The sequence below is a fragment of the Microbacterium sp. GXF7504 genome (genome assembly GCF_054798235.1).
In genome coordinates this window covers 616,250-670,898 of record NZ_JBSJZI010000002.1, presented here as the reverse complement: position 1 = coordinate 670,898, position 54,649 = coordinate 616,250, and the positions used below count along the sequence as shown (strand labels likewise).

Genomic DNA, 54,649 nt, shown 5'->3' with positions numbered 1-54,649 from the left:
TTCGGTGTGGGCGGCTACCTGCGCGAGCGCATCGCGTTCGTGACCACGTGGGTGGGCCCCGGCGACCTCGCGATCGTCATCCCGGTGATCATCGTGATCGGCGTCGTGCTCGCGGCGGCGTCGGCGAGCTTCGCCATCCGGCGGTGGCTGCGGGCGTGACCCGCGCCGCTCGTTGATAGACTGACGGGCTGCCGCAGCAGGTGCGGCCGTCGAACAGGAGTGCAACCATGCCCAGGGAACGCGGAGAGAAGGTCATCGCGACCAACCGCCGCGCGCGTCACGAGTACTCGGTCGAGAAGACGTACGAGGCGGGCCTCGTGCTCACCGGCACCGAGGTGAAGTCGCTGCGCGAGGGCCGGGCGAACCTGTCCGACGGATACGCGTTCATCGACAACGGCCAGGCGTACCTGGATGCAGTGCACATCCCGGAGTACTCGCAGGGGCACTGGACGAACCACTCGGCCAAGCGCACCCGCAAGCTGCTCCTCCACAAGGAGGAGATCATCAAGCTCTCCCACGCGGTCGCCGCCGGTGGCTACACGCTCGTGCCGCTGAAGCTGTACTTCTCCGACGGTCGCGCGAAGGTCGAGATCGCGGTCGCGAAGGGCAAGCGCGAGTACGACAAGCGTCAGACCCTGCGGGAACGGCAGGACAAGCGCGAGGCCGAGCGGGCCATGCGCACCCGCAACCGCATGGGGGAGTGACCCGCCGCATCCGTTCCGCCTCGCGGATGACGGATGCGGGCGGCTGCCGCCTCAGCGGACGAGGGGCTCCGCGTCCTGCGGCACCGTGCGGTCGGTGAACGACGCCTTCGGCACGAACAGCAGCAGCACGGCTGCGACGAGCGCGGTGACGCCGCAGACGGTCCACACGGTGAGGTAGCCGGTGAACGAGCCCGCCGTGCCCTCGACGCCGCCCGCCTGCGCGGCCGTGCCCGCGAACAGTGCGATGCCGAAGACGCAGGATGCGATGGCGCCGCCGACCGTCTTCACCGAGTTCGTGAGCCCGGTGGCGACGCCGGTCTGCGCCGCGGGGGCGGCCGCCGCGGCCGCCGCGGGGAGCGCCGCGACGAGGGCGCCGGAGCCCAGGCCGACGACGACCATGTTCGTGATGACCTGCGCGTACGCGTCGTGGAACGGCAGGAAGAGCAGGAACCCGACGCCGACGAACACCGCCGCGGCGAACAGGGCACGGCGCGGGGTGACGAGCCGCGAGACGGCCGGGTACAGCAGTGCGCCGGTGATCATCGCGATGAGGTAGACCCCGATGATGAGCGACGTCGCGAAGCCGGCGGTGCCGAGCCCGTAGCCGTACACGTCGGGGTCGGTGCGGGCGAAGGTCGACAGCGGCGCCTGTGCACCGAGGACGCTCACGCCGAACAGGCCCGCGGTGAGGAACACCGGGCCGAGCGCGGGCGAGCGGAACATGCGCACGTCGACCAGCGGGTCGGGATGGCGCAGCTCCCACAGGGCGAACGGGATGACCAGGAGCAGGCCGAGGACGACCACGCCCCACGACAGTACGTCTCCGGGGCCGTTGATGCGCAGGAGGCTCAGGCCGCCGGTGAAGGCCAGCAGGGCGAGCGTGATGAGCACGAACCCGACCGTGTCGAGGCGGCCGCCGGCGGGGTTCGGCGATTCCTTCACGCCGAAGAGCACGACGACGAAGCAGACGACGACGAGCAGTGCCGGGACGAGCAGGACGACCGACAGCGGCAGCACGTCGACGAGTGCGCCGCCGATCAGGGCGCCGGCGATGGCGCCGCCCTCGAGGGCGGCGACGAGGAGCCCGGCCGCGCGCGCGGTGATGACGGTGCGGGCCGCCATGGTGCGCGAGCGCGACCAGATGAGTGCAATCTCGAGCGGCAGCCAGACCACGTAGAAGCCTTGCAGCGCCCACGCGATGAGGAACACGGCGAACGAGTCGGTGAACGGCAGCACGAGGGATGCGGCGGCGGTCGCGGCGGTCGAGACGAGCAGCATCCGTTTGTGGCCGACCATGTCGCCGAGCTTCGCCAGGACCGGCACGACGAGCGCGGACAGCATCAGCTGCGCGCCCTCGAGCCAGTTCACGTCGGCGTCGTGGATGCCGAGGTGCCGGGCGATGTCGGTGAGCATCGGGGTGTAGTAGCCCTGCAGCACGCCGCTGGTGAACTCGACGAAGGCGAGGAAGCCGACGACCCCGGCGAGGGCGCCGAGCGTGACGCGCTGCGTCATGGTGCTCCTTTGCACGAGGGCTCAGCCGAGCCCGGTGATGAGGGCGCGGTGGAAGTGTTCCCCGCGCTGGAGGGCGTCGATGCCGACGCGTTCGTCGACACCGTGGACGGATGCCCGCTGCGCGGCGCTCATGGTCAGCGGGGCGAAGCGGTAGACGGCGGGCGCGAACCGGTGGAAGTGGCGGGCGTCGCTGGCCTGCATCATCACGTACGGCACCGTGGCGGCCTCGGGGTACGAGGCGGCGACGGCGCGGGTGACGGCGGCGAACGGGGCGCCCTCGACCGAGGACTCCGGTGAGGGGTCGTCGCCTTCGAGGACGGTCACCTGCACGTCGGGGTCGTCGATCTGCCGGATGACGCGGGCCACGGTGCCCTCGACGGTCTCGCCGAGCGCGATGCGGAGGTTGACGGTCGCGGATGCGGACGAGGGGAGCACGTTCGGGGCGGTGCCGCCGGACTGCATCGTCGCGGCGACGGTCGTGCGCACGAGAGCGGCCGGTTCGCCGCCCATCGCGGCGAACACCCGACCGGTGACGGCGGGGAACGCGGCGAGCAGCCGGTACAGCAGGCGCGGGCCGAGGTCGGCCTGCGCGGCGAGGATCGACAGCATCCGCCGGATGGCGACCGGCACGTGCGGGCGGAACGTGCCGGGTTCGAGGCTGTCGATCGCGCGGGCGATGCGGCGGACGGCGGTGATGGGCGGTGGTGCGGACGCGTGTCCGCCGGCGCCCTGGGCGGTGAGGAGGAGGCTGACGAACCCCTTCTCGCCGACGCCGACCATGGCGGCCTGCCCGTGGAGGAACGGCAGCGGGGCGTCGACGACGGCGCCGCCCTCGTCGATGACCAGGAACGGCGTGACACCGCGTTCGTGGAGGACACGCGCCATCTCGCGGGCGGCGTCGCCGAAGGTCTCCTCGTTGCCGCCGAACGCGAGGTACACGTCGCGTGCCGGCGTGAAGCCGGCGGCGAGGAGGTTCTCGACGGCCTCGAGGATGACGACGAGGGGGCCCTTGTCGTCGAGGGCGCCGCGGCCGAACACGAAGCCGTCGGCGATGCGCCCCTCGAACGGCGGGTACGTCCACGCGTCGTTCTCGTCGACCGGGACGACGTCGAAGTGCGCCATGAGCACGACCGGGTCGGCATCCGTGCGTCCGGCCCACCGGTAGAGGAGCCCGAGCTCGGTGTGCCGTTCGAGCGTGAGGTGCTCGTGCACGAGCGGGTACAGCTCGACGAGGAGGTCGGCGAAGGCCTCGAACGGTGCCATCCCGCGCCGGTCGAGCTCGGCGGACACGGTCGGCAGCCGTATCATGCGCGACAGGCGCTCGGCGATGCCGGGGCGGACGTCGGCACGATCGGCGGTCATGGGCACGAGCCTAGTGAGCGGCGAGGTCGGGATGCGGCTGCGCCGCGCCCGCATCCGTGTGCGCCCGGCCCCGGTCACGCCCGTTGCCGTCGCCAGCGTCCCAGCGGGGACCGGGCCCGTTGCCATCGCCGGTGTGGATCGACCCACCCGGGCGCGCTGACCCAGGGTTCACCGGCACGCATCTCGATGCGCCACCCGCCGGTGTCGATCGTGCGGTGGTGGAACCAGCAGAGGAGCACGCCGTTGTCGGTGTGGGTCGGGCCGCCCCTCGCAGCCTCCTGCACGTGGTGGACCTCGCACCAGGTGGCGGGGACATGGCAGCCGGGGATGACGCATGCGCCGTCGCGGAGGGTGATCGCCCGACGCTGGTGGGCGGAGAACGTGCGCTGCGGGAGTCCGAGGGAGAGGATGCGGCCGTCGGGGGCCTGCACGACCCGCTGCACCGCGCCGGCGCACCCCGTGTGCCGTGCGACCGATGCCGGGACGGCGGTGCGGTCGTCGTCGGCGCCCTGGACGAACGCCGTCCCGTTCCCGCGCTCCAGCTCGTCGGCCGTGACGGCGACGACGAGGGTCGGCGCGGCGCCGCCCAGTGTGGGTGTGTCGTGGTGCGTGGCTGCGACGGTGAGGATGCCTGCCAGTGCATCGTGCCGCTGCTGGGTGCTCGAGCGATGCTCGTGGTCTTCGACGAGCTCGTCGTCGCGGAAGGTCGGGCCGGTGCCGGCGTCGTCGACCCGCGGGTTCAGATAGGCGTCGATCAGTCGCTGCAGCTGCGCGGCCACGTCGGGCAGGAGCTCCCCGCGGAGCGGCACGGTGCCCTCGCGCAGCCGCCCCAGCGTGAGTCCGCGTCGGCGGAGGCCCTTCGCTTCGTCGGGGAGTGCGCCGTCGGGGTCGAGGACGAGCGCCCAGGTCTGCGCCATGATCCGGACCTCATCCGCCGTGCACGGCGGTTCGGCGTCGTCTGCCGACGTCGGCGGTCGGCCGATCGCCGACGCGACGAGCTCGCCGACGGCCGCGTCGATCGCACCGGGATCCGCGCCGCGCTCGGCTGCGGGGGAGAGGGTGCGTGCGATCGCGGTCGCGGCGTCGAGCGACAGCATCCCACCGGTGAGCGCCGACCGTACGGCACGGAACCTGCCAGGCAGCACCTCGCCGGTGATCGAGACGAGGTCGCGCAGCGGTTCGGCGGTCGCGATGCGGTCGCGTGCCGTACGGCCGGACACGAGGAGGGCGCGTTCGAGGAGTTCGGCCGCGTTGCGGCAGCCGAGCCGGGCGGCGAGTCCTTCCATCCCGAGGCTCCGTCGCGAGCGATCGGCCAGTTCACCCGCGGCGAAGACGCGGGCGGCGTCGACGAGTCGTCCGGGCGACTCCGCCTCTCGGGTCGCATCGATGAGGTCTTCGTCGGACAGCCTGGCGAGGGATGCGGGATCGGTCAACGTCGCGAGGGCCTCGCGCAGCATCCCGGTGATGCCGGGAGCGGGAGGCGGGACGCTGATCGTCATGCCCACATTCTCCTCGGGGCCTCCGACATCCAGACGCGTCAAACACCAGGTCACAACGGAGATTGTGGACAACTTATCGAGACTGCATGTTCTCGCCACCTGGGGAGGAGAGGACGACGGAGCGGGCCCGGGAATGGGTGATGTCGCCGACCTGTTGTATCCTGTGATGCTCGGGTGCTCTGCATCCGGGATTGGCAACTCAAGAGTGTGACAGTGGCCCTTCGCGAGAAGGTTCCATGGGGCTGATCGGTTTCGACAGCGCCTGCGAATCCGCGAGAAGCGGGCCGAGGATGTGGGGTTATCTCGTAAACGCTCCCCGCAAACCAATAAGTGCCGATGCAAAGCGCACTGACTTCGCCCTCGCTGCGTAAGCGAGCCCGATAGTCCGTCAGACCGTATGTGATTCCGATACGGATCCTGGCGTCATCTAGGAATCTTGCTGTGTGGCGGCGCCTGGACGTCACGCGGGACTCTTCCCAGGCTGGGCTTGTCGACTTAGGTGTCTGTGACAAAGGTCGGAGCCGAGCAGAACGTCTGCACAGACTGCGCCCGGAGAAGACGCGGAGACCCAGCGTTGGACGGGGGTTCGATTCCCCCCAGCTCCACTCAACCACTGTCACACGAAAGGGCCCGAGACCCGCGGAATCACGCGGATCTCGGGCCCTTTCTCTTTTCTCGCTCCGCGAACCTCGAAATCTTCATCTACGCAGCAGGAGCCACGGTGCTAGCGATGCCGATGCTGCGTCCGACATCAGCGGATATCGACGCAGTCGGATGGCCACCTCTGGCGCCACTCGCTGGAGAGATCCTCTTCCGGGTCACCCCCAATCAGGTGGGCTGAATCGAATGCCGGCGTTTCGCCATGCGCGGCTTGCACTTCGTTTGAGGCGTTCGTTGCAGTGCACGCTGCACACGCGACGATCACGGTGGACCCAATGAGTTCGCTCAGGAATCGGAGCATCGCACCAGATGCACGGGTCGCCATCGGAAGCTCGGCCGTCGGGGTGTGCGAGTGCAGCGCGATACCAGCTCCAGAAGTCTCCGTTCGGCCCGTTGCCGGATTGAATGAGGACCCACTCGGGCAGCTTGGAACGGGCTTTGCGTGCCCCGATGCGCGCCCGGAGTTCCTGTTCACCCAGCGTCATCCTGGTGATGAACGCTTCCTCTGTGATGATTTCCAGTTTCTGGCCCGCCTCGATCTGAGCGAACGCCTTCGTCAGTTTGCTTGAGAAGGCGGCGCCGGGTCGAAAAGAGCGCTCGTCGAAGTCACCCGTGACGAGAATCGTTGTCTTCCGCGTGACTCCGTCCTGCCACGTGCCGCCTTGCTCGACGACGAGCTCGCGTGCGCGTTCGCGGATCATCATCTTGAGTGCGCCGGTGAAGCAGACAACCTCGCCGGCGAACCCAGTGCCGATGATGTCGTCGCTCTTCGCTGTCAGCGCGGCGAACACGGCGTCCTCGCTTTCCGACCACGTCGGCGCGACAGGTACTGCGAGTGCGCGACTCAGATCCCATACGTCCGTCGCGCCGATACGTTCGGCGAGAGCGACCAGAACGAGCGCCGACGCGCGCGCGTCAGCCAGCGGATCGTGGTGGTCGAAAGCCGGCAGACCCAGGTGTTCGGTCACCCAGGGTAAGGAATAAGAAGGTACGCGGAGCGCCGCACGCGCCAGTTCCAGCGTGCACAACGTGTTGAGCGTCGGCAGGCTGAGATCGTACGCACTACATGCGTTCTGAAGCACGGACACATCGAAACTTACGTTGTGCCCGACGACCACGTCGTCCTGAAGGAACGAACGGAGATCGCGATAGACCGCGGGCCATATGGGGGCGTCCGCAACCATCGTTGAATCGATCCCGTGCACGCGAGTATTCGCAGACTCGAAGTCGTCTGCCCCGCCGGGTGGGCAGACGAGTGCGCGGTACTCGTCGACGATCACGCCGTCTCGTGTTCTCACTGCCGCCACCGCGCACACTGAATCGTGCGACCTGTTCGCGGTCTCGAAATCAACCGCGACGAAGTTGAGCCCCATAACCGTCCCCCCGACTTTCGAACCTCACGTTACGCAGGCGGAGATCGCGACCATGTGCGGCGCGCCATCCGCCCAGCCGGTCATTTTGTCGGTCTTGGGTCGCGTAACGTTCTGCGTGCGTGGCGTAACCGCCACAATGGAGCCATGTCCTCCTCTGTGGAACGCCGCAACCCGACCGCCTGGGCCGCCTTCTGGGTCGGCCTCCTCGGCCTCGTGCTCATGCCCATCCCGCTGTTCATCGGGCTCGTCGTGGGCGGTGGCCTCTCGATCGTCGCCGCGATCCTCGTCGTCATCGCCCTTCTGAAGGGCCTCGCCCGCAGCGGCAAGGGCATCGCGCCCGTCGTGTTCGCCGCCATCTTCGTGCTGCTCACCTGGGGCGGCATCTCGATCGGCGGCGGCATCATCTGGTGACCCGGGGGCGGATGCGGCCGCGCACCGCCCGAAACGTGCTCAGCCGCTGAGCGCACCCGCGCAGAGCGCCGCGCCGAACACCGCGACCGCGCACCCGCCGACGATGCCGGTGGCGCGGCGGACGCCCGCTCCGGCATGCCGGTGCAGCAGCGCGCCGACGCCGACGAGCAGCACCTGCCACGCGAGGGATGCGGCGGCCACCCCCGCGACGAACGCCGACCCGGACATGGGGGAGCGGACGGTCGAGGCGAGCCCCGCCACGATCGCCGCGAAGACGAGCAGCGTCGCCGGGTTCAGCGCCGTGAGCCCGACGAAGGCGGCGAAGCGGCGCCATCCGCCGCCCGGACGAGGCTCGCGACCCACAGCCTCCGCAGGCTGCGTCCGCAACGCGCGCATCGCGCGGTGCAGCCCGAGGGCGACGAGCACCAGGCCGCCGACCACCCCGGGCCAGACGCCCCAGCCGGTGATCACCGGTGCGAGCGCGGCTCCCGCGAACACCGCCAGCGCGGCGTATCCGGCGTCGACCGTCGCGACACCCGCTGCGGCGGGAAGCCCCCGGCGGAGACCCCACGTCGCGCCCTCCGCGAGCAGCAGCACCCCGACGGCGCCGAGGGGCACCGCGAGCGCGAGCCCCGCGAGCACGCCGGCCGCGAACGCAGTGGGATCCATGCGTCACAGCATCCTTGACGCCGCGAAGCTTGCTGCCAGATCGGGCGTGGAACTGCGATGATCGCTGTCATGGACGCGATCGACGAACAGATCCTCGGCATCCTGCGGGACGACGCCCGTGCATCGTTCAGTGCGATCGGGCGGGAGGTCGGGCTCAGCACGAACGCGGTCGCCGCGCGGGTCCGTCGCCTTGAGGCCGACGGTGTCATCCTCGGCTATCGCGCGATCCTCGCAACCGATCTGCCGGACCCGGCCGCCGCGCTCGAGGCGTTCATCGACGTCAGGCTCCGCGACGACCGCGACTCGGACGCGTTCCTCGCCTGGGCGGGTGCCGTGCGCGAGATCGTCGACGCGGTGCACGTCACGGGGCCGTACGACTACCTGCTGCGCGTGCACGCCCGCGACACCGGGGCGCTGAACACGCTGCTCCGGCGGCTCAAACGCGAGGGCGGGGCGGCGCAGACCGAGACGCGCCTCGCGCTGCGCAGCACGTGAGTCAGACCGGGAAGCCGGTCGTCAGCGCGTGCATGAGGTCGTCGGTCAGCCACTCCGGCCGGTCGCGCAGCACGGGCGGCTCGATCCGCACCCGCTCCGGCGTCCACGCCGGCGTCACGACCGACCCCATGAGTGCGTACGAGTCCGGTTCGAGCAGACGCAGCGCCTTGTACGACCCGGCGGGGATGCTGATGACCGGGTGTGCCGCATCCAGCACGGTCGTGCGCACCGCTCCCGCCTCGTCCACCGTGATGTATTCCACCGGTCCGCCGTCGAGGAGCATGTGGGTGTCGTCCGATGCGAGGTGGTGCCAGGCGTTGATGGGCCGCTCGGCATCGAGCAGGTAGTGGATGACGTTGCAGGCGGTCGTGTCGCCGAGTTCGCTCGCGACCGGCACCGTCGAACGGAAGACCGGCGCCCACCAGCCGGATTCGCCCTCGAGCGGCTGCAGTCCGAGCCGCTCGATCCAGTCCGCCGAGCTCACGCGTCCGGTCGCTCGATGAGCAGGAGCCCCTGGCGGGTGTCGGAGACGATCACCCAACCGTCGCCGAACTCGTACGTCATGCCGTACCCGTCCTCGTCGAGATCCAGCGCGGTGTCGGGGTTCTCGGTGACGCGGTCGTGGTCCGGATCGTCGACCATGCGCCATCCGCTCGCCAGCAGGTCGGCGCGTGCCGTGCGCGCGACCTCCGGGTCGACGGGTGCCCAGCCGTAGATCTGCACGTGGTCGCTCGCGACGCTGTAGTCGCCCCACACGCACCACAGGCCTTCGGGCACCTCGGTCGCGCCGATGCGGAACGTGTCGGCCTCCGCGGTCCAGCCCTGCTCGGTGAAGCTCTCGACCACCTCGGGCAGGATCAGCGTCTCGCAGGTGGGGACGGCGTCGGCGTCCTCGGTGGGGGTGACCGTCGGTTCCGGCGTCGGGGTCGAGGTGACCGCATCCGCCGTCGGCGTCGCGGTGGGTGCCTCCTCGGCCGCGCCGCCGCAGCCGACGAGCAGGAGGACGGATGCGGCGGCCACCGTGAGCGCCGTGCCGGTGCGGCGCCGGATCATGCGCCCGCCCGCTCGCCGTGGAAGAAGTCGAGGAACGTCTCGTGCAGCACGCCGTTCGTCGCGAGGGACGAACCCCCGGTGAGCGTCTCCGACCCGTCGAAGGCGGTGAAGCGTCCGCCGGCCTCGGTGACGATCGGCCAGTGCGCGGCGATGTCGTACTCCTTCACGTCGAACTCGGCGACCATCTCGAGCCGGCCCTCGGCGAGGAGCATGTACGGCCAGGCGTCGCCGTAGCCGCGGTCGCGCCACACGGCGCGGCTCAGGCGCAGCACGTCGTCGGCGCGGCCCACGCCGTCCCACTGCTGCATGCTCTGGTAGCTCACGCTCGCCCGGGCGAGCTCGTCGACGTCCGACACACGGATACGGCGGGGTCCGTCGGCCGTGGCCGTCCAGGCACCGAGCCCCGTCGCGCCCCACCAGCGGCGGCCGATCGCAGGCTGGCTGACCACACCGACCTGCGGCACGCCGTCCACGGCGAGCGCGATGAGGGTCGCCCACATCGGGATGCCGCGGAGGTAGTTGTGCGTACCGTCGATCGGGTCGATGATCCACTGCCGTGCGCTGTCGCCCTCGGCGCCGTACTCCTCGCCGAACACCCCGTCGTCGGGGCGCTCGGTTGCGAGGATCTCGCGGATCGCGCGTTCGGTGGCGAGATCCGCCTCCGTCACGTACGACGCGTCGGGCTTGGCGTGCACATCGAGGTCCGCGGCGTCGAACCGTGCCATCGAGGCCGCGTCCGCCGCATCCGCGAGGCGGAGGGCGAGGTCGAGATCGTCGGACAGGGTCGAGGGCGCACCCGGGACCGGGGAGTGGGGGGACGTCACCCCGCCAGGATACCGGTCGCCGCGACGCGCCCGAGGTGCGTGGGGACGGGGCTCGATTCGCGCACCCGGCGGGGTCGATGCTAGTGTTAATCCTCGGTTCGGGAGAGCGAAAAACCGCCCGGATCACGCACCTCTAGCTCAATCGGCAGAGCAACTGACTCTTAATCAGTGGGTTCTGGGTTCGAGTCCCAGGGGGTGCACGGACAGCCCCGCAGAGTCTCGCCACTCTGCGGGGCTTTCTGCTTCGGTCGTCAGCCCGCCCGTGCGGGGATGCGGGAGAGCACCCGCTCCAGCCACGCGGTCCTCGTCCGCCGGGCGGCCTGCGACAGCGCCGCAGCCGGGTAGCTGGCGTCGAACCCGTGGATGCCGCCGGTCCAGACGTGCAGGTCGGCGGCGCCGCCCGCGGCCCAGATGCGTGACGCGTACGCCACGTCCTCGTCGCGGAACACCTCGGCGGTGCCCGCGTCGATGTACGCCGGGGGCAGGCCGGACAGATCATCGGCGAGCGCGGGCGACGCGTAGGGCGACGCCGGGACCGCCTCCGGCAGGAGCGCGCCCCACGCGAACGCGTTGGACTCCTTCGACCACACCCCGGGCCCGGTGAACTGCTGCGCCGAGACGGTGTCGTTGCGGTGGTCCAGCATGGGGCAGCCCAGCACCTGCGCGGCGATGCGGGGACCCCCGCGGTCCCGCGCCAGGAGGGCGAGGCCGGCGGTGACGCCCCCACCTGCGCTCACCCCGGCCACGACGAGCCGGTCCGGGTCGACGCCGAACTCCGGCGCCGCCGCCGCGAACCATTCGAGCGCGGCGTACGCGTCCTCGACGATCGCGGAACCCGTGGCCTCGGGCGCGAGCCGGTAGTCGACGGTGGCGATCACCGCGCCCAACGCGTCCAGCCAGTCGAGCGGCACGCTGAGCTGGGAGAACCGGTCGCCCATCACCATGCCCCCGCCGTGGAGCCAGAGGATCCCCGGCGCGGGTCGGCCGCCTGCATGTGGCGCGAGGACCGTCACCGGGAGCGGATGCCCGTCCCGCGCGGTCACGGTGACCTCGGTGCGGTCGACGTCACGGTCGGCGAGCAGCGGTTCGATCGGCGCCGTCGCGTACGGCCGGATGCGGGGGAGCGAGGTCGCGTCCAACGCCGGGAAGTCTGGGAGCGCCGATGCGAGCGCCTGCAGCTCCGGGTCCACCGCCGGCCGGCGCGGCGCCGTCATCGGAGCACGGCCTTCCCGCCGACGGGCACGAGCGCGCTGTACTGCGGCTCCTCGGCGAGCAGACCGTCGAACTGCGCGATCATGCGCTGCGCGGCGTCGCCGCCGAAGAACCGGTGGTGGTCGGCTTCACTCGTCCACCCCTCGATGACGCTCGCGACGTCGGGGTTCTCGCTGGATCGGCTGACGAGGTAGACGAGGCAGTACTCGCTCGCGGCGGGATTGCCCTCGTCGAGTCCGGTCAGGAGCAGCTCGACGAGCTCGGCTCCCCGACCCGGACGGGCGGTCATGGTGGCGGTGAATCCGTAGGTGACGGTTGTCGTATCGGTCATGCCTCCATCACACGCTCGACCGCGGCGGGCACCTAGACCGATCCGCGCCGATCCTTGCCCGATCCTGCCGTGCCCGCGGCGGGCGCGCGTCCGTCGGCGGTCAGGGTCTCGCGAAGGCGCGCCGCGTCCCGGCTCGGCGCCTCGCCGAACAGCCGCCGGTACTCCCGGCTGAACTGCGACGGGCTCTCGTAGCCCACGGCGTACGCCACCTCGCCGACGTCGCCGGCGTGCTGCACGAGCCGCAGGCGTGCCTCGTGCAACCGCACCTGCTTCTGGAACTGGATCGGACTCATCGCGGTCACCTGATGGAACGCGCGGTGGAACGCCGACGGACTCATGCGTGCGCGTCGTGCCAGCTCCTCGATCCGCACCGGCTCGGCGTACCGTTCCCGGATCCAGCCTGCGACGCCGCGCACGCGGTCGAGCGTGCTGCCTGCGACGCCGAGCTGCCGCACCGCGGCGCCCGCCGCATCCGTCATCACGAGCCAGAGGATCTCGCGTTCGATCAACGGTGCGAGCGCCGGGATGTCGTCCGGGTGGTCGAGCAGGCGCAGCATCCGCACCACCGCGTCGAGCAGGCGGGGGGACACGGTGCCGACCGCGACGCCCGGCGGGGAGGCCGCGGGCGCCGCGGGTTCGCGGAGGACCTCGGCGGCAGGACTCAGCATGAGTTCGCCGACGACCTCGGGGCGGATCCGCATCCCGAACCCGAGCGCGGGATGCTGCGGTGTGACGTCGGTGAAGCGGCCCGTGGTCGGAAGGTCGAGCGACGCGACGAGATACTGGCCCGGCCCGTACCCGTGGATCGTGTCACCGACCGCCAACCGCTTGGTGCCCTGCCCGACCACGGCGAGCATGGTGCCGGTGCCGCCGACGTCGAGCGGACCGGGCGCGTCCAGTCGCGCGACCGAAACGCCCGGGATCGCGGACCAGCGCAGCCCCGTGCGCGCGTGTCGCGTCACGAGCGTGCACAGCTCCTGCAGCGACATGTGCAGAGTCAACCAGCACGCCGCCGCGCACACCACGGTTCATCCGTCGCGGATGCCGGGTGTCGCCCCCGGACATGCGGCATCCGCGACGGATGAAGCCGGATCAGCCGAGCGGGGCGCCCCCGCGGATGTCGTCGAGCATCGCCTTCGGCATCGCGAACGCGCCGCCGCCGCCGAGGTTGACGAGGATGCCGAGCTCGGGGTCCATGCCGGCCACGAGCACGCGGCCGTCCATCGGCACGCCGTAACGGGCGACGTCGATCGTCTCCTCGAGCGCGTCGACGGTGGCGCCGATGACGAGGTAGTCGACCTCGTCGACGCGCGAGATGACCGGGTCGATCGCGCCGGCCTCCGGGTCGGAGATCGAGGGCACGTAAATCTCGGTCTCGAGGAAGGCGTCGATGAGTTCGATGTGGCTGATCTCGCCGGCCTCCGCGCGGGCGGCGAGGGCGGTCAGGTCGTGGGGGGTCGCAGTCATGATCCTCCGATCCTTGCAGCACGAAGGCCCGCGGTCGCTGTGACCCCGGGCCCTCGTGCGTGTCGTGACGGTCAGGCGGCGTCGCCGACGAGCACCGCGGCGGCCTCCTCGGCCGCATCCGCCTCGGTCGCGTCGACCCGTGCCAGCACGCGGCGGAAGCAGGCGATGACGGCGGTCGCGACGAGCATGGCGGCGGCTGCGAACGCGTACGGCACGGCGGCGCCGTACGCGTGCCACAGCCAGGCCGCGACCGGCGGGGCTGCGGCGCCGCCGAGGAAGCGCACCGCCGAGTACGCCGACGACGCCACGGACCGGGGGAGATCCGTCGATTCCATGACCGCCTCGGTGAGGACGGTGTTCATGACGCCGAGCAGCAGTCCGCCCACGACGATGCAGGCGACGAGTCCGGCCGCATCCTCCACGACGACCGCCGCGGCGACGAGGTCCGCCGCGAGGAGCGGCAGCGTCCACAGCATGACGGTCGTACGCCGGAGCCGGCGGAGCAGGAGCGGTGCGCCCCAGACGCTGGAGATCGCCAGCGCGACGCCCCAGCCGAAGAACGTGAACCCGATCCCCATCGCACCGAACCCGAGCGGGAACGGCGAGAAGGCCAGCAGTACGAAGAACCCGACGTTGTAGAACAGCGCCGCCACGGCCAGCACGGCGAGCGCCGGGCGCCCGAGCGCGCGGAACGGCGCGGAGAACGGCACCGGGGTGGGCTTCGCCGCGCCCTTCGTGCGAAGGAGCGTCGCGACCGCGACGAACGCGATCGCCATGAGCGCGACCACGCCGAAGAACGGACCGCGCCAGCTCGTCTCGCCGAGGAGGCCGCCCAGGAGCGGGCCGACCGCCATGCCCAGGCCGAGCGCCGCCTCGTACAGCACGATCGCCGCGCCGCTGCCGCCGCTGCTCGCACCCACGATCGTGGCGAGCGCGGTGGAGAGGAACAGGGCGTTGCCGAGCCCCCAGCCGGCGCGGAAGCCGATGACGGCGTCGACGCTGCCGGACAGTGCGCACAGCAGCGCGAACGCGACGATGAGCCCGAGACCGACCAGGAGCGTCGCCTTCGCGCCGATGCGGCTCGAGATCCAGCTCGTAATGAGCATCGCGAGCCCGGTCACGACCAGGTAGCTGGTGAACAGGAGCTCGGTCTCGACCGCGGTCGCATCGAGCGACTCCGCGATCGCGGGCAGGATCGGGTCGACGAGCCCGATCCCCATGAACGCCACCATGCTGGCGAACGCCACCGCCCAGACCGACGCCGGCTGCTGCCGGAACGACGCCGTGCCGTGCCCGCTCATCGGGTGGCCGCCGGGACGGCCTCGGCACGTTCGGTGAGGATGCGGGAGGCATGCTCCAGCGCGGCCCACTCGGCCTCGGTGAGGTCGGCGAACAGCGGTTCGAGCGCGGTGCCGAGCTCGGTCTTCCAGGCGGCGAGCGCCCGGGACCCGGCTTCGGTCGGCGCGACGACCGTCGCCCGCGAGTCGTCGGGGTCGTTCGTGCGGGTCACGAGCCCCTGGTCGACGAGCTGCCCGACGAGCCGGGTCATCCCGGGCTGGGTGGTGCGCGCCAGCCGCGCGAGGTCGCCCACGCGGAGCGGGCCCTGCTGCAGGAGGCTCAGTGCGCGCCACTGCGCCGAGGGCGCGTCGTTCTGCGTCGACAGGGCCGCGATGCGGGTGAGCGCGTGCGCGGCGATGACGATCCGTTCGATGTCGTCGGCTCTGGTCATCCCTCGATCATATAACCGAGGTATATAACTCCGGTATCGATCTCGGGATCAGTCGCGGATGCGGCGGCGCATGAGCTTCTGCTCGTCGCCGGAGACCCGCGAGTCGCTCGGGACGATGTGCCCGCGCTTGGCGCGGAAGAGGTCGACGACCGTCCCGATGGCGAGCGCCATCGTGGTGCCCCAGCTCAGCCACGCGAGGGCGGTCCGCCAGGTGAAGGGTTCGTCGGAGTTGCGCAGGCTCTTGAGCAGGGTGAACCCGCCGAGGATCGCGCTGAACAGTCCGGAGCCGAAGAGATACCCACGCATGTGCCCACGCTAGCGCGAGAGGGTACCGCCCCGCCCTGCTTGACGCGACCGGCCGACGCGTGGAAGTGCCGCGCGGTAGCCTGGGCGACACACCCCTACGGGCCTGGAAACTGGAGATCGCGTGTCAGCAGCCGAATTCGTCGTCGTCGCCAATCGCCTTCCCGTCGACCGGGACGACGACGGCGGGTGGCGCCGGTCTCCCGGCGGGCTCGTCGCCGCCCTCGAGCCGGTCATGCGCGCGTCGGAGGGCGCCTGGGTCGGCTGGCCCGGCAAACCCGACGTCGAACTCGAGCCGTTCGACTTCGACGGGATGCACCTCGTCCCCATCACGCTCACCGCATCCGACGTGGAGCTGTACTACGAGGGGTTCTCGAACGACACGATCTGGCCGCTCTACCACGACGTCATCGCCGCCCCGCTCTACAAGCGCGCCTGGTGGGAGGCCTACGTCGCGGTCAACGAGCGGTTCGCCCGAGCCGCGGCGGAGAACGCCGCCGAGGGCGCCACCGTGTGGGTGCAGGACTACCAGCTGCAGCTCGTCCCGCGGATGCTGCGGGAGCTCCGCCCCGACCTCACGATCGGCTACTTCCACCACATCCCGTTCCCGGCATACGGCCTGTACTCGCAGCTGCCGTGGCGCAAGCAGGTGCTGGAGGGCCTCCTCGGCGCCGACGTCATCGGCTTCCAGCGGAGCGCCGACGCCGGCAACTTCGCCCGTGCCGTGCGCCGTCAGCTCCGCTACGAGACCCGGGCCTCCGGCATCCGGGTGCCGAACCCGGACGGCACGTCCCGGGTGGCGCTCGCGAAGGCGTTCCCGATCTCCATCGACGCCGACCTCTACATCGAGCTGGCGCAGCGCGAGGACATCCAGGCGCGGGCGCGGGAGATCCGCGAGGAGCTCGGCAACCCGAAGAAGATCCTCCTCGGCGTCGACCGGCTCGATTACACGAAGGGCATCCGGCACCGGCTGAAGGCCTTCGGCGAACTGCTCGAGGACGGCCGGACGAGCGTCGGCGACGTGACCCTCGTGCAGGTCGCGAGCCCGAGCCGCGAGCGGGTGGCCGCGTACGTGCAGCTGCGAGACGAGATCGAGCTGACGGTCGGCCGGATCAACGGCGACTACGACACGATGAGCCACACCGCGATCCGGTACCTCCATCAGGCCTTCCCGCGCGAGGAGATGGTGGCCCTCTACCTCGCCGCCGACGTCATGCTCGTCACGGCGCTCCGCGACGGCATGAACCTCGTCGCGAAGGAGTACGTCGCCAGCCGCGTCGACAACCGCGGCGTGCTCGTGCTCAGCGAGTTCGCCGGCGCCGCGGACGAACTCGGCAGCGCCCTGCAGGTGAACCCGCACGACATCGGCGGGCTGAAGAACACGATCATGCGCGCGATCGAGATGCCCCCGGCCGAGCAGGGTCGCCGCATGCGCTCGCTCCGCCGCCGGGTCCGCGAGCACGACGTGCAGGACTGGTCGGCGGAGTTCCTCGAGGCCCTCGACCGGATGCGCCGGACGGAGAACGCATGACCGAGCCCACGACCGACACCGCAGCCGCGATCGAGCACCTCGCCGCAGCGGGCACGCTGCTGGCGGCCCTCGACTTCGACGGCACCCTCGCGCCCCGGCAGGACGACCCGATGGCGGCACGGATGCTGCCCGCCGCCCGCGACGCCGTCGAGGCGCTCGCGGCGCTCCCGCGCACGGTCGTCGCGTTCGTGTCCGGACGCAGCCTCGCCGACCTCGAGGTCATCTCCGAGTACAGCCCGGACTCGCCGATCCACCTCGCCGCATCGCACGGCGCGGAGTTCCGTCACCCGGGCGAGGCGGAGCCGGCACCTGCGCTGACGCCGAAGGAGCTCGCCGAGCGCGACCGCATCCGCGCCGACGCCGAGGCGGCCGTCGCCGACCTCCCCGAGGTGTGGATCGAGCCCAAGACCTTCGGCTTCGCCGTGCACACCCGCCTCGCGGACGACGCGGCCACGGCGACGGCGCACGAGCGGATCGAGCGGCTCATGCAGGGCCAGGAGCCCGCATGGCGCCGGCGGACCGGACACGACATCCTCGAATACGCCTCGCGGCAGGAGGGCAAGGACACGGCGGTGGCGGCGCTGCGCGACCTCGTCGGCGCCGACGCCGTGCTGTTCGCCGGCGACGACGTCACCGACGAGGACGCGCTGTCGAGCCTCGGCGCCGGCGACGTGGGCGTGCGGGTGGGGGAGGGGGACACGGCCGCGACGGTCCGGGTCCCCGACATCGAGCAGCTGGCGGCGTTCCTGTCGGCCCTCGCCGCACGTCGTGCCGACCTGGTCCGGTGAACCTGTCGAGCGGTCTTCCGACAGGCGGACGGCTATAGCAACGGCTGATACAGCGCATAAGACAACCCGTCTTCCTTGATGCCTCCGCGGCTGCGGATAGTGGAGTCACGTCCACCGGCAGGCATCGTTCACGGCACACGCCCTGGGGGCCTGGCCGGCCGGTGAACGCCAGCGCATCAAAGGAGATGAAATGGATCACCGTCGAACCCTGCGCCGGTGGCGTCGGACCGCAATGGTCACGGCCGCCGCGCTCAGCCTCACCACGATCTTCGCCGGCTGCGGAACGTCCGCACCCGCCGCCGACACCGCGTCGCAGCCCGCCGAGGACGATGTGCTCTCGATGACCGTCGCCCGCGGCGCGGTCACGATCGAGAACTCGATCCTCGCCTCGGAGAAGGGGTTCTGGGAGGAGCAAGGCCTGGACGTCGACCTCCAGATCACCGGCGGCACCGGTGGCGCGTCGACGAACTCCGCCCTCATCGCCGGTGAGATGGACGTCGCCGCGACCGACGCGGTCACCGCCGTCCGTGCCATCAACGAGGGCATGCCCATCATCGTCGTCGCCGGGACGAAGGACGCGAACCCGAACCAGGAGGGTGAGGCCTCCGACGGTCTCATCGTGCCGCCCGGCAGCCCGATCACGGACTGGAAGGACCTCAAGGGCAAGAAGATCGGCATCCCCGAGCTGGGCGGTCTTCCGCACCTGACGGTCGTCGCCGCACTCGAGGAGAACGGCATCGCGCTCGACGAGGTCGAGTTCGTGCCGGTCCCGATGGACGCGCTCACCGCGGCCGCGCAGAACGGCCAGGTCGACGCGATCTTCACCTTCAGCATCTTCCTGCTGCAGGCGGTCGACCAGGGCTTCACCCGCATCGGCACCGGCGTCCGCGAGTTCCTGCCCTACGCGCCGCAGGTCGTCTGGGTCGCCACCAAGGAGTACGCCGAGCAGAACCCGGAGGCGCTCAAGCGGTTCCTCGCCGGCCTCGCCCTCGGCACCGACTTCGGCAACGAGAACCCCGACGAGGTGCGACGCGTGTACCGCGAGAACACCGAGTACCCCGCGCCGTTCATCGACAACGTGATGCAGCTGGACGTCCTGTCCGTCGAGTTCAACAAGGGCGGCTGGGACAAGATGCTCAAGGTCATGAAGACGCTCGGCGAGGTCGACGAGGACCTGACCTTCGAGGACCTCGTCTGGGAAGGCGCTCGCTGACCGGCACCCGCCGGTGAAGCGGAGATCCAATCGTGACTTGGACGCAGACCATCCGCGCGGGCGCGGCGGCGGAATCCCGTCGCCGCGCCCTGCCGGCGCTCGCCCTCTGGCGTGCGGCGGTGCTCGTCGCGGGACTCGCACTGTGGACGGTCCTCGCCGTCGGCGGCGTGCTGCCCGGCGGGCTCGTGCCCACCCCGTGGGCCGTCGTCGTGTCGCTCGGCGAGGAGATCGTCACCCTCGGCTTCTGGGAGGCGATCGGCCTGACCCTGTGGGGAGCGGCCGTGGGCCTGGTGGCGGCCGGCGTGGTCGGGATCGCGCTCGGACTGCTCATGGGCGCTTCCGGGGCCGCGGAGCTCTCGTTCCGCGTCGTCGTCGACTTCGGCCGGGCGTTCCCCGCCGTCGCGCTCATCGCGGTGATGGTGCTCATCCTCGGCCGCGGGGTCGAGCTGAAGGCGGTGCTCGTGTTCGTCGCCGTCGTGTTCATCGTGATCGTGCAGACGCAGCAGGGCGTGCGGCGCATCCCGCCGTCCATCGTCGAGACCGCGCGTGCCTTCCAGACGCCGAAGGGCCTCCTGGTGCGCCGGGTGCTGCTGCCCTACGCCGCACCGTCGATCCTCACGGGCCTGCGCCTGGGGGCGTCGGTGGCGATCCTGGTGGCCATCTCCACCGAGGTGCTCAGCGGCGCCTCCGGCATCGGCGGACGGATCGCGGAGGCTCAGGTCGGCGCGAACGCACCGCTCGCCTATGCGTACATCGCGACCGCCGGGCTCCTCGGGTTCGGGGTCAACGTCGGCCTTGAGCGGCTGCAGAACGCGCTGGTGCGCTGGCGCCCGGCGGGGAACGGGGAGGACGCGTGAACATCCGCACCTACGGGCCGCTCGCCCGCATCCTGCTGCTGTCGTGGATGCCGATCACGCTGGTCGTGCTGTGGTGGGTCGTCTCCTCGCAGTCGACCTCGGTGTTCTGGCCGCCGCTGTCGACGATCGTCCAGTCGTTCCTCGACTGGGCGGCCTCAGGGACGCTCTGGAGCTCGCTGCTGTACAGCTTCGGGAACTACGCCGCGGCACTGGTCATCGCCGCCGTGGTCGGGATCGCGATCGGCGTCGCCATCGGCCTCATGCCGAAGGTCGGTGCGGTGCTCGCGCCCTACCTGGACTTCTTCCGCACGCTGCCCATCGTCGTGTTCGTGCCGATCGTCATCCTGACGCTCGGCGTCGGTCGCGGGCCGAAGGTGTTCCTCATCTTCCTGGCCTGCGTGTGGCCGATCCTGCTGAACGCCATCGAGGGCGTGCGCTCGATCCAGCCGAGCGTGTTCGAGACCGCTCGCGCCTACCGGATCCCGCTGTGGCTGCGGATCCGCCGCGTCGTGCTGCCCGGTGCCGCACCGCAGATCGCCATCGGCCTGCGCCTCGCGATCTCGATCGGCCTCGTCATGCTCGTGGTGAGCGAGATGTACGGCTCCACCGAGGGCGTCGGCCACTTCATCCTGCAGAGCGGGCAGCGGTTCCAGCTGCCGCAGACCTGGGCGGGCACGCTGCTCATCGGCGTGATCGGCTGGCTCATCACCGCGCTGTACCTGTTCGTCGAGCACCGGGTGCTCACCTGGACCCGTCAGGACGCCGAACCGCGTCCGGCCGGTCGAGTCTCGAAGGGAGACGCTTCATGACCAGACGCCTCGAAGGAGAGGTCGCGCTCACCGCCGCACGCGTGGGCAAGTCGTTCGGCACCGGCGCCGGACGCGTGGAGGTGATCGACGGGCTGCACCTGGAGATCCGAACGGGCGACGTCACCTGCCTCGTCGGTCCCTCCGGTGTCGGCAAGACCACCCTGCTGCGCCTCCTCGCGGGGCTCGCCGCCCCGACCACCGGCACCGTGTCGCTCGGCGACGACGTGCTCACCGGGCCGTCCTCGCAGATCGCGGTCGTGTTCCAGGACTATCGGGGCTCGCTCATGCCCTGGATGAAGGTCGCCGAGAACGTCGCCTTCCCGCTCGAGGGTCGCGGCGTGTCGAAGGCCGAACGGATGCGGCGCGCACAGGAGGCGCTCGGGATCGTGGGGCTGTCGGCCAGCGCCGACGCCTACCCCTGGCAGCTCTCCGGCGGCATGCAGCAGCGCGTCGCGATCGCCCGCGCGCTCGCGTACGACGCGCCGGTCATGCTCATGGACGAGCCGTTCGGCTCGCTCGACGCCCAGACCCGGTTCGAACTCGAGGACCTCGTGCTACGCCTGCGCAACGAGATGGGCATCACGATCGTCGTCGTCACCCACGACATCGACGAGGCCGTCTACCTCGGCGACCGCGTCGTCGTGCTCGGCGGACGGCCCTCCCGGGTGGTCGACGACGTCGACGTGCCGCTCGGCCGCGGGCGTACGCAGCTGACCACGAAGTCGACGCAGACCTTCGTGGAGCTGCGCACCCGCGTGCTCGCCGAGATCCAGCAGCACGGGCTGCCGCGGGCGGCCTCCGCATGAGCGCGACGGGGACCGCGCCCCGTCGCGGGCCGGACGCGCCGTATGCGCTCGCCCGGTTCCGCGACGGCGGCCTCGGCGTCGTCGCAGGGTCCCGCATCCTGCCCGTGACGCCGTCCGAACTCGGCGCCGCCGACCTGAACGACTTCCTCGGCCGGGGCGACTGGTCGCCGGTCGGGCGACTCGCCGCGTCGGACGGCGACTGGCGCGACCTCGTCGAGGTCGAGCTCGGCGCACCGGTCGAACCGCGCCAGGTGCTGCAGGCGGGCGCGAACTATCGCGAACACGTCATCCAGCTCATCATGGCGGGGCTCGGGGCCCACGGCCGCGAGGTGGACCCCGAGGAGGCCCGCAAGGGCGCCGAGAAGGCGATGGACGCGCGTGCCGCGAGCGGTCGACCGTTCCTCTTCCTGGGGCTGCCGACCTGCGTGGTCGGCGACGAGGAGCCGCTCGTGCTCCCCGGCTCCAGCGACGAGCACGACTGGGAGCTGGAGCTCGCCGCCGTGATCGGCGCCCCGGCGTTCCGGGTGTCCGTCGATGCGGCGCTCGAGCACGTCGCCGGGTACACGATCGTCAACGACATCTCGACGCGCGACCTCCTCTTCCCGTCGGACGCCGGGGGACTCGGCGCCGACTGGTACCGGGGGAAGAACGCCCCCGGCTTCCTGCCCACCGGGCCGTACCTCGTCCCCGCCGGGTTCGTCGACCCCGCGGACGTGCAGGTGCGGCTCGAGCTGAACGGGCAGCGCATGCAGGACGCGAACACCTCGGACCTCGTGTTCGACGTCGCGAGACTCGTGTCGGCCGCTTCGCAGACCACGACCCTGCTGCCCGGAGACCTCGTCCTCACCGGCAGTCCCGCCGGCAACGGCCAGCACTGGGGGCGGTTCCTGCGCCCGGGCGACGTCATGACCGGCAGCATCACCGGCCTCGGCACCCAGGTGGTCCGATGCGTCGCCGAGCCGGCCGCCGCCCCAGCCTGATCCGAACGGAGCACCAGATGATCACCGACGTCCACGCCCATGTGCTGCTGCCCTCGTTGCACGCCGAGGTCGAGCGGCGGGCGCCCGAGCTCGTCCGCGAGGCCGCCGAGCTCGACCTGCGCCGCAACGGCGCCGCCAGCCAGGCGGTCTCGGGGCCGATGGTCGGCGCCCGCATCGGCCGGCTGACCGACCCGGCGCTGCGCCTGGCGGACATGGACGCCGCCGGGGTCGACCGCCAGTGGGTGAGCGCCTCGCCGAACCACTTCTACCCCTGGGCGCCCGCCGAGCTCGCCGCCTGGGTCGCGACCGAGGCGAACCGGCTCGTCGCCGCACACGTCGCGAACGCGCCCGACCGGATGACGGGGCTCGGACTCGTGCCGCTCCAGCACCCCGACCTCGTCGTCGCGGCGCTGGAGGACGCGGTGCTCGGTCACGGGCTCGCGGGGGTGGAGATCCCGTCCTTCGCGGGCGACGTCGAACTCTCCGACGAGCGGCTCGAGCCCTTCTGGGCGCGGGCGGCGGAGCTCGGCGCCGTGATCTTCCTCCACCCGTTCGGATGCTCGCTGGACGAGCGCCTCGACCGGTTCTACCTCGCGAACACGGTGGGACAGCCCACGGAGAACGCCGTCGCGCTGTCGCATCTCATCTTCGCCGGGGTGCTCGACCGGCATCCCGGCCTGAAGGTCGTGGCCGCGCACGGCGGGGGATACCTGCCGACCGCCATCGGCCGCTCCGACCACGCGTGGCGGGTGCGCCCCGACGCGCGGGGCTGCACGCACACACCGTCGTCGTACCTGCGGCGCATCTGGTTCGACACCGTCGTGCACGATCACCGGCAGCTGCGCTGGCTGGTGGAGGCGGCGGGCGCCGAACGCGTCGTGCTCGGCAGCGACCACCCGTTCGACATGGGCCCCGAGGACCCGGTCGGGTTCGTCCGCGGCGCCGGGCTCCCGGATGCGGACGTCGAACGGATCCTCGCAGCGAACGCGGCCGCGCTCCTGTCGGCGCGGACGACGGCCGCCGCCGGCTGAACCGTCAGCCCATCGCCGCCGCGGCGCGCTCGAACAGCCCCCGGAACCATTCGTGCTCCGGGTCCTGCTCGTGGGCCGGGTGCCACCACAACGCCTCGATGATCGGGGCGGGTTCGAACGGGATCTCGTACACCTGCACGTCCGCGATCTGCGAGGCCACCGGGATCAGCCGGCGCTGGATGAGGCCGAACCGGTCCGTGTCCGCGACGTACAGCGGCAGCAGCGCGAAGCTCTCCACCACGGTCTGCACCCGCGGCTCCAGCCCCATCTGCTCGAGCTGACGGCCGACCGCGGTGAACGCGAAACGGGTCTGGTAGGTGAAGACCCAGGGGGAGGCGGCGAGCAGTTCGAGCGTGAGGCCGTCCGCGGCGCGGGGGTTGTCCTGCGCCGCGATCACCACCCAGTCGTCCCGCCACAGGTCGAGGTGCGGTCGGTTCACGGTGACGCCGTGGGGGAGCAGCACCCCGTCGAGGGACGCGAGCCGGGTGAGCACGTCGTCGATGCCGGACGTCGAGGTCGGCAGATACCGCATCCGCACCCCGGGCGCCTCGGCGTTCGCCAGCCGGGACACCTCGGGGCCGATCATCGTGAGCGCGTAATCGGAGCCGTAGACCGTGAACTCCCGGGTGGAGGCGGAGGGGTCCCACTGCGATTGGCTCTCGAACACCCGACGCACCGCGCTCAGCGCGTCCGCCGTGTGCTCCATGAGGCGGGTGGCGAGCGGCGTGAGCTCGTAGCGATTCCCGCGTCGGGCGAGCAGCGGGTCGTCGAAGTGGACGCGCAGGCGCGCGAGCGCCGCGCTGAGGGAGGGCTGGCTGAGATGCAGTCGCTCGGCGGCACGGGTCACGTTCCGTTCCGTGAGCAGGGCGTCGAGCGACACCAGCAGGTTCAGGTCGAGCCGCGACAGCAGGGGGTCGTCCGCCATGAGGAACTCCTTCGTCCATCACTCCAGAACTATCGGAAACGCTGATTCCGAGCATAGCGAGTATGCGGTTGTTCGATGGCTTGATCCGCTCCGAGAATCGACACAGGGCGTAAGGGTGCGCCGAGGAAAGGATCGAAGATGATCACGTTGCTGTCCCACCTGTCGTATGTCGCGCTGGAGACGCCGGATGTCGAGGCGTCGGTCGACTTCTACGTGAACCAGGTCGGCCTCACCGAGGTCGCCCGCGAGGACGACCGCGTGTACCTGCGTTGCTGGGGCGACTACTACGCGTACAGCGTCGTCATCGTCCGGGGGGACGAGCCGGCGCTGCACGCGGCGGGCTGGCGCACGACCAGCGCCGAGGCGCTCGAGGAGGCCGTGACGCGGATCGAGGCGGCGGGCGTGCAGGGCGAGTGGTTCGAAGGGCGCGACATCGGCCGCGCATACCGCTTCACCGGCCCGTGGGGGCACACCCTGGAGCTGCACTGGGACGTCGTGCACCACCGCTACGACGACGGCGAGCTGGCCTCCACCTTCCCCGACCGCCCGCAGCGCCGTCCGCGCTTCGCCGGTGCACCGCGCCAGCTCGACCACGTCACCGTCTGCGCGAGCGACGTCGACGCGTTCGCGCAGTGGTACAGCGACGTGCTGGGGTTCCGGATCATGGCCCGCACCGAGCTGGAGGAGGCGCCCGTCTCGGTGTTCTCCGTGCTCACCACGAACGAGAAGTCCCACGACCTCGGCGTCGTGCTGGACGGTTCGACCCGCGCCGGGCGCGTCAACCACTTCGCGTTCTGGTACGACACCCGCGAGGAGATGCTCATCGCCGCCGACCTCCTCATGGAGAACGGCACCATGATCGAGTACGGTCCCACGATCCACGGCATCGGCGAGCAGTCCTTCCTGTACTACCGCGACCCGTCCACGATGCGCATCGAGATCAACAGCGGCGGCTACCGCAACTACGTGCCGGACTGGACCGCGCAGACCTGGAAGACCTCGCAGGGCTCGTACGACATCTACCGCAACGCCGGCTTCCCGCTGTCGCTGTCGGACTCCTTCCCGCCCGCGGACGGACCGACCGCGACCGAGGAGGGCGTGCCGGACGAGATCAAGGCCGACCTGCTCCGGGGCCGCGTGTGAGCTCGCTGACCGAGGACCCCGCCGGGCTCGACCGCGCGGACGTGCTCGGCGAGGTCGTGGTCCGCGCCGAGGCCTACCGCAACTGGGGGCGCTGGGGCGAGGACGACCGGCTCGGCACGCTCAACTTCATCGACGACGCGAAGCGGGTGGCCGCGGCCCGGCTGGTGACGGACGGGCACGTGGTCTCCCTCGCGCAGTCGCTGGACGAGGACGGACCGCAGCGCGGTTGGAAGAAGCGCAACAACCCGGTGCACACCATGACCGGGACGGGGCTCGACCACGAGCGGAACCCCTATCTGTACCCGCAGGGCATCGGCGGGGCGGACGACGTCATCGTCATGCCGCTGCAGTGCTCGACGCAGTGGGACGGACTGGGGCACATCTTCGACCGGGGCATGGCCTGGAACGGTCGGCCCGCCGGGGTGGTGACGACCCAGGGCGACACCGTCACCGGCATCGAGCACGCCGCCGACGTCATCGTCTCCCGCGGCGTCCTGCTGGACCTCGGCCGTCACCTGCGGCCGGACACCGGCGAGCTCGAGGACGGCTACGCCATCACCGTCGGCGACCTGGAGGCCTGCATCCGCGCCCAGGGGGCGTCCGCCGCGGTGGGCCGCGGGGACATCCTCCTGGTGCGCACCGGCCAGCTCGCGCGCGTCCGCCGGGACGGATGGGGGGAGTACGCCGGCGGCGCGGCCCCGGGACTCTCGATCACGACCGCGGGGTGGATCCACCGCACCGAGATCGCCGCGATCGCGACCGACACCTGGGGGTTCGAGGTGCGGCCGAACGAGTTCGACGACTCCTTCCAGCCGCTGCACCAGATCGTGATCCCGAACATGGGACTCACCGTCGGTGAGATGTGGGACCTCGAGGAGCTGGGTCGGGCCTGCGCCGAACGCGGCCGGTACGAGTTCCTGCTTGCGGCCCAGCCGTTGCCGATCACCGGCGCGGTCGGGTCGCCCATCAACCCCGTCGCGGTCCTCTGACCGCGATGGCATCCGTGCCGTGCACACCACGAACGAGGAGGTTCAGGTGCCTGCTGTCAACACTGTCGCCGTCGTCGGGGCGGGGGTCGCCGGGATGGCCGCCGCCATCCGGCTCGCCCGCGCCGGGGTCGCCGTCGACCTCATCGAAGCGCACCCGGAGCTGACCGCGCTCGGCTCGGGGATCTCGCTGCAGGCCAACGCGCTCGCGGCGTTCGACGCGCTCGGGATCTGGGAGGAGACCTCGGCCGCGGGATACCCGTTCGACGGGCTCGTGCTGCGGCTCCCGGGCCCCGACGCGCCCGTGCTCGACCGTCGCAGCGAGGGCTCCGGCGGCGCCGGGCCGCTGCCCTCCGGCATGGGGATGCCGCGGCCCGAACTCGCGCGCATCCTGTACCGCACCGCCCTCGACGCGGGCGTGAACCCCCGCTTCGGCATCCGGGTCACCGCCGTCGAGGAGGCGGACGACCGGGTCGCCGTGATCGCCGCGGGGGGACCGGTCGGCACGTATGACCTCGTGATCGGGGCGGACGGGCTGCACTCCGCCGTCCGCGCGGCGATCGGGATCGACACGACCCCCGAGCACACCGGCATGGGCATCTGGCGCGCGTTCGTCTCGCGCCCGGCCGAGGTCGAGTGCACCGAGCTGTACTACGGCGGGCCCGCGTACATCGCCGGGTACACCCCCACCGGGGAGGACTCGATGTACGCGTTCCTCGTGTTCGACGCGGAGGACCACTTCGCGATGTCGCCCGAGGATGCGGCGCAGTTCATGATCGACCGGTCGCAGGCGTACGGCGGTCCCTGGGCGCAGGTGCGCCGCGACCTGGCGGCCGGCGACGCCGCCGTGAACTACACCTGGTTCACGCGCCACATCGTGCCCGCGCCGTGGAACCGCGGTCGCACCGTCGTCATCGGCGACGCGGCGCACTCGTGCCCGCCCACGATCGCGCAGGGCGCCGCACAGGCGCTCGAGGACGCCATGGTCCTCACCGAGCTGCTCGTCCGCGAGGACGCCGTCACCGACGCCCTGTGGGACGAGTTCCACCGCCGCCGGATCGGGCGCGCCACGGCGGTCGTGGACGCGTCCGTGCAGCTCGCCGAGTGGCAGCGCGACGGGCAGGACCACGCGGCGGACATGCCGCGGCTCATCGGAGAACTCGGCCGGCGCCTGGCGCAGACGGCCTGACGCGGGAGGGGAGTCGGATGCGGATCGCACGCTGGGAGCGCGAGGGGGAGACCCGCGAGGGCTTCGTGATCGACGGGAAGGCGGTGCCGTTCCCGACCGGGACGACGGTCGCCGTTCTCCTGCGGGCCGGGCTCGCACGGGTGCCGGAGGTCGCGGCGTCGGTGGACCCGGCGACCGGGGTGCCGGTCGAGGAGGTCCGGCTGCTGCCGCCGCTCGTCCCCGCGGCGGTGCGCGACTTCGCGGTGTTCGAGGAGCACGTGGAGGGGATGAGCGCGGGGCCCGACGGGCGCCCGAACGTGCCGGACGCCTGGTACGTGCAGCCCACGTTCTACTTCACGAACCCGCACACCGTGCTGGGCTCGGGCGGCCGCATCCGTCCTCCCGCGACCGAACGGCTCGACTACGAGCTCGAGGTCGCCGTCGTCCTCGGCGGCGCGCCGGGGGAGGACCTCACCCCCGAGCAGGCCGAGGCGCACATCTTCGGCTACGTGATCATGAACGACTGGTCGGCTCGCGACATCCAGAACCGCGAGATGAACGTGCGGCTCGGGCCGGCCAAGGGCAAGGACTTCGGCACGTCGCTCGGGCCCTGGATCGTCACGGCCGACGAGGTCGCCGACCGGATCGACGAGGACGGCTTCCTCGCCCTGCGCGCCGAGGTCTACGTCAACGGGGAGCTCACCGGCGCCGACCTGCTCTCGAACATGTCGTGGACGTTCCCGGAGCTCATCTCCTACGCCGCCCGCGCCTCGCGCGTGGTCGCCGGCGACGTCATCGGTTCGGGGACCGTCGGCAACGGCGGCTGCCTGGCCGAGTTGTGGGGCCTGGCCGGCGGGCGGCTCACCCCGCCGCCGCTCGTCGAGGGCGACGTCGTCGCGATGCGCGTGGAACGGCTGGGCGAGCTCGTCGGCGTGGTGGGGGAGGCGCGGCCGCCGCAGACGCTGCCGCCCGCTCGACGCCGACCCGTGCCGCGCGCCCGCGAGGCGGCCGCCCCGGCAATAGACTGAGGCTGTGAAGCACCCGGACGAATCCATCGACATCAAGCCGCGCAGCCGTACGGTCACGCACGGCATCGAAGCCACCACCTCCCGCGGCATGCTGCGGGGCGTGGGCATGGGCGATGAGGACTGGGACAAGCCCCAGATCGGCATCGCGTCGAGCTGGAACGAGATCACCCCCTGCAACCTCAGCCTCGACCGGCTCGCGCAGGGCGCCAAGGCGGGCGTCCACGCGGGCGGCGGCTACCCGCTGCAGTTCGGCACGATCTCCGTCTCCGACGGCATCTCGATGGGCCACGAGGGGATGCACTTCTCGCTCGTCTCGCGCGAGGTCATCGCCGACTCCGTGGAGACGGTCGTCATGGCCGAGCGCCTGGACGGCACCGTGCTCCTCGCCGGGTGCGACAAGTCGATCCCCGGGATGCTGATGGCCTCGGCCCGCCTCGACCTGTCGAGCGTCTTCCTCTACGCCGGCTCGATCGCGCCGGGCTGGGTGAAGCTCACCGACGGCACGCTCAAGGAGATCACGATCGTCGACTCCTTCGAGGGCGTCGGCGCGTGCCTCGCCGGCCGCATGAGCGAGGAGGACCTCAAGCGCATCGAGTGCTCCTTCGCCCCGGGCGAGGGCGCCTGCGGCGGCATGTACACCGCCAACACGATGGCCTCGGTCGCCGAGGCGCTCGGGCTGAGCCTCCCCGGCTCCGCCGCCCCGCCCTCCGCCGACCGTCGCCGCGACTACTACGCGCACCGCTCCGGCGAGGCCGTCATCAACCTGCTCAAGCAGGGCATCACCACGCGCGACATCCTCACCCCCGAGGCGTTCGAGAACGCGATCGCCCTCGCCATGGCGCTCGGCGGTTCCACGAACGTCATCCTGCACCTGCTCGCCATCGCGCACGAGGCGCAGGTCGAGCTGAACCTGCACGACTTCAACCGCATCGGCGACAAGGTCCCGCACGTGGCCGACATGAAGCCGTTCGGCAAGTACGTCATGAACGACGTCGACAAGCACGGCGGCATACCGGTCATCATGAAGGCCATGCTCGACGAGGGCCTGCTGCACGGCGACGCGCTCACCGTCACCGGCAAGACCCTCGCCGAGAACCTCCGCGACCTGAACCCCGACCCGGTCGACGGCGAGGTCATCCACCGGTTCGACGACCCGATCCACGCCACCGGCGGGCTCACGGTCCTGCACGGCTCGATCGCGCCGGAGGGGGCCGTCGTGAAGTCGGCCGGCTTCGATGCGAACGTGTTCGAGGGCCCCGCCCGGGTCTTCGAGCGCGAGCGTGCCGCGATGGACGCGCTGGAGGCCGGGGAGATCAAGGCCGGCGACGTGGTCGTCATCCGCTACGAGGGCCCGAAGGGCGGCCCCGGCATGCGCGAGATGCTCGCGATCACGGCGGCCATCAAGGGCGCAGGGCTCGGAAAAGATGTACTACTCTTGACGGACGGACGATTCTCAGGCGGCACAACCGGCCTGTGCATCGGCCACATAGCACCCGAAGCGGTGGACGGCGGTCCAATCGCATTCGTGCGCGATGGTGATCTGATTCGGGTCGATATCGCAGCCCGCTCGCTCGACCTACTCGTCGACGAGTCGGAGCTCAACTCCCGCCGCGACGGCTGGGAGCCCCTCCCCCCGCGCTATACCCGTGGCGTCCTTGCCAAGTACTCCAAGCTCGTGCACTCTGCCGCGCAGGGTGCCGTGACGGGGTAACAGGCTCGTTCCCATTCACCCATCTCGTATCGAGGTATCCGTATGTCATCCGACATCGCCCCGGCCGTGCCCCGGCCGCCTGCCCGCAACGCCTCCGCACCCGTCCTGACGGGTGCCCAGGCCGTGGTCCGCTCGCTCGACATGCTGGGGGTGACCGACGTCTTCGGTCTCCCCGGCGGTGCGATCATGCCGGTCTACGACCCGCTCATGGACGATGAGGCGGTCCGCCACATCCTCGTCCGTCACGAGCAGGGTGCGGGGCACGCGGCCGAGGGCTACGCCGCGGCGTCCGGGCGCGTCGGCGTCGCGATCGCGACCTCGGGGCCCGGGGCGACGAACCTGGTGACCGCGATCGCGGACGCCTACATGGACTCGGTGCCGCTCGTGTGCATCACCGGGCAGGTGTTCTCCACCCTCATGGGCACGGACGCCTTCCAGGAGGCCGACATCGTCGGCATCACGATGCCGATCACCAAGCACTCCTTCCTGGTGAAGACCGCCGAGGAGATCCCCGGTGCGATCGCCGCGGCCTTCGAGATCGCGAGCACCGGCCGTCCCGGTCCCGTGCTCGTGGACATCACGAAGGACGCGCAGCAGGCCGAGGCGCCGTTCATCTGGCCGCCGAAGATCGACCTGCCCGGGTACCGCCCGGTGACCAAGGCCCACGGCAAGCAGATCCAGGCCGCCGCGCAGCTGCTCGCCAAGGCCTCGAAGCCCGTGCTGTACGTGGGCGGCGGCGTGATCCGCGCGCACGCGTCGGAGGAGCTGAAGACGCTCGCCGAGGCGACCGGCGCGCCGGTCGTGACGACCCTCATGGCCCGCGGCGCGTTCCCCGACTCGCACCCGCAGCACCTCGGCATGCCCGGCATGCACGGCACGGTGCCCGCCGTGCTCGCGCTGCAGGAGTCCGACCTCATCGTCGCCCTGGGCGCCCGCTTCGACGACCGCGTGACCGGCAAGGTGTCGCAGTTCGCGCCGCACGCACAGGTGGTGCACGTCGACATCGACCCGGCCGAGATCTCCAAGATCCGCACCGCGGACGTGCCGATCGTCGGCGACGTGCGCGACGTGCTCATCGACCTCGACGCCGCATTCCAGGGCGCGGGGGAGAAGCCCGACCTGACCGCGTGGTGGGCCTACCTCGACGGGCTGCGCGAGCAGTTCCCGCTCGGGTACGCACCCACGACCGACGGCCTGCTCGCCCCGCAGCACGTCATCCAGCGCATCGGCGAGCTCACCGGCCCCGAGGGCGTGTACGTCGCGGGCGTCGGCCAGCATCAGATGTGGGCGGCGCAGTTCATCAAGTACGAGCGTCCCAACGCGTGGCTGAACTCCGGCGGCGCCGGCACGATGGGCTACGCCGTGCCCGCGGCGATGGGTGCGAAGGTCGCGCAGCCCGAGCGTCCGGTGTGGGCGATCGACGGCGACGGATGCTTCCAGATGACCAATCAGGAGCTCGCGACCTGCGTCATCAACGACATCCCGATCAAGGTCGCGATCATCAACAACTCCTCGCTCGGCATGGTGCGCCAGTGGCAGACGCTGTTCTTCGACGGCCGCCACTCCAACACCGACCTGAACACCGGTCACGGCACCGCCCGCATCCCCGACTTCGTCAAGCTCGCCGAGGCCTACGGCTGCCTCGCGATCCGGGTGGAGAAGGAGGAGGAGATCGACGCGGCGATCACGCTCGCCCTCGAGACCAACGACCGTCCGGTCGTGATCGACTTCGTCGTCTCCGCCGACGCCATGGTGTGGCCGATGGTGCCGCAGGGCGCCAGCGCGAGCTACATCCAGTACGCCCGCGACCACTCGCCCGCATTCGATGAGGAGGCCTGAGATGACCAGTCACGTGTTGAGCCTCCTCGTCGAGGACAAGCCCGGTCTGCTGACCCGCGTCGCGGGGCTGTTCGCCCGCCGCGGCTTCAACATCGAGTCGCTCGCGGTGGGCGTCACCGAGGTGCCGGGGCTCTCCCGCATCACGGTCGTCGTGGACGTCGACGAGCTCCCGCTCGAGCAGGTCACGAAGCAGCTGAACAAGCTCGTCAACGTGATCAAGATCGTCGAGCTGGACGCCGCCTCCTCGGTGCAGCGCCAGCACATGCTCATCAAGGTGCGCGCCGACAACCAGACGCGGTCGAACGTGCTGGAGGTCGTGAACCTCTTCCGCGCGCAGATCGTGGACTACGCGCCGGACGCGCTCGTCATCGAGGTGACCGGCGACCAGGGCAAGATCGAGGCGTTCCTGCGCGCCCTGGAGCCGTTCGGCGTGAAGGAGCTCGCCCAGTCGGGTCTGCTCGCGATCGGCCGCGGCGGCAAGTCCATCACCGAGCGGGTGCTGCGCGGCTGAGTCGCCGCCCGTCACCGACTTCTGAACCTTCGGAAACAAGGAGAAAACACACACATGGCTGAGATCTTCTACGACGCCGACGCTGACCTCGCCCTGATCCAGGGCAAGAAGGTCGCGATCGTCGGCTACGGCTCGCAGGGCCACGCCCACGCGCAGAACCTGCGCGACTCCGGCGTCGAGGTCGTCATCGCCCTCAAGGAGGGCTCGAAGTCCATCGCGAAGGCGCAGGAGGACGGCTTCGAGGTCAAGACCGTCGCGGACGCCACCGAGTGGGCCGACCTGATCATGATCCTCGCGCCGGACCAGCACCAGCGCGGCATCTACAACGACGAGATCAAGCCGCGCCTGACCGCCGGCAAGACCCTCGCCTTCGCGCACGGCTTCAACATCCGCTTCGGCTACATCGAGGCCCCCGAGGGCGTCGACGTCGTCCTCGTCGCGCCGAAGGCCCCGGGTCACACCGTGCGTCGCGAGTTCGTCGCCGGCCGCGGCATCCCGGACATCATCGCGGTCGAGTCGGACGCCTCGGGCACCGCCTGGGCGACCGCGCTCTCGTACGCGAAGGCGATCGGCGGCACCCGCGCCGGCGTCATCAAGACCACGTTCACCGAGGAGACCGAGACCGACCTGTTCGGCGAGCAGGCCGTACTCTGCGGTGGTGTCTCGCAGCTGATCCAGTACGGCTTCGAGACCCTCACCGAGGCGGGCTACCAGCCGCAGATCGCCTACTTCGAGGTGCTGCACGAGCTGAAGCTCATCGTCGACCTCATGTGGGAGGGCGGCATCGCCAAGCAGCGCTGGTCGGTCTCCGACACGGCCGAGTACGGCGACTACGTCTCCGGCCCCCGCGTCGTCGACCCGCGCGTCAAGGAGAACATGCAGGGCGTGCTCGCCGACATCCAGTCGGGCGCCTTCGCGAAGCGCTTCATCGACGACCAGGACAACGGCGCCACGGAGTTCCTCGAGCTCCGCGAGAAGGCCGCGCAGCACCCGATCGAGCAGGTCGGCCGCGAGCTGCGCGCCCTGTTCGCCTGGAAGCAGCAGGACGCGGACTACACCGAGGGCTCGGCCGCGCGCTGACCCTCCGCACCACCGCCGCGACGGCGCCCGGGATCCGCTCCCGGGCGCCGTCGCCGTCTAGGCTGGAGACCATGGCACGACGCGACGACGACGCCCTCAGCTGGGGAGACGACGACCCGACGCTCGACGTCGGCGACGACGGCGTCGAGTGGGACGACGAACCCGCGGCACCCGCACCAGCGGCGCCCGCACCGGCCGCATCCGGCATGGTCACCGCCCGGGTCACCGGGCCCGACGGGGTCGTCCGCACCCGTGAGGTGCTGCACCCGCACGCCGACGACCGCGGCCGGACGCGGACGCGCGCCGCCGCCGACCCCGACGCCCCGCTCGGCAGCGTCGCCCTCGTCACCCTCGGGGTGCTCGGCGGGATCTACGCCCTCTTCGCGCTCGGCTGGTTCCTGTCCGGGTCGCGCTTCCAGGTGTGGGGCCTGCTGTTCGTGCAGCCGGCCGGCTACGTCGCCGCCTGGATCCTCGCGACCGCCGCGCCGATCGCGTGGTTCGTCTCGGTGCTCGTGCTCGCCCGGCGTCGCGCGGTCTGGCAGCGGGTGCTCCTGCTCGTGGCCGGAATGATCGTGCTCGTCCCGTGGCCCTTCCTCATGACGGGAGTCGGCGCATGACCGTGGACACCGCCCCTGCATCCGGACGCCGGCCCGCGCCCCGCTGGCTCGTCGGCGTGCTCACCGGACTCTTCGGCCTCTGCTACGCCTACGCCGTCTGGGGCGCCGTCGGGTTCCTCGTTCAGCAGGCGAACGGCGACGCCGGGCTCACCGGCTACGGCTGGTTCGTGCTGCTCATGCCCGTCGTCTTCCCGGCGATCGTGTTCGCCGCCGCGTTCGTGCTCACCCGCCGTCGCGGGATCGTGCCGCTCGTCCTGGCGCAGCTGACCGGGCTGACCCTGGTCGCCGCGTTCTGGATGAACGTTTTTGCTCTGGCGGTCACTTCCGCCGCAATTTACAACGCGGTGTGACGGCGGGGCCGGGGGAGCCGGGGTCCGCGCGGTAGTCTGGGTCTGTTCGCCGTCGCCAGGCGTGCGGACCATCCCCATTCCGCATCCGCCACGCGCGGACGCCTCGTGACGCCCGAAGGACCTTTCCGTGAGCAAGCCTGTCGTCCTCATTGCCGAACAACTCTCACCCGCCACGATCGACGCCCTCGGACCCGACTTCGAGATCCGCCACGTGGACGGCGCCGACCGCTCGGCGCTCCTGCCCGCACTGGCCGACGCGCATGCGGTGCTCATCCGCTCCGCCACGAAGATGGACGCCGAGGCCATCGCCGCGGCCCCCGCGCTGAAGGTCATCGCCCGCGCCGGCGTTGGCCTGGACAACGTCGACATCAAGGCCGCGACCGCCGCCGGCGTCATGGTCGTCAACGCGCCCACGTCGAACATCATCTCCGCCGCCGAACTCACGGTGGGCCACGTGCTCAGCCTCGCCCGCCACATCCCGGCCGCCCACGCCTCGCTCTCCGCCGGCGCCTGGAAGCGCAGCTCCTTCACCGGCACCGAGCTGTTCGAGAAGACCGTCGGCATCATCGGCCTCGGGCGCATCGGTGCCCTCATCGCCGCGCGCCTGCAGGCGTTCGACATGCGCGTCGTCGCGTACGACCCCTACGTCACCAGCACGCGCGCCCAGCAGCTCGGCGTCGAGCTCCTCTCGCTCGACGAGCTCCTCGAGCAGAGCGATTTCGTCAGCATCCACATGCCGAAGACCCCCGAGACCACGGGCATGATCGGCATCGACCAGCTGCGCCGGATGAAGCGCACGGCGTACATCGTCAACGTCGCCCGCGGCGGCCTGATCGACGAGGACGCGCTGTACAAGGCACTGACCACGCACGAGATCGCCGGCGCCGGCCTCGACGTCTTCACCAGCGAGCCCCCGCAGGAGGGCGGCTCGGCCCACCGCCTGCTCGACCTGCCGAACGTCATCGTGACCCCGCACCTCGGCGCCTCCACCGAAGAGGCGCAGGAGAAGGCAGGCATCTCGGTCGCGAAGTCCGTCAAGCTCGCGCTCGAGGGCGACCTCGTGCCGGATGCGGTCAACGTCGCCGGCGGCGTGATCGACCCGTTCGTGCGGCCCGGCATCGCGCTGGTGGAGGCCCTCGGCCAGTTCTTCAGCGGGCTGGCGGGCAGCGCGCTCGTCAACCTCGACATCGAGGTGCGCGGCGAGCTCGCCGCCTACGACGTCAGCGTCTACCGCCTCGCGGCGCTGAAGGGCATCTTCAGCCGCATCGTCAGCGAGAACGTGTCCTACGTGAACGCGCCGCTGTTCGCCGAGCAGCGCGGTGTCGAGTCCCGCCTGATCGTCGAGGCCGAGAGCCCGCTGTACCGCAACATCACGGTGCTCCGCGGCACCCTGGCCGACGGATCCGTGCTCGAGGTCGCCGGTACCCTCGCCGGCACCCGCATGATCCCGAAGGTCGTCGGCATCAACGGCTACGAGATCGAGGTGCCGATCTCGCAGCACCACATCGTCATGCGCTACGCCGACCGCCCGGGCGTCGTCGCCATCTACGGCCAGGAGCTCGGCGCCGCCGGCATCAACATCGAGGGCCTGCAGGTGGCGGCCCCCGACGCGACCGGCCGTGCCCTGTCGGTGCTGACCATCAGCTCGCCGGTCTCCGACGACCTGCTCGCCGCCATGCGCGGCGCGGTCGGCGCCGACCTGTTCCGTCAGATCGAGATCACCGAGGCCTGACGCCCGGAACCGCTCAGCCCGTGGCCCTGGTCGCTCGTTCGACCAGGGCCACGAGTGCGTCCATGGCGGGCCCCGACGGGACGGGGCCCGCGACCGCGGCGTTGCCGTCGGGCTGGGCGTAGTTCGCATACAGGCCGTCGCTCACCAGCAGCACGAGGTCGAGTGCGACGTCGTCGGCGACGTACGGTCGCAGGGCGTCCGCCCAGGCCGCGCGGGTGCGCACGATGGCATCCCGTGCGGCGGCGCTGCCCGACTGCGCGAGCCGGGAGGCGGCGACGAGGGCGCGGTCCAGCGCGTCGTCCGCCTTCGCGGAGGTGCGCAGGAAGTACGCGACCGGGCCCTCGGGGGAGGCGGCCATGTCGGCGAGGTCGGCGGCGAGCAGCGTGTCGAGGCGGTCCAGGATGCCCTGCTCCAGGGCCTCCTTCGAACCGAAGTGGTAGAGCAGGCCGCCCTTGGAGACCCCGGCGGCCCGCGCCGTGGCATCCATCGTGGCCGCGCGCGCACCCTCGTCGAGCAGGATGCGCTCGAAGGCGTCGAGCACCTTCTCACGGGCGTGGGGGGGACGGCTCATGCGCTCGATGCTATCGACGGGGTGGTGTGCACCGTGATACTGTACCAGCTGGACGGTATAGAAACATGACACTGACAGACGACATCCGCATCGCAGAGGCCGGCGGCACCCCCGCGGGGTGGCGTGGCTGGACCGCGCTCGTGGTCCTCATGCTCCCGGTGCTGCTCGTCTCGGTCGACAACACCGTGCTCTCGATCGCGCTGCCCGAGATCGCGCTCGCGCTGCAGCCCGCGTCCGCCCAGCAGCTCTGGATGCTCGACGCCTACCCGCTCGTGCTCGCGGGTCTGCTCGTCACCATGGGCACCATGGGGGACCGGTTCGGCCGGCGCCGGATGCTGCTCATCGGCGCCACCGGGTTCGCCGTCGTGTCCGCCTTCGGCGCCTTCGCCCCCGACGCGGGCACGCTCATCCTCGTCCGTGCCCTGCTCGGGGTCTTCGGCGCGATGCTGATGCCCGCCACCCTGTCGCTGCTGCGGAGCGTCTTCACCCGCCGCGCGGAACGCCGGCTCGCGATCGCCGTCTGGGCCGCCGGCTTCTCCGCCGGCGCCGCGCTGGGCCCCATCGTCGGCGGGCTGCTGCTCGAGCACTTCAGCTGGGGGAGCGTCTTCCTCCTGGCCGTGCCGGTGCTCGTGCCGCTCCTCGTCCTGGCGCCGATCTTCGTGCCCGAGAGCCGCGACCCGGCGCCCGGCCGTATCGACCCGCTCAGCATCCTGCTGTCCATGGCGACCATGGTCCCGGTCGCCTTCGGCATCAAGGAGTTCGCGGTCCACGGACTCGCCGTCGTGCCCGTGGTCGCGGTGCTCGTCGGCGTCGGTTTCGGCGTGCTGTTCGTGCGGCGGCAGCTCCGCTCGGCCGCGCCCATGCTCGACATGCGCCTGTTCGCCCGCGCCGGCTTCAGTGGGGCGCTCATGGTGAACCTCCTCAGTGTCGTCGCCCTCGTCGGGTTCATGTACTTCGTCGCGCAGCACCTGCAGCTCATCCTCGGGCTCTCGCCGATGGCGTCGGGGCTCGCCCTCGTCCCCGGCCTCGCGCTGATGATCCTCGCCGGCCTCGTCGTCGTGCCGATCGCCGCACGGGTGAGCCCGGCGATCGTCATCCCGGCGGCGCTCGCGTGCTCCGTGATCGGGTACCTGCTCGCGGCCGTCGTCGGCATGGGCGGCGACCTCCTCGTGCTCATCGTCGCGTTCTGCGCGCTCGGCATCGGGATCGGCGCGGCCGAGACGGTCTCCAACGAACTCATCCTCGCCAACGCCCCGCCCGCCAAGGCCGGCGCCGCGAGCGCGGTGTCGGAGACGGCGTACGAGGTCGGCGCGCTGCTGGGCACCACCGTGCTCGGCGGCATCCTCACGGCGCTCTACCGCAGCGGCCTCGTGATCCCGGCCGGGACGGATGCGGCCGGCGCCGCGGCCGCGCGCGAGACGCTGGCCGGCGCGGTCGCGGCCGCCGACGCGCTCGGCCCCGCGGGCGACGCCCTCCGGGAGGCGGCAGCGCGCGCGTTCGACGCCGGCGTCGTGACGACCTCGCTCATCGGCGCCGGGCTCGTCGTCACGGCCGGGGTGATCGCGGCGACTACGCTGAGAAGGTCCCGTAACGCGTCATGACGCGCCAGAGCACGCCGTGACGTGGAATCCGATCGAGGAGAGCAATGTCGCGTGTCGTGAAGCTGGCCGTCATCCCCGGTGACGGCATCGGACCGGAAGTCGTCGCCGAGGCGGAGAAGGTGCTCGACGCCGCGACCGCGTCGAGCGACGTCGTCTTCGAGAAGACGCGGTTCTCCCTGGGTGCCGCCCGCTACCTGGAGACCGGTGACACCCTCACCGACGAGGATCTCGATGCGATCCGTGCGCACGACGCCATCCTGCTCGGCGCCGTCGGCGGCGTCCCGGGCGACCCGCGCCTGAAGGACGCGAACATCGAGCGCGGCCTGCTCCTGAAGCTCCGCTTCGACCTCGACCACTACGTGAACCTCCGCCCGTCGAAGCTGTACGCCGGCGCGCCCGGCCCGCTCGCCGAGCCCGGCGAGATCGACTTCGTCGTCGTCCGCGAGGGCACCGAGGGGCCGTACGTGGGCAACGGCGGCTCCATCCGTCGCGGCACGCCGCACGAGGTCGCCAACGAGACCTCGGTCAACACCGCCTACGGCGTCGAGCGGGTCGTCCGGTACGCGTTCGAGCTCGCCGAGCGCCGCCGGAAGAAGCTCACCCTCGTGCACAAGACGAACGTGCTCGTGCACGCCGGCGGCATGTGGAAGCGCATCGTCGACCAGGTGGCGGCGGAGCACCCCGAGGTCGTCGTAGACTACCTGCACGTCGACGCGGCGACGATCTTCCTGGTCACGAACCCGGGCCGCTTCGACGTGATCGTCACCGACAACCTCTTCGGCGACATCCTGACGGACCTGGCCGGCGCCGTGACCGGTGGCATCGGTCTCGCCGCATCCGGCAACATCAACCCGGACGGCGCGTTCCCGTCGATGTTCGAGCCCGTGCACGGATCGGCCCCGGACATCGCGGGACAGCAGAAGGCGGACCCCACCGCCGCGATCCTCTCCGTCGCGCTCCTGCTCGATCACCTCGGGCTCCGCGACGAGGCACAGCGCGTCACCCGCGCCGTGGAGGAGGACATCGCGGCCCGGGGCGCCGAGCCCCGTACCACGGCGCAGATCGGCGACTCGATCGCAGCATCCGTCCAGGCGTAGCCTGGAATCCGCCGTTCCCATGGCCCCGACAGCGCATCGCGCAGACTCAGTGAGACAGTGATGACCAATCTCGACACCGACCCCGACGCAGGACTCGCCCCCCTGGAGTTCTCCGTCACCCGCAACCTCGCCGCCGCGTCGCCCGCCACGCGCGAGGAGATCCTCACGAACCCCGGCTTCGGGCAGTACTTCACCGACCACATGGTCGACATCTGCTGGTCCGTCACCGGCGGCTGGCACCGCCCGCGCGTGCAGCCCTACGGGCCGATCTCGCTCGACCCGGCGGCGGCCGTGCTGCACTACGGGCAGGAGATCTTCGAGGGCATCAAGGCGTACCGCCACGCCGACGGGTCGGTGCACACCTTCCGTCCCGACCAGAACGGTCGCCGGCTGCAGCGCTCGGCGCGGCGGCTCGCGCTGCCGGAGCTCCCGGTGGAGTACTTCATCGAGTCGATCCGTGAGCTCATCGCCGTCGACGGCGACTGGGTGCCCTCCGGCGATGACCAGAGCCTGTACCTGCGGCCGTTCATGTTCGCGAAGGAGGCGTTCCTCGGCGTGCGTCCCGCGCACAAGGTGGCGTACTACCTCATCGCCAGCCCCGCGGGCGCGTACTTCAAGGGCGGCGTGCAGCCGGTGTCGATCTGGCTCAGCGAGGACTTCGCCCGGGCCGGCAAGGGCGGCACGGGTGCGGCCAAGACCGGCGGCAACTACGCCGCGAGCCTGCTGCCGCAGGCCGAGGCGTACGAGAACGAGTGCGATCAGGTCGTGTTCCTCGACCAGGACGGCAACGTCGAGGAGCTCGGCGGCATGAACATCGTGTTCGTGTACAAGGACGGCACGCTCGTCACCCCGCAGTCCGACTCGATCCTCGAGGGCATCACCCGGGAGTCGATCCTGCAGCTCGCCCGCGACCGCGGCCACAAGGTCGAGGGTCGCGCCGTCAGCCTCGCCGAGTGGCGCGAGGGCGTCGCATCCGGCGACATCGTCGAGGTGTTCGCCTGCGGCACCGCCGCCGTCGTCACCCCGATCGGTGAGCTGAAGGGCAAGGACTTCTTCGACGAGCAGCCCACCGGCTCGCTCGCACTGTCGCTGCGCGAGGAGCTCACCGACATCCAGTACGGCCGCCGCGAGGACAAGCACGGCTGGCTCCTGCGCGTGGACGCCTGAGGACCGCATGAGGATCGCCAGATTCAGCCACCAGGACGCCATCCGCTACGGCATCGTCGACGGCCGTGAGATCGTCGAGCTCGCCGGCGACCCGATGTACGCCGGGTTCGACACGACCGGCCAGCGCATCCCGATCTCGGAGATCACGCTGCTCGCGCCGGTGATCCCTCGGTCGAAGATCGTCGCGGTCGGCCGGAACTACCACGACCACGCGGCCGAGCTCGGCAACGTGGCCCCGGAAGAGCCCATGCTGTTCTTCAAGCCGAACACCTCGGTGATCGGCCCGAACGACGCCATCGTGCGGCCCTCGCAGTCCGAGCGCACCGACTTCGAGGGCGAGCTCGCCGCCGTGATCGGCCGGGTCACGAAGAACGTCACGGCCGAGCAGGCGCTCGACCACGTCTTCGGCTACACGATCGCCAACGACGTGACCGCGCGCGACCTGCAGAAGACCGACGGGCAGTGGTCGCGGGCGAAGGGCTTCGACTCCTTCTGCCCGCTGGGCCCGGCGATCGAGACGGAGTTCGACCCCGCGTCGGCGCGGCTCACCACCCGCCTGAACGGCGAGGTCAAGCAGGACGCCCCGCTCACCGACATGATCCACTCGGTGGCGGAGATCATCGCCTACGCCTCGGCGGCGTTCACGCTGCTGCCGGGCGATGTGATCCTCACCGGCACGCCGGCGGGCGTCGGCCCGTTCCAGGCGGGCGACGAGATCGAGGTCGAGATCACCGGCCTCGGCATCCTCCGCAGCACCGCGCGGAACGCGTGACATGACGACGGCGGATGCGGCCCTGGAGCTGGGCCGCATCCGCCGTCGCACGCTCTGGGCCCTCTCGCTCGGCCAGATCCTGGGCGGCATCGCGTTCGGCGCGACCATCTCGCTCGGCGCCGTCATCGTGGCGGAGGTCTCCGGCGACGAGTCGCTGTCCGGGCTCGCCGCCGCCGGCGTGACCCTCGGCGCTGCGGCGTTCGCCGTACCCCTGGCAGCGCTCGCGCGGACCCGCGGCCGTCGCCCGGCGCTCGTGCTGGGGCTGTGCCTCGCGCTCGTCGGCGTGGGCGGTGTCGTCGCGGGCACGGGACTCGGGATGCTGCCGCTCCTCCTCGCCGGGATCGTGTGCATCGGCGCGGGGCAGGCCGCCAACCTGCAGTCGCGGTTCGCGGCGGCCGACCTCGCGACCGACCGGTCGCGCGGCCGCGACATCTCGGTCGTCGTGTGGGCCACCACGATCGGCGCGGTGCTGGGCCCGAACCTCGTCGGGCCCGGGGAGGTGCTCGGCGGGTGGCTCGGGATGCCGCCCCTCACCGGTCCGTACGCGTTCACCGTCGCCGCGCAGGTGCTCGCGGTCGGCATGTACCTCGTGCTGCTGCGTCCGGACCCGCTCGTGATCGCCACCCGCATCGCCCGGGGTGCGGCTGCGGCGGCGGGCGGGGTCGTCGCGGGCGTCGACCGCCCGGTGACCGCGCGGGTCGCGATCGCGGCCATCGCGGGCGCCCACGGCGTCATGGTCGCGGTCATGGCGATGACCCCCGTGCATCTGCTGCACCACGGCGCCGCGCTCACGGTCGTGGGGCTGACGATCAGCCTGCACATCGCCGGCATGTACGCGCTCTCCCCGGTGTTCGGGTTCCTCGCCGATCGCTGGGGCCGCATCCGGGTGATCGTGCTCGGACAGCTGCTGCTCGCCGCATCCCTGTGCACGGTCTGGCTCGGCGCCGAGTCGCAGTCGGCGGTGACGGTCGGGCTCGTCGTGCTGGGCCTCGGCTGGAGCGCCGTGACGGTGGCGGGGGCTGCTCTGCTCACCGAGGCGAGTGCGCAGGCGCTCCGCACGAAGCGGCAGGGCCGCAGCGACCTCACCATGAACCTCGTCGGCGCCGCAGCGTCCATCGCCGCCGGCGCCGTGCTCGCCCTCATCGGCTACGGCGGGCTGGCCCTCGCCGCGCTCGTGGTCGTCGCCGTCGTCCTCGCCCTCCTCCCGCTCGCCCGCCGCTGACGAGGGCCTGGGCCTGGGGCCTGGGCCGCGAGACTGCATCTGCGCGCCGAGACTGCGGGGTAACCCCGCTGTTTCGGCGGTCAGATGCAGTCTCGGCGTCCAATGCGCCGGCGGCGCGGGTCAGGAGAGGAGGGCGGCCAGGGCGCGGGCGACGTCGACGGTGTCGTTGAAGACGTGGAACGCGACGCGGGCGCGACCCGCGCGACCGGATGCGGTGATCCCCGCCGCCGTGAGCCGGCCGAGGTCCGCGCCGTCGGGGTCGGGCCACGTCACGATCGCGCTCGGGAACGTCGGCGCCGCCAGCCCGAGGCCCTGCCGGAACGCGGCGGCGAGCCCCGTCGTGTACGCCCGCACCTCGGCCATCGGCACGGGAGCGAATGCGGCGAGCGCATCCCGCGCACCGAGCACCGCCTCCCACGCGGGCGACACGTCGAACCGGCGGGCGGATGCGGCGAGCACGGCGTCGGTGCCGTAGGTCGAGCGCCACGGGTCCTCGCCCGCGTACCAGTTCGCGTGCACCGGCCGGAGCCCCGCCGCGAACCCGGGGGAGACCGCGAGGAACGCGACCCCGCGCGGCGCGCACAGCCACTTGTACGCGTGGCAGACCGCGGCGTCGAACCGGCCCGCGTCCACCGGCATCCAGCCCGCCGCCTGCGTCACGTCGCACAGCGTGCGCACCCCGGCCGCGCGGGCCGCCGCCACCACGGCGTCCGCATCGGCGACCTCACCGGTCGCCGACTGCACGAGCGAGAACGCGACGAGGTCCACCCCCGGCCGCACCTCCTCGGCGAGTCGATCGAGCGGCACCGTGCGCACCCGGATGCCGCGGCCCGCGTGCACGAACGGCAGCAGCAGCGACGAGAAGTCGTGCTCCACCCCCAGCACCTCGGCGCCGTCGGGGAGGTTCGCCGCGATGAGTGAGACGAGCACCGAGGCCTGCGAGCCGATCGCGACGTCGTCGGCGTGGACGCCCAGGATGCGGGCGGCATCCGCACGCATGCCGGCGACCGCCGCGTCGACCTCGGCCATGTCGAGCCCGCGATGCGGCGCCTGATCGAGCACGGCACGGAGCGTCTCGACGGCAGCGCGGGGGAGCAGCCCGCCGGTGCACGCGGCGAGGTAGTCGCGCCCGCCGTCGAACCCGGAACGGAGGATGTCGAGCGCAGACTCGTCGGCTGTGGCGGTGCTCATCGCACCAGCCTCCCGCGCGGCCCGCCCGTCGTCCAGGGCGATGCCCGCATCCGCTCGGCACCGCATCCGATCCTCGCCCGCATCCGTCGCCTCGTCCCCATCCGTCGTCCAGGGGAGCGGAGCCCGGGGCGGGTAGGCTGGATGGCTATGGCTGGCACTCCCGATCCCCGCACCACGACCGCCTCCGGCAGCGACGTCCGCGTCCGCTTCTGCCCGTCCCCGACGGGCCTGCCGCACGTGGGCATGGTGCGCACCGCGCTCTACAACTGGGCCTACGCCCGCCACACCGGCGGCAAGCTGATCTTCCGCGTCGAGGACACGGATGCGGCCCGCGACAGCGAGGAGAGCTACCGCCAGCTCGTCGACGCGCTCACCTGGCTGAAGATCGACTGGGACGAGGGCGTCGAGAAGGGCGGCCCGCACGAGCCGTACCGGCAGTCGCAGCGCGGCGCGATCTACCAGGACGTGCTGCAGAAGCTCATCGCCGCCGGCGCCGTGTACGAGTCGTACTCGACCGCCGAGGAGATCGACGCCCGCAACGAGGCGAACGGCCGCGCCAAGCAGCTCGGCTACGACAACTTCGACCGCGACCTGACCGACGAGCAGAAGGCCGCGTTCCGCGCCGAGGGTCGCGAGCCCGCGTGGCGCGTCCGGGTGCCGGACCACGACCTCACCTACGTCGACCTCATCCGCGGCGAGGTGACCTTCCCCGCCGGGTCGTTCCCGGACTTCGTCGTCGTGCGCGCCGGCGGTCAGCCGCTCTACACGTTCACCAACCCGGTGGACGACGCGCTCATGGGCATCACCCACGTCATCCGCGGCGAGGACCTCATGCCCTCCACCGCCCGCCAGCTCGCCCTGTACGCGGCGCTCATCGACGCCGGCGTCACCGACTTCGTCCCCCGCTTCGGCCACATGCCGCTCGTGCTGGGGGAGGAGGGCAACAAGAAGCTCTCCAAGCGCGATCCGAAGGCCGACCTGTTCCTGCAGCGCGACAAGGGCTTCATCCACGAGGGCCTGCTGAACTACCTGGCCCTGCTCGGCTGGTCGATCGCCGCCGACCGCGACGTGTTCAGCCTCGAGGAGTTCATCGCGGCGTTCGACATCGCCGACGTGAACCCGAACCCGGCCCGCTTCGACCAGAAGAAGGCCGAGGCGATCAACGGCGACCACATCCGGATGCTGGCGCCCGAGGACTTCGAGGCGCGGATCGTGCCGTACCTCGCCGCCGCGGGCCTCGTCGCCGAGCCGCCCACGCCCGAGCAGCAGGCGATCATCACGGCCGCAGCGCCCCTCGTGCAGGAGCGCGTGCAGCTGCTGGGCCAGGTGCCGGGCCTGCTCGGCTTCCTCTTCACCGACGACGTGACCTACGACGAGGACGCGCTGAAGGGGCTCCCCGCGAACGCCGGCGAGGTGCTCGTCGCCTCGGTGAACGCCCTCGAGCTCATCCCGGAGGCGGAGTTCCGCACCGAGCGCATCCAGCAGGCGCTGCAGGACGCCCTCATCGACGGGCTCGCCCTGAAGCCCCGCGTCGCCTACGGCCCGCTGCGCGTCGCGGTCAGCGGCCGCCGCGTCTCGCCCCCGCTGTTCGAGTCGATGGAGCAGCTCGGCAAGGCCGAGAGCATCCGCCGGCTGGGCGCCCTGGTGGAGCACCAGGCGTGACACGCCTGGGGTGACACGCCGGTTTGGCCTCCGCCCGCACCTCGGCTACGATAGATGCTTGTGCGCAGCTGAGGCTGACACCCCATGGGGTATGGTGTAATTGGCAACACGGCTGATTCTGGTTCAGTTGTTCTTGGTTCGAGTCCAGGTACCCCAGCAAGACAGAAACCCCCGGTCAGCCGGGGGTTTTCTCGTGTCGGGCGACTTCACGATTGAGCCAGGTCGCGAGCCCGTGCAATCCATGTGCAATCCGGCTCGCAGAACTGACCTCGCGACGCTCTCGCGCGTGCGCGCGTGGTTTTGCCCATCGACAGGCCGACCGGCACGCCACAGCGCCCTCGGTCATGGGGTCGACGCGAGGGCGCTGGAGGGGTGGGGCAGGTGTCAGGCCGGGCGGTTGGAGCGGATGCGGCTCACCTCGCTGTCGATGGGGAGGCGTCCCGCGGCGGCACCGAAGGTCGCTTCGTACAGCTCGGGCGCGGTGGCTCGGATGCGCTGGCGGGTCGTGAGGCTGACCGGGCCGTGCTGACCCTCGGTGAGTGCGTCGACCCACGCGGCGAGGGGTGCGACGGCGGCCTCGTGCTCGGCAGCGGCCACGGCGTCGGCAGCTCCGATGTCGACCAGACGGCGGAACACGGCAGCGCGGGCGTCCTCGGCGGCGGCGGCACGGTCGGGGGCGGTCACGACGCTGGGCAGCACGTCGACCATCGTGAGCAGCGCCGTCAGTCGTGCCTCGGTGGCCTCGTTGAGCACGTCGCGCTCGCTGATACCTGCATCGAGCAGCGTGCGGATCGTGCCCTGTTCGAGCCCGACGACGGCGGCGGCGTCCGCGGTAGCGGGGCGGCGGGCGTCGAGCACGCTCTGCATCGTGGGGCCGGATGCCTGGGCGAGCTGATCCCGTGCCCAGTCGACGGCGACGCCGAACGCATCGTCGGCCTGGTTCACTCGTTCCAGCTTGCGCCGGGCGGTGGCCTCGGGGGTGAGGTCGGCATCCTGGAACTCGACGGCGGCCCGGTGCTGGGCGTCGCGGGTGTTCCAGGCGTCGGCGGCAGCGGTGGCCGCAGCGGCGGTGTCGGTGGTCATGGTGCGTTCTCCTGTGCTGTGGTGGCCGGGTGGCCGGTGGTACCGCGGGGGTTGTCCGCGGGGTCTGTGGTGCGCTTGCGTCGGGCTCGCTCCAGACGGCGCAGCAGCCGATCTACGGCGGCGCTGATCGCCTCGGGTGTGTGCGCGGCGTCGATGTCCCGCTCGAACCTCGCGAGGGCTCGCATCGAACGGCGGTCGTCGGGGTCGTCCTTGTCGTAGAGGTCGCGCCAGCCGGTCATGGTGTCTCTCCGAGCATCTGGGCGAGCCACCTGTCGACGGCGGGTAGGTCGCGGTCGTCGGCGTCGTGCTTCACGAGGGCGAGGTGCTTGTCGACCAGGACGGCGGCGGCGATGGCGAGGTTGCGGGCATCGCCTGAGGTCGGCCCTGCCAGCTCGTGCTCGAACGCCTCGCCCTGGTACCAGCCGACGACAACGTGAGGGCGGTCGAGCTTGTCGAGGATCGCGCGGGCGCGTTGTGCCGTCTCCCCGGCGAGCGCGGTCCGCTCGGCTTTGAGGTCGATCCGGTGCGCCTCGACGGCGGCGGCGGTCTTGGAGCGGTCGAAGGTGATACCGGCATCGGCGCAGATGCGGCCGACGCTGGACCGGGCGATGCCGACCTCGCGGGCGATGGCGGCTTGGGACATGCCCGCCTCGGCCAGCTCGATGACACGGGCGCGGGTCACGCTGTCGATGCCGCTCATGCCGGGGCTCCTTCCGTGGGCCGCTGAGCGCCGATCTGTGTTCCTGACGCACCCGAACCCTCCCGAAGGGCTTCCGCGGCGTCTGGGAGGCGTACAGCGCCGCTGGCAGGGGTGCGCGGCTTGATGTCGAACCGTCGACCCGCCCAGAATCCCCCGGTCGGCTTGCCGCGCCGGGCGTACTCGGCGCACAGGACGATGAGGTCGCAGCTCGCGCAGATGTCGAGCATGTCGCCCGTGTCGCCTGGTGCCAGCTCGGGCTCGTCCATCGTGAACCGGCCATCCCCGATGCACGCCGGGGTCGTGTTCTCCAGCTCGCTCAGTAGTGCGTCCAGCTCGACCGCCCCGCGGATGCTCCTGGTGTCGCTCATCGGATGCCCTCCTCGGCGTCGCGCTCGCAGCGGTCGCATGGCAGCGGGTACTCGGCGTGCTTGGGGCACTCGGTGCCGGGGTGGTAGCCGATGCGAGGGCGTGGGGCGTTCAGTAGCTCGCACGCGGCGCAGCGAGCGGGATGCAGCTCCCCGACGTGATCGGCACATCGTCGCCCGCTCATCGGCCCATCCCCGCAAGCACTCGACTCGAACTCATCGGCTCGAACTCATCCACAGGGGCAAGTGAGATGGTGCTGGATACCGGGTTGATTCCTGGTCCTTTCTCCTCCTGTGGTTCCTCCTGGTTCCTTGGGGCGACGGTTTCCGTCACCCTCTCGCGACGGTTTCCGTCGCCCTCAGCACGACGGTTTCCGTCCACGGCTGGGCGACGTTTTCCGTCACCCTTTCTGTTGCATCCGGGGCACTTATCCACAGGGTCGAGGGCGCGGTGGAGTCGCAGCTCGTGCTCGGCACGTTGGCCGCTGTGGGCGCTCCTCAGCTCATGAATGATGCGGTGTGCCGCCAGGCCGCTGATCGCCTCGGAGACACGCCGGAACGCCGCAGCGCGGGCGCGACTGATGCCCCTGTGCTCGGGGTGATCCCTCGCCACCTCGTCGGGCACCATGTAGCCGAGAGCCATCGCGGTCTGTTCGCGACCCATGAAGTACCGCGGGCGGGCGTCGTTGTCGAGGGCGTGCAGGGCCATCCACGCGAGCACCCGCGCCTCGTTGCCCGTGAGGTCGTGACGGGTGCCGATCACGAACGCCTCGCCCACTAGCCGCGCGCCCATCGGCTCGCTTCCGTCGCGGGTGTCGCTTGCAGCGTCGGCACGCGCTCGACAGGTGCCGAACGGGTGTCGCTCATCGCGCGCCCGCGCCGAGCGGTTGGCCGTAGGCGTCGAGGTCAGCGACGCGAATGCGGATCAATCGTGCGCCGATCCGCCGTGCATCGAGGTCACCACGTGCGATGGCGCGGCGGATAGTCTTGGGCGAAACGCCCAGACGGGCGGCGGCGTCAGCTATGGACAGCTCGACGGGCTCGGATGTGATGCTCACGGGTTCCTCCTGGAACGTCGCTCAGGCGAAGCGATCCGCGCTCGTCGGGGAACGGTTGCGGCTTGCTTCGGGTATGGGCGACCGCTGTCAGGAGGAACCCGCCAGTTCTGCCATTGGTCGATCTGGGTGCTTCCGCTACCTCTTGTCCTGGTGCGGGGTGCATGTGTCCATGATGGGCCGACACTCACGGGTTAGAGGCTCTACACAATGCCCAGATCAGGCCGGTTTTCTAGTGAACTGCGAGAGGAAAATGCCAGGTCACTTGGTCGATCAGCGTCGATAGTCACGGATCGATAACGCCCCGAGCTGTCGGCGTGTCGCGGGTGAGTCAGGGGCTCGTGTCGCGGAGTCCCATACGGGCGGCCAGCTCGGCGTCGCGCCCTGTCTCGTGCTGATAGCGCAGCGCGGTCGCAACGTCGTTGTGTCCAGCTCGCGTCAGCAGCTCCTTCACGGTCGCCCCGGCGCGGGCGAACTCGGTGAGCCCGAAGTGCCTGAGGGCGTGGAACGCGAGGTCGGGTCGCCCCGCGGCGGCGCGCGCCGGTCGCCAGTAGCTCGCGAACGAGCCCGAGTGCATGTGTTTGGTCGAGTCGGTCAGCGACGGGAACAGCAGCGCGTCATCGGTGAGTCCTGCGACGCGCTCGCGAACGGCGGGTGTCAACGTCGGCGGGAGCGCGACGGTACGGACGCCTGCCGCGCTCTTGGGCGTGCCGACGATGTACGCGCCATCCACGCGGGTCACGGCACGCACGACGGCCAGCACGGCATAGGCGGTGCCGTTGGTGCCCGTCTCGATCTGCACGTCCCCGCGGCGCAACTCGGTCAGCTCGGACCACCTGAGCCCGCCCCATGCAGCAATCTCGACCATGAGTGCCAGGCGGGGGTCGATGGTGGCGACGATGATCGCCAGCTCGGCGTCGGTTGGGGGCTTCACGGTGCGGCCAGTGTTGGCCTTGAGCGCACCATCGATCTGTGCGGGGTTCTCGGTCAGGCGACGATCCTTGACGGCCTGGGCGAGCACGGCGCGGAGCACCTGATACGCCCGAGCGCTCTGGGTGCGCTTGCCGGTCTTGACCATCTCGGAGTGCCAGCGCCGCACGGCCTCAGGTGTGATCTTGTCGAGCCGCACGTCCCCGAAGATAGCCAGACTCCCGTCGATGAGGTCGAGGTACCCGGAGCGGGTCGTCGGCTTGAGTGGGCGGCCCTTGACGGTGCGCGTCTCGACGTACTCGCGGGCGTACTCCCCGAACGTGATGGGCGCGTGCTTGGCGACGGGCCGCCACTCGGAGCGGGCGATCTCGGAGCGCTTGAGTGTGAGCCAGGTGCGGGCGTCTCCGAGGTTGTCGAAGGTCTTGGGTGCGGTGTGCCGCAGCTCGTCCAGCCCGACGTATGAGGCCTGATAGCGCCCGCTCGGGAGCTTGCGCACAGCGCCCCAGCTCTCGCGTCTCGTGGGGTACTTGCGTGCGCCCATACTGTGCCGCCTCTGCTCGGTGTGGGCGGATCGCACGTGCAATCCGCGTGCAATCCGTAGGGTCAAAGCGTGTCCATTCCAGGGTACACGTGACCATGCCCTGACGGCGTTCGATGCCAGTGCTGGAGCGCCTATCTGGCGGTATTGCGCGGGGTACTGGGGGAGGTGCAAGACCGATTCTGGTTCAGTTGTTCTTGGTTCGAGTCCAGGTACCCCAGCGCTTCGGAACCCCCGCTTCGGCGGGGGTTCTTCGCGTTTCCGGCGGTCGCCCGGCGGTCGCTATGGTGGCGTGGGTGCCGCCCCGCACGCGCCCCCCGCCGGAAGGATCAGGATGCTGCTGCGTGAACTCGTCGACGCGCTCGGCGACCTGGTGCAGGACGTGGTCGGCGAGGTGGACGCTGAGCGTCGGGCGGAGCGGCTGAGCGTCCCCGAGCATCCGCACGACCTGGCCGCCGGCGACCTCGTCCTCCTGCTGCCCACGACACCCGACCCGGCCGCCATGCCGGCCGCGGCGGCCGAGCGAGGCGCGGTGGCGGTCGCGGCGAAGGCGGGTTCCGTGTCGACGCCGACGGCGACCCCCATCCCGGTGCTCGTCCTCGACCCAGGTGTCACCTGGCATGCCGCGCTGCAGCGGATCACGCTGGTGCTCGAGTCCGGACCCGGGGACGAGGACCCGGTCTCCGACCTGTTCGACCTCGCCGAGGCGACCGCCCTTGCGGTCGGCGGCGCGACCGCGGTGATGGACGACTACACGCGCATCATCGCCTACTCCTCACGTCCCGAGGACCCGATCGACGACATCCGGCGCGACGGGATCCTCGGCCGCCGGGTGCCGGCGAGCATGGTCGCCGCCCACAGCGAGGTGCGCACCTGGCCCGCGGGCGAGGTCCGACGGGTCGAGTCGCCCGGCACACTGGCGCGCCTGGTCGCGCCGGTGCGGGTCGGGGACAAGTTCCTCGGGTCGGTCTGGGTCGTGCGGGAGGCGGCCGCCGGCCCCGAGCACCGCGCCGCGCTGGCGGCGGCGGCACGCATCGCTGCCCTCCACCTCATGCGCGCCTCGTCGACCCGCGCGGGCGGGGCCTGGCGCGTCAACCAGTCCTTCGTCCAGGCCCGCCTGCTCGGTGGCGCGGCGGGTCCGCGGACCGACGAGGGCGAGGTCGTGGTCCTCGCCGCCGTCCCGCGCGGCGATCTCGCCGGCGAGGCGGAGATCGTGCGGGAGCAGCTCGCCTCGGTGCTGAGCCTCCTCGTCGCCGCCTGGCCCGGCGGCGGGTGCGCCGTCGTCGACGACGTCGTGCACGCGCTCCTGCCCGTCACGGGCGGCTCCGGCGACGCCGTGGGCCTCGCGCGTGCAGCCGTGCAGCGGGTGGCCGACAGCATCCGTCAGGAGGTCGCGATCGGCGTCAGCGACGCCGTGGCGGACGCGCCGACCGCGAGGCTGCAGAGCCTTGAGGCAGCGCGGTGGCAGGCCGGCCATGGCGCCGGGGTCGCGGCGTTCGCCGACGTGCGCACCGCACTCGTCCTGGAGCGTGCGGGCACCGCACTGACCGCGGCGGACGCACTGCTGCCCGTGGCCGCAGAGCTCCGGCGCCACGACCGCGAACACGGGTCCGCTGCCGCGCAGACCCTGCTCGCCTTCCTCGAACACGGCGGGAACGTCGCCGCCGCCGCGGAGGCGCTCCGGGTGCACGGGAACACCCTCCGGTACCGGTTGCGCCGGATCGCCGACCGCTTCGGGATCGACCTCGACGACCCGGACACACGGCTCGCGCTGTGGATGTCGCTCCGGCTCGGCCCTCGGGACTGACGTTGGTGCGGATGTGAGAGAGCGGAGGTTCGACTTCTCACATCTCGACGTGGCGGCCGGGGTCGTCCGGCGAGCACACTCGATGCTCGTACGTCTCCGTCGGCGCACCGACGCGCCGCGGCCGAACGACCATGGAGGTCACACGCATGTCCGCACCCGACGCCGAACGCGGCGCCATCACCCCGACGGGCACGATCGCCCGCACCGCCGACCGCCGGCGCGTCGCGGTCGCGACGGTCGTCGGCACCACCGTCGAGTGGTACGACTTCTTCATCTACGCGCAGGCGGCCGGGCTCGTCTTCGCCACGCTGTTCTTCGGGCCGCTCAACGACGACTTCCCGGGCCTCGCCCAGATCATCTCCTTCGTCACGGTCGGCATCAGCTTCCTGTTCCGCCCGCTCGGCGCGTTCCTCGCCGGCCACTTCGGCGACAAGATCGGTCGCCGTCCCATGCTCGTGCTCACCCTCATCCTCATGGGCGCGGCGACCACCCTCGTCGGGTTCCTCCCGACCTACGCGCAGATCGGCGTCGCCGCCCCGATCCTGCTGATCCTCCTCCGCGTGCTGCAGGGCATCTCGGCCGGCGGTGAGTGGGGCGGCGCGGTGCTCATGGCCGTCGAGCACGCCCCGAAGCAGCGTCGCGGACTCTTCGGCGCGTTCCCGCAGATCGGCGTCCCGATCGGGCTGCTGCTGGCGAGCGCCGTCAACGCCGTCATGGCACTCATCGCGCCCGGCGACGCGTTCCTGGAGTGGGGCTGGCGCGTGCCGTTCTTCCTCAGCATCGTGCTCATCATCGTGGGCTACTGGGTGCGCCGCCGCGTCGAGGAGAGTCCCGTCTTCGAGGAGATGGCGGAGCGCAAGGAGCAGGTGAGCGTCCCGGTCGCGACCCTCTTCGCCAAGTTCACCCCGCTGGTGCTGCTCGCCGCCGCCGTGTTCGTCGGGAACAACGCGGCCGGGTACATGACCACCGGCGGCTACATCCAGGGGTACGCCACGAACCCCGAGGGCCCCCTCGGGTTCGAGCGCGGCCCGGTGCTGTGGGCGGTCTCCGCATCCGCGATCACCTGGCTCGTCGGCACGCTCGTCTCCGGCTCGCTCTCCGACCGGATCGGGCGACGGGCCACCTACGTGATCGGCTGGATCGTGCAGGCCGTGTTCGTCGTCACGCTCTTCCCGTTCGTGAACTCGGGCAGCCTCGTGCTGCTGACGGTCGGTCTGGTGCTGCTCGGTCTCGGTCTCGGCCTCACCTACGGCGCCCAGTCGTCCTGGTACGCCGAGCTGTTCCCGGCGTCCGTCCGCTACTCGGGCGTCTCGATCGCCTACGCGATCGGTTCGATCTTCGGTGGCGCCTTCGCCCCCACCATCGCGCAGTGGATCCAGCAGAGCACCGGTTCGTCGACGAACGTCACCTACTACCTGCTCGCGGCGACCGCGCTCTCACTGGTGGCGACCCTGCTGCTGCGTGAGCGCAAGGGCATCGATCTGAGCCCCGCCAACGAGGCGGAGCAGCGGCGCGGCATCTACATCTGGCAGCGCTGAAGCCCCGGAGGGGCCGGGTCGCGTGAGCCCAGGCCCCTCCGGCTCCACCCGACCCGACGCATCCACCGCGCCCGGCGCAGGCGATGAGAAGGACACCATGCACCACACCCACACCCCGGCCCCCGTCGCGGAACTGCTCGACCTGCTCGGCGACCGCGTACTGACGACCCGCCAAGCCGTCGCACCGTTCACGACCGACGCATCCCGCGCGAACCCCGAGGGCGAGCCGCTCGCCGTGGTCCGGGCGCGGGCGACGGCGGACGTCTCGGCGGCGCTGGCATGGGCGCACCGGCACGGCGTCCCCGTGTCGGTCCGTGGTGCCGGGACGGGTCTCGCCGGCGGGGCGGTCGCGTACGAGGGCGGACTGGTCGTCGCCCTCGACGCCATGGACCGCATCGTCGAGATCGACGTCGAGAACCGGCTCGCCGTGGTCGAGGCGGGCGTGGTGACCGCGGACCTGGATGCGGCGGCGCGAGCGCACGGACTGTTCTTCGCCCCCGATCCGGCGAGCTCGCGCACCTCGACCGTCGGCGGCAACCTCGCGACGAATGCGGGCGGCCTGCGCTGCGTCGCGCACGGCGTGACCCGGGACGCCGTCGCGGGACTCGAGGTCGTCCTCGCCGACGGGCGGGTGCTCGCCA

At 71.3% G+C, this 54,649-nt stretch carries 57 protein-coding genes, 2 tRNA genes and 1 other RNA gene (2 of these 60 cut by a window edge); 35 read left to right on the top strand and 25 right to left on the bottom strand.

Annotation, left to right across the window (positions count from 1 at the left end; genetic code table 11):
• Window positions 1–159: the end of a permease-like cell division protein FtsX gene (ftsX, locus tag ACWAUO_RS07400; protein ID WP_460774304.1), read on the top strand. The gene continues 759 nt to the left of window position 1, outside the view; only the last 159 of its 918 coding nucleotides appear in the window; its start codon lies beyond the left edge, outside the window; its stop codon occupies window positions 157–159.
• A 68-nt stretch (window positions 160–227) separates the two neighbouring features.
• Complete coding sequence (gene smpB / locus ACWAUO_RS07395) at window positions 228–704, top strand: SsrA-binding protein SmpB (RefSeq protein ID WP_460774302.1); 477 nt, start codon at window positions 228–230, stop codon at window positions 702–704.
• Window positions 705–755: 51 nt separating this feature from the next.
• On the opposite strand, the gene ACWAUO_RS07390 is transcribed toward smpB, so the two are convergent.
• The 3 genes from ACWAUO_RS07390 to ACWAUO_RS07380 form a co-directional block, all read right to left on the bottom strand.
• Window positions 756–2,216: an MFS transporter gene (locus ACWAUO_RS07390; protein ID WP_460774300.1), complete on the bottom strand. Its 1,461-nt coding sequence runs from the start codon at window positions 2,214–2,216 to the stop codon at window positions 756–758.
• A 21-nt stretch (window positions 2,217–2,237) separates the two neighbouring features.
• Entirely contained in the window at window positions 2,238–3,578 is a 1,341-nt protein-coding gene (locus ACWAUO_RS07385; protein ID WP_460774298.1) for a M20/M25/M40 family metallo-hydrolase, read from the bottom strand.
• Between the two features lie 74 nt (window positions 3,579–3,652).
• Window positions 3,653–5,077 carry an HNH endonuclease signature motif containing protein gene (locus ACWAUO_RS07380; protein WP_460774297.1) on the bottom strand — a complete coding sequence of 475 codons (1,425 nt, stop codon included), beginning with the start codon at window positions 5,075–5,077 and terminating at the stop codon, window positions 3,653–3,655.
• A 238-nt stretch (window positions 5,078–5,315) separates the two neighbouring features.
• On the opposite strand from ACWAUO_RS07380, the gene ssrA reads away from it, so the two are divergent.
• Window positions 5,316–5,685, top strand: a transfer-messenger RNA (tmRNA) gene (gene ssrA, locus ACWAUO_RS07375).
• A gap of 210 nt (window positions 5,686–5,895) precedes the next feature.
• Here the strand turns inward: ssrA and ACWAUO_RS07370 are convergent.
• On the bottom strand, window positions 5,896–7,110 hold the full coding sequence (locus tag ACWAUO_RS07370) for an exonuclease domain-containing protein (protein ID WP_460774295.1): 1,215 nt from the start codon (window positions 7,108–7,110) through the stop codon (window positions 5,896–5,898).
• A 144-nt stretch (window positions 7,111–7,254) separates the two neighbouring features.
• Here ACWAUO_RS07370 and ACWAUO_RS07365 point away from each other — a divergent pair, with 144 nt between their 5' ends.
• On the top strand, window positions 7,255–7,521 hold the full coding sequence (locus ACWAUO_RS07365) for a hypothetical protein (protein WP_460774294.1): 267 nt from the start codon (window positions 7,255–7,257) through the stop codon (window positions 7,519–7,521).
• A 39-nt stretch (window positions 7,522–7,560) separates the two neighbouring features.
• Here the strand turns inward: ACWAUO_RS07365 and ACWAUO_RS07360 are convergent, their stop codons facing one another.
• Window positions 7,561–8,190: a LysE family transporter gene (locus tag ACWAUO_RS07360; protein WP_460774292.1), complete on the bottom strand. Its 630-nt coding sequence runs from the start codon at window positions 8,188–8,190 to the stop codon at window positions 7,561–7,563.
• A gap of 69 nt (window positions 8,191–8,259) precedes the next feature.
• Between ACWAUO_RS07360 and ACWAUO_RS07355 the strand changes: the two genes are divergently transcribed.
• The gene (locus ACWAUO_RS07355) at window positions 8,260–8,685 is read left to right on the top strand and encodes an Lrp/AsnC family transcriptional regulator (RefSeq protein ID WP_460774289.1); all 426 of its coding nucleotides are present in this window, start codon (window positions 8,260–8,262) and stop codon (window positions 8,683–8,685) included.
• A gap of 1 nt (window position 8,686) precedes the next feature.
• On the opposite strand, the gene ACWAUO_RS07350 is transcribed toward ACWAUO_RS07355, so the two are convergent.
• Genes ACWAUO_RS07350 through ACWAUO_RS07340 form a run of 3 tightly spaced genes read right to left on the bottom strand, consistent with a single transcriptional unit; the run spans window position 8,687 to window position 10,562 of the window.
• A complete protein-coding gene (locus tag ACWAUO_RS07350) occupies window positions 8,687–9,169 on the bottom strand; it encodes a cupin domain-containing protein (protein WP_460774287.1) in 483 nt (160 codons plus the stop codon).
• Window positions 9,166–9,738, bottom strand: a complete 573-nt coding sequence (locus ACWAUO_RS07345; RefSeq protein ID WP_460774286.1) for a hypothetical protein — start codon at window positions 9,736–9,738, stop codon at window positions 9,166–9,168. The genes ACWAUO_RS07350 and ACWAUO_RS07345 overlap by 4 nt, the downstream gene beginning before the upstream one ends.
• A complete protein-coding gene (locus tag ACWAUO_RS07340; RefSeq protein WP_460774284.1) occupies window positions 9,735–10,562 on the bottom strand; it encodes an inositol monophosphatase family protein in 828 nt (275 codons plus the stop codon). Before ACWAUO_RS07340 ends, ACWAUO_RS07345 begins: the two co-directional genes overlap by 4 nt.
• A gap of 127 nt (window positions 10,563–10,689) precedes the next feature.
• On the opposite strand from ACWAUO_RS07340, the gene ACWAUO_RS07335 reads away from it, so the two are divergent.
• Window positions 10,690–10,762: transfer RNA gene (locus tag ACWAUO_RS07335), tRNA-Lys, on the top strand.
• Between the two features lie 51 nt (window positions 10,763–10,813).
• Here the strand turns inward: ACWAUO_RS07335 and ACWAUO_RS07330 are convergent.
• From ACWAUO_RS07330 to ACWAUO_RS07300, 7 genes are all read right to left on the bottom strand, one after another.
• Window positions 10,814–11,776 (bottom strand): alpha/beta hydrolase, encoded by a 963-nt coding sequence (locus tag ACWAUO_RS07330; protein ID WP_460774283.1) that lies wholly within the window; start codon window positions 11,774–11,776, stop codon window positions 10,814–10,816.
• Window positions 11,773–12,105, bottom strand: coding sequence for a putative quinol monooxygenase (locus tag ACWAUO_RS07325; RefSeq protein ID WP_460774282.1), 333 nt, complete (start codon window positions 12,103–12,105; stop codon window positions 11,773–11,775). Before ACWAUO_RS07325 ends, ACWAUO_RS07330 begins: the two co-directional genes overlap by 4 nt.
• Before the next feature lie 32 nt (window positions 12,106–12,137).
• Window positions 12,138–13,094, bottom strand: a complete 957-nt coding sequence (locus tag ACWAUO_RS07320) for an AraC family transcriptional regulator (protein WP_460774280.1) — start codon at window positions 13,092–13,094, stop codon at window positions 12,138–12,140.
• 103 nt (window positions 13,095–13,197) lie between these two features.
• Window positions 13,198–13,572 carry an SseB family protein gene (locus tag ACWAUO_RS07315; protein WP_460774279.1) on the bottom strand — a complete coding sequence of 125 codons (375 nt, stop codon included), beginning with the start codon at window positions 13,570–13,572 and terminating at the stop codon, window positions 13,198–13,200.
• A gap of 71 nt (window positions 13,573–13,643) precedes the next feature.
• On the bottom strand, window positions 13,644–14,873 hold the full coding sequence (locus tag ACWAUO_RS07310) for an MFS transporter (protein ID WP_460774278.1): 1,230 nt from the start codon (window positions 14,871–14,873) through the stop codon (window positions 13,644–13,646).
• The gene (locus ACWAUO_RS07305; RefSeq protein ID WP_460774277.1) at window positions 14,870–15,301 is read right to left on the bottom strand and encodes a MarR family winged helix-turn-helix transcriptional regulator; all 432 of its coding nucleotides are present in this window, start codon (window positions 15,299–15,301) and stop codon (window positions 14,870–14,872) included. Before ACWAUO_RS07305 ends, ACWAUO_RS07310 begins: the two co-directional genes overlap by 4 nt.
• A 48-nt stretch (window positions 15,302–15,349) precedes the next feature.
• Window positions 15,350–15,607 (bottom strand): hypothetical protein, encoded by a 258-nt coding sequence (locus tag ACWAUO_RS07300; protein WP_460774275.1) that lies wholly within the window; start codon window positions 15,605–15,607, stop codon window positions 15,350–15,352.
• 121 nt (window positions 15,608–15,728) lie between these two features.
• Between ACWAUO_RS07300 and ACWAUO_RS07295 the strand changes: the two genes are divergently transcribed.
• From ACWAUO_RS07295 to ACWAUO_RS07260, 8 genes are all read left to right on the top strand, one after another.
• Window positions 15,729–17,135: an alpha,alpha-trehalose-phosphate synthase (UDP-forming) gene (locus tag ACWAUO_RS07295; RefSeq protein ID WP_460774274.1), complete on the top strand. Its 1,407-nt coding sequence runs from the start codon at window positions 15,729–15,731 to the stop codon at window positions 17,133–17,135.
• Window positions 17,132–17,923, top strand: a complete 792-nt coding sequence (otsB, locus tag ACWAUO_RS07290) for a trehalose-phosphatase (RefSeq protein WP_460774272.1) — start codon at window positions 17,132–17,134, stop codon at window positions 17,921–17,923. The genes ACWAUO_RS07295 and otsB overlap by 4 nt, the downstream gene beginning before the upstream one ends.
• 190 nt (window positions 17,924–18,113) lie before the next feature.
• A complete protein-coding gene (locus ACWAUO_RS07285) occupies window positions 18,114–19,136 on the top strand; it encodes an ABC transporter substrate-binding protein (RefSeq protein WP_460774271.1) in 1,023 nt (340 codons plus the stop codon).
• A 32-nt stretch (window positions 19,137–19,168) separates the two neighbouring features.
• Window positions 19,169–19,993 (top strand): ABC transporter permease, encoded by an 825-nt coding sequence (locus tag ACWAUO_RS07280; protein WP_460774270.1) that lies wholly within the window; start codon window positions 19,169–19,171, stop codon window positions 19,991–19,993.
• Entirely contained in the window at window positions 19,990–20,802 is an 813-nt protein-coding gene (locus tag ACWAUO_RS07275; RefSeq protein WP_460774268.1) for an ABC transporter permease, read from the top strand. The genes ACWAUO_RS07280 and ACWAUO_RS07275 overlap by 4 nt, the downstream gene beginning before the upstream one ends.
• Window positions 20,799–21,608 carry an ABC transporter ATP-binding protein gene (locus ACWAUO_RS07270; protein ID WP_460774267.1) on the top strand — a complete coding sequence of 270 codons (810 nt, stop codon included), beginning with the start codon at window positions 20,799–20,801 and terminating at the stop codon, window positions 21,606–21,608. The genes ACWAUO_RS07275 and ACWAUO_RS07270 overlap by 4 nt, the downstream gene beginning before the upstream one ends.
• Window positions 21,605–22,588 (top strand): fumarylacetoacetate hydrolase family protein, encoded by a 984-nt coding sequence (locus ACWAUO_RS07265; protein ID WP_460774265.1) that lies wholly within the window; start codon window positions 21,605–21,607, stop codon window positions 22,586–22,588. The genes ACWAUO_RS07270 and ACWAUO_RS07265 overlap by 4 nt, the downstream gene beginning before the upstream one ends.
• A 17-nt stretch (window positions 22,589–22,605) precedes the next feature.
• Window positions 22,606–23,619 carry an amidohydrolase family protein gene (locus ACWAUO_RS07260; RefSeq protein ID WP_460774263.1) on the top strand — a complete coding sequence of 338 codons (1,014 nt, stop codon included), beginning with the start codon at window positions 22,606–22,608 and terminating at the stop codon, window positions 23,617–23,619.
• Window positions 23,620–23,623: 4 nt separating this feature from the next.
• Here the strand turns inward: ACWAUO_RS07260 and ACWAUO_RS07255 are convergent, their stop codons facing one another.
• On the bottom strand, window positions 23,624–24,544 hold the full coding sequence (locus ACWAUO_RS07255) for a LysR family transcriptional regulator (protein WP_460774262.1): 921 nt from the start codon (window positions 24,542–24,544) through the stop codon (window positions 23,624–23,626).
• 138 nt (window positions 24,545–24,682) lie between these two features.
• Between ACWAUO_RS07255 and ACWAUO_RS07250 the strand changes: the two genes are divergently transcribed.
• The 11 genes from ACWAUO_RS07250 (at window position 24,683) to serA (ending at window position 36,709) form a co-directional block, all read left to right on the top strand.
• Window positions 24,683–25,687 (top strand): VOC family protein, encoded by a 1,005-nt coding sequence (locus ACWAUO_RS07250; protein ID WP_460774260.1) that lies wholly within the window; start codon window positions 24,683–24,685, stop codon window positions 25,685–25,687.
• A complete protein-coding gene (locus ACWAUO_RS07245) occupies window positions 25,684–26,676 on the top strand; it encodes a cyclase family protein (protein ID WP_460774258.1) in 993 nt (330 codons plus the stop codon). The genes ACWAUO_RS07250 and ACWAUO_RS07245 overlap by 4 nt, the downstream gene beginning before the upstream one ends.
• Window positions 26,677–26,722: 46 nt before the next feature.
• Window positions 26,723–27,862 carry an FAD-dependent monooxygenase gene (locus ACWAUO_RS07240; RefSeq protein WP_460774257.1) on the top strand — a complete coding sequence of 380 codons (1,140 nt, stop codon included), beginning with the start codon at window positions 26,723–26,725 and terminating at the stop codon, window positions 27,860–27,862.
• A 17-nt stretch (window positions 27,863–27,879) separates the two neighbouring features.
• Complete coding sequence (locus tag ACWAUO_RS07235) at window positions 27,880–28,869, top strand: fumarylacetoacetate hydrolase family protein (RefSeq protein ID WP_460774256.1); 990 nt, start codon at window positions 27,880–27,882, stop codon at window positions 28,867–28,869.
• A gap of 4 nt (window positions 28,870–28,873) precedes the next feature.
• Window positions 28,874–30,580: a dihydroxy-acid dehydratase gene (ilvD, locus tag ACWAUO_RS07230; RefSeq protein WP_460774254.1), complete on the top strand. Its 1,707-nt coding sequence runs from the start codon at window positions 28,874–28,876 to the stop codon at window positions 30,578–30,580.
• A 42-nt stretch (window positions 30,581–30,622) separates the two neighbouring features.
• Window positions 30,623–32,419 (top strand): acetolactate synthase large subunit, encoded by a 1,797-nt coding sequence (locus tag ACWAUO_RS07225; protein WP_460774253.1) that lies wholly within the window; start codon window positions 30,623–30,625, stop codon window positions 32,417–32,419.
• Window position 32,420: 1 nt separating this feature from the next.
• The gene (ilvN, locus tag ACWAUO_RS07220; protein WP_460774251.1) at window positions 32,421–32,930 is read left to right on the top strand and encodes an acetolactate synthase small subunit; all 510 of its coding nucleotides are present in this window, start codon (window positions 32,421–32,423) and stop codon (window positions 32,928–32,930) included.
• A gap of 54 nt (window positions 32,931–32,984) precedes the next feature.
• Window positions 32,985–34,010, top strand: a complete 1,026-nt coding sequence (ilvC, locus tag ACWAUO_RS07215) for a ketol-acid reductoisomerase (RefSeq protein WP_460774250.1) — start codon at window positions 32,985–32,987, stop codon at window positions 34,008–34,010.
• Between the two features lie 71 nt (window positions 34,011–34,081).
• Entirely contained in the window at window positions 34,082–34,627 is a 546-nt protein-coding gene (locus tag ACWAUO_RS07210) for a DNA polymerase III subunit gamma/tau (protein WP_460774249.1), read from the top strand.
• Window positions 34,624–34,977 (top strand): hypothetical protein, encoded by a 354-nt coding sequence (locus tag ACWAUO_RS07205; protein WP_460774247.1) that lies wholly within the window; start codon window positions 34,624–34,626, stop codon window positions 34,975–34,977. The genes ACWAUO_RS07210 and ACWAUO_RS07205 overlap by 4 nt, the downstream gene beginning before the upstream one ends.
• A 127-nt stretch (window positions 34,978–35,104) precedes the next feature.
• Window positions 35,105–36,709 carry a phosphoglycerate dehydrogenase gene (gene serA / locus ACWAUO_RS07200; RefSeq protein ID WP_460774246.1) on the top strand — a complete coding sequence of 535 codons (1,605 nt, stop codon included), beginning with the start codon at window positions 35,105–35,107 and terminating at the stop codon, window positions 36,707–36,709.
• 13 nt (window positions 36,710–36,722) lie between these two features.
• On the opposite strand, the gene ACWAUO_RS07195 is transcribed toward serA, so the two are convergent.
• The gene (locus tag ACWAUO_RS07195) at window positions 36,723–37,280 is read right to left on the bottom strand and encodes a TetR/AcrR family transcriptional regulator (protein WP_460774245.1); all 558 of its coding nucleotides are present in this window, start codon (window positions 37,278–37,280) and stop codon (window positions 36,723–36,725) included.
• Window positions 37,281–37,345: 65 nt separating this feature from the next.
• On the opposite strand from ACWAUO_RS07195, the gene ACWAUO_RS07190 reads away from it, so the two are divergent.
• From ACWAUO_RS07190 to ACWAUO_RS07170, 5 genes are read left to right on the top strand one after another with little or no spacing between them, the layout of a single operon-like run.
• A complete protein-coding gene (locus tag ACWAUO_RS07190; protein WP_460774244.1) occupies window positions 37,346–38,881 on the top strand; it encodes an MFS transporter in 1,536 nt (511 codons plus the stop codon).
• A 44-nt stretch (window positions 38,882–38,925) separates the two neighbouring features.
• Window positions 38,926–39,978: a 3-isopropylmalate dehydrogenase gene (locus ACWAUO_RS07185; protein WP_460774242.1), complete on the top strand. Its 1,053-nt coding sequence runs from the start codon at window positions 38,926–38,928 to the stop codon at window positions 39,976–39,978.
• A gap of 60 nt (window positions 39,979–40,038) precedes the next feature.
• Complete coding sequence (locus ACWAUO_RS07180) at window positions 40,039–41,145, top strand: branched-chain amino acid aminotransferase (RefSeq protein WP_460774241.1); 1,107 nt, start codon at window positions 40,039–40,041, stop codon at window positions 41,143–41,145.
• Window positions 41,146–41,152: 7 nt separating this feature from the next.
• Complete coding sequence (locus tag ACWAUO_RS07175) at window positions 41,153–41,917, top strand: fumarylacetoacetate hydrolase family protein (RefSeq protein ID WP_460774239.1); 765 nt, start codon at window positions 41,153–41,155, stop codon at window positions 41,915–41,917.
• Window position 41,918: 1 nt separating this feature from the next.
• Complete coding sequence (locus tag ACWAUO_RS07170) at window positions 41,919–43,139, top strand: MFS transporter (RefSeq protein ID WP_460774238.1); 1,221 nt, start codon at window positions 41,919–41,921, stop codon at window positions 43,137–43,139.
• 120 nt (window positions 43,140–43,259) lie between these two features.
• Here ACWAUO_RS07170 and ACWAUO_RS07165 read toward each other — a convergent pair whose 3' ends face one another.
• On the bottom strand, window positions 43,260–44,330 hold the full coding sequence (locus tag ACWAUO_RS07165; protein WP_460774236.1) for an aminotransferase class V-fold PLP-dependent enzyme: 1,071 nt from the start codon (window positions 44,328–44,330) through the stop codon (window positions 43,260–43,262).
• A gap of 147 nt (window positions 44,331–44,477) precedes the next feature.
• On the opposite strand from ACWAUO_RS07165, the gene gltX reads away from it, so the two are divergent.
• Window positions 44,478–45,992, top strand: coding sequence for a glutamate--tRNA ligase (gltX, locus tag ACWAUO_RS07160; RefSeq protein ID WP_460774235.1), 1,515 nt, complete (start codon window positions 44,478–44,480; stop codon window positions 45,990–45,992).
• An 85-nt stretch (window positions 45,993–46,077) separates the two neighbouring features.
• Window positions 46,078–46,149 (top strand) — tRNA-Gln (locus ACWAUO_RS07155).
• Between the two features lie 227 nt (window positions 46,150–46,376).
• On the opposite strand, the gene ACWAUO_RS07150 is transcribed toward ACWAUO_RS07155, so the two are convergent.
• From ACWAUO_RS07150 to ACWAUO_RS07120, 7 genes are all read right to left on the bottom strand, one after another.
• Window positions 46,377–47,075 (bottom strand): hypothetical protein, encoded by a 699-nt coding sequence (locus ACWAUO_RS07150; RefSeq protein WP_460774233.1) that lies wholly within the window; start codon window positions 47,073–47,075, stop codon window positions 46,377–46,379.
• A complete protein-coding gene (locus ACWAUO_RS07145; protein WP_460774232.1) occupies window positions 47,072–47,314 on the bottom strand; it encodes a hypothetical protein in 243 nt (80 codons plus the stop codon). The genes ACWAUO_RS07150 and ACWAUO_RS07145 overlap by 4 nt, the downstream gene beginning before the upstream one ends.
• A complete protein-coding gene (locus tag ACWAUO_RS07140) occupies window positions 47,311–47,775 on the bottom strand; it encodes a helix-turn-helix domain-containing protein (protein ID WP_460774231.1) in 465 nt (154 codons plus the stop codon). Before ACWAUO_RS07140 ends, ACWAUO_RS07145 begins: the two co-directional genes overlap by 4 nt.
• Window positions 47,772–48,143 (bottom strand): hypothetical protein, encoded by a 372-nt coding sequence (locus ACWAUO_RS07135; RefSeq protein ID WP_460774229.1) that lies wholly within the window; start codon window positions 48,141–48,143, stop codon window positions 47,772–47,774. The genes ACWAUO_RS07140 and ACWAUO_RS07135 overlap by 4 nt, the downstream gene beginning before the upstream one ends.
• Window positions 48,144–48,321: 178 nt before the next feature.
• Complete coding sequence (locus tag ACWAUO_RS07130) at window positions 48,322–48,903, bottom strand: hypothetical protein (protein ID WP_460774228.1); 582 nt, start codon at window positions 48,901–48,903, stop codon at window positions 48,322–48,324.
• A 100-nt stretch (window positions 48,904–49,003) separates the two neighbouring features.
• The gene (locus ACWAUO_RS07125) at window positions 49,004–49,198 is read right to left on the bottom strand and encodes a helix-turn-helix domain-containing protein (protein WP_460774227.1); all 195 of its coding nucleotides are present in this window, start codon (window positions 49,196–49,198) and stop codon (window positions 49,004–49,006) included.
• Between the two features lie 328 nt (window positions 49,199–49,526).
• On the bottom strand, window positions 49,527–50,666 hold the full coding sequence (locus ACWAUO_RS07120) for a tyrosine-type recombinase/integrase (RefSeq protein WP_460774225.1): 1,140 nt from the start codon (window positions 50,664–50,666) through the stop codon (window positions 49,527–49,529).
• Between the two features lie 331 nt (window positions 50,667–50,997).
• Here ACWAUO_RS07120 and ACWAUO_RS07115 point away from each other — a divergent pair, with 331 nt between their 5' ends.
• The 3 genes from ACWAUO_RS07115 to ACWAUO_RS07105 all read left to right on the top strand — a co-directional run.
• Window positions 50,998–52,470 (top strand): PucR family transcriptional regulator, encoded by a 1,473-nt coding sequence (locus ACWAUO_RS07115; RefSeq protein ID WP_460774224.1) that lies wholly within the window; start codon window positions 50,998–51,000, stop codon window positions 52,468–52,470.
• A gap of 146 nt (window positions 52,471–52,616) precedes the next feature.
• Window positions 52,617–54,008 (top strand): MFS transporter, encoded by a 1,392-nt coding sequence (locus tag ACWAUO_RS07110; protein WP_460774222.1) that lies wholly within the window; start codon window positions 52,617–52,619, stop codon window positions 54,006–54,008.
• A gap of 97 nt (window positions 54,009–54,105) precedes the next feature.
• Window positions 54,106–54,649 carry the beginning of an FAD-binding oxidoreductase gene (locus ACWAUO_RS07105; RefSeq protein WP_460774221.1) on the top strand. 821 nt of this gene lie beyond the right edge of the window, so only the first 544 of its 1,365 coding nucleotides appear in the window; it begins with the start codon at window positions 54,106–54,108; its stop codon lies off the right edge, out of view.

Excerpts from the sequence above, each read along its gene's own strand:
- ACWAUO_RS07165 (WP_460774236.1), bottom strand. The coding sequence starts at position 44,330 with ATGAGCACCGCCACAGCCGACGAGTCTGCGCTCGACATCCTCCGTTCC.
- ACWAUO_RS07190 (WP_460774244.1), top strand. The coding sequence starts at position 37,346 with ATGACACTGACAGACGACATCCGCATCGCAGAGGCCGGCGGCACCCCC.
- ACWAUO_RS07115 (WP_460774224.1), top strand. The coding sequence starts at position 50,998 with ATGCTGCTGCGTGAACTCGTCGACGCGCTCGGCGACCTGGTGCAGGAC.
- ACWAUO_RS07145 (WP_460774232.1), bottom strand. The coding sequence starts at position 47,314 with ATGACCGGCTGGCGCGACCTCTACGACAAGGACGACCCCGACGACCGC.
- ACWAUO_RS07175 (WP_460774239.1), top strand. The coding sequence starts at position 41,153 with ATGAGGATCGCCAGATTCAGCCACCAGGACGCCATCCGCTACGGCATC.
- ACWAUO_RS07205 (WP_460774247.1), top strand. The coding sequence starts at position 34,624 with ATGACCGTGGACACCGCCCCTGCATCCGGACGCCGGCCCGCGCCCCGC.
- ACWAUO_RS07380 (WP_460774297.1), bottom strand. The coding sequence starts at position 5,077 with ATGACGATCAGCGTCCCGCCTCCCGCTCCCGGCATCACCGGGATGCTG.
- ACWAUO_RS07320 (WP_460774280.1), bottom strand. The coding sequence starts at position 13,094 with ATGTCGCTGCAGGAGCTGTGCACGCTCGTGACGCGACACGCGCGCACG.
- ACWAUO_RS07355 (WP_460774289.1), top strand. The coding sequence starts at position 8,260 with ATGGACGCGATCGACGAACAGATCCTCGGCATCCTGCGGGACGACGCC.
- otsB (WP_460774272.1), top strand. The coding sequence starts at position 17,132 with ATGACCGAGCCCACGACCGACACCGCAGCCGCGATCGAGCACCTCGCC.
- ACWAUO_RS07135 (WP_460774229.1), bottom strand. The coding sequence starts at position 48,143 with ATGAGCGACACCAGGAGCATCCGCGGGGCGGTCGAGCTGGACGCACTA.
- ACWAUO_RS07325 (WP_460774282.1), bottom strand. The coding sequence starts at position 12,105 with ATGACCGATACGACAACCGTCACCTACGGATTCACCGCCACCATGACC.
- ACWAUO_RS07225 (WP_460774253.1), top strand. The coding sequence starts at position 30,623 with ATGTCATCCGACATCGCCCCGGCCGTGCCCCGGCCGCCTGCCCGCAAC.
- ACWAUO_RS07150 (WP_460774233.1), bottom strand. The coding sequence starts at position 47,075 with ATGACCACCGACACCGCCGCTGCGGCCACCGCTGCCGCCGACGCCTGG.
- ACWAUO_RS07385 (WP_460774298.1), bottom strand. The coding sequence starts at position 3,578 with ATGACCGCCGATCGTGCCGACGTCCGCCCCGGCATCGCCGAGCGCCTG.
- ACWAUO_RS07260 (WP_460774263.1), top strand. The coding sequence starts at position 22,606 with ATGATCACCGACGTCCACGCCCATGTGCTGCTGCCCTCGTTGCACGCC.
- ACWAUO_RS07140 (WP_460774231.1), bottom strand. The coding sequence starts at position 47,775 with ATGAGCGGCATCGACAGCGTGACCCGCGCCCGTGTCATCGAGCTGGCC.
- ACWAUO_RS07180 (WP_460774241.1), top strand. The coding sequence starts at position 40,039 with ATGACCAATCTCGACACCGACCCCGACGCAGGACTCGCCCCCCTGGAG.
- ACWAUO_RS07235 (WP_460774256.1), top strand. The coding sequence starts at position 27,880 with ATGCGGATCGCACGCTGGGAGCGCGAGGGGGAGACCCGCGAGGGCTTC.
- ilvN (WP_460774251.1), top strand. The coding sequence starts at position 32,421 with ATGACCAGTCACGTGTTGAGCCTCCTCGTCGAGGACAAGCCCGGTCTG.
- ACWAUO_RS07300 (WP_460774275.1), bottom strand. The coding sequence starts at position 15,607 with ATGCGTGGGTATCTCTTCGGCTCCGGACTGTTCAGCGCGATCCTCGGC.
- ACWAUO_RS07195 (WP_460774245.1), bottom strand. The coding sequence starts at position 37,280 with ATGAGCCGTCCCCCCCACGCCCGTGAGAAGGTGCTCGACGCCTTCGAG.
- ACWAUO_RS07250 (WP_460774260.1), top strand. The coding sequence starts at position 24,683 with ATGATCACGTTGCTGTCCCACCTGTCGTATGTCGCGCTGGAGACGCCG.
- ACWAUO_RS07360 (WP_460774292.1), bottom strand. The coding sequence starts at position 8,190 with ATGGATCCCACTGCGTTCGCGGCCGGCGTGCTCGCGGGGCTCGCGCTC.
- ACWAUO_RS07315 (WP_460774279.1), bottom strand. The coding sequence starts at position 13,572 with ATGACTGCGACCCCCCACGACCTGACCGCCCTCGCCGCCCGCGCGGAG.
- ACWAUO_RS07270 (WP_460774267.1), top strand. The coding sequence starts at position 20,799 with ATGACCAGACGCCTCGAAGGAGAGGTCGCGCTCACCGCCGCACGCGTG.
- ACWAUO_RS07210 (WP_460774249.1), top strand. The coding sequence starts at position 34,082 with ATGGCACGACGCGACGACGACGCCCTCAGCTGGGGAGACGACGACCCG.
- ACWAUO_RS07255 (WP_460774262.1), bottom strand. The coding sequence starts at position 24,544 with ATGGCGGACGACCCCCTGCTGTCGCGGCTCGACCTGAACCTGCTGGTG.
- smpB (WP_460774302.1), top strand. The coding sequence starts at position 228 with ATGCCCAGGGAACGCGGAGAGAAGGTCATCGCGACCAACCGCCGCGCG.
- ACWAUO_RS07120 (WP_460774225.1), bottom strand. The coding sequence starts at position 50,666 with ATGGGCGCACGCAAGTACCCCACGAGACGCGAGAGCTGGGGCGCTGTG.
- ACWAUO_RS07170 (WP_460774238.1), top strand. The coding sequence starts at position 41,919 with ATGACGACGGCGGATGCGGCCCTGGAGCTGGGCCGCATCCGCCGTCGC.
- ACWAUO_RS07390 (WP_460774300.1), bottom strand. The coding sequence starts at position 2,216 with ATGACGCAGCGCGTCACGCTCGGCGCCCTCGCCGGGGTCGTCGGCTTC.
- ACWAUO_RS07285 (WP_460774271.1), top strand. The coding sequence starts at position 18,114 with ATGGATCACCGTCGAACCCTGCGCCGGTGGCGTCGGACCGCAATGGTC.
- ilvC (WP_460774250.1), top strand. The coding sequence starts at position 32,985 with ATGGCTGAGATCTTCTACGACGCCGACGCTGACCTCGCCCTGATCCAG.
- ACWAUO_RS07110 (WP_460774222.1), top strand. The coding sequence starts at position 52,617 with ATGTCCGCACCCGACGCCGAACGCGGCGCCATCACCCCGACGGGCACG.
- gltX (WP_460774235.1), top strand. The coding sequence starts at position 44,478 with ATGGCTGGCACTCCCGATCCCCGCACCACGACCGCCTCCGGCAGCGAC.
- ACWAUO_RS07345 (WP_460774286.1), bottom strand. The coding sequence starts at position 9,738 with ATGATCCGGCGCCGCACCGGCACGGCGCTCACGGTGGCCGCCGCATCC.
- ACWAUO_RS07305 (WP_460774277.1), bottom strand. The coding sequence starts at position 15,301 with ATGACCAGAGCCGACGACATCGAACGGATCGTCATCGCCGCGCACGCG.
- ACWAUO_RS07265 (WP_460774265.1), top strand. The coding sequence starts at position 21,605 with ATGAGCGCGACGGGGACCGCGCCCCGTCGCGGGCCGGACGCGCCGTAT.
- ACWAUO_RS07310 (WP_460774278.1), bottom strand. The coding sequence starts at position 14,873 with ATGAGCGGGCACGGCACGGCGTCGTTCCGGCAGCAGCCGGCGTCGGTC.
- ACWAUO_RS07370 (WP_460774295.1), bottom strand. The coding sequence starts at position 7,110 with ATGGGGCTCAACTTCGTCGCGGTTGATTTCGAGACCGCGAACAGGTCG.
- ACWAUO_RS07185 (WP_460774242.1), top strand. The coding sequence starts at position 38,926 with ATGTCGCGTGTCGTGAAGCTGGCCGTCATCCCCGGTGACGGCATCGGA.
- ACWAUO_RS07330 (WP_460774283.1), bottom strand. The coding sequence starts at position 11,776 with ATGACGGCGCCGCGCCGGCCGGCGGTGGACCCGGAGCTGCAGGCGCTC.
- ACWAUO_RS07365 (WP_460774294.1), top strand. The coding sequence starts at position 7,255 with ATGTCCTCCTCTGTGGAACGCCGCAACCCGACCGCCTGGGCCGCCTTC.